Annotated in this window: 54 protein-coding genes, 2 pseudogenes and 1 riboswitch (1 of these 57 cut by a window edge); of the genes and pseudogenes, 32 read left to right on the top strand and 24 right to left on the bottom strand. The window is 63.7% G+C overall.

Going from position 1 to position 55,675, the window contains the following annotated elements:
- Both ABIC09_RS04390 and ABIC09_RS04385 read left to right on the top strand, forming a co-directional pair.
- Positions 1-332, top strand: the end of a protein-coding gene (locus ABIC09_RS04390) for an aminotransferase-like domain-containing protein (RefSeq protein WP_354108513.1). It extends 1,039 nt beyond the left edge of the window; 332 of the gene's 1,371 nt are visible here — the last part of the coding sequence; the start codon falls outside the window, past its left edge; it ends in the stop codon at positions 330-332.
- Positions 333-447: 115 nt separating this feature from the next.
- A complete protein-coding gene (locus ABIC09_RS04385; RefSeq protein WP_148754075.1) occupies positions 448-1,191 on the top strand; it encodes a sulfite exporter TauE/SafE family protein in 744 nt (247 codons plus the stop codon).
- 54 nt (positions 1,192-1,245) lie between these two features.
- Here ABIC09_RS04385 and ABIC09_RS04380 read toward each other — a convergent pair whose 3' ends face one another.
- From ABIC09_RS04380 to ABIC09_RS04365, 4 genes are all read right to left on the bottom strand, one after another.
- A complete protein-coding gene (locus ABIC09_RS04380) occupies positions 1,246-2,649 on the bottom strand; it encodes an MATE family efflux transporter (protein WP_354108512.1) in 1,404 nt (467 codons plus the stop codon).
- A 53-nt stretch (positions 2,650-2,702) separates the two neighbouring features.
- Positions 2,703-4,502: an ABC transporter ATP-binding protein gene (locus tag ABIC09_RS04375; protein WP_354108511.1), complete on the bottom strand. Its 1,800-nt coding sequence runs from the start codon at positions 4,500-4,502 to the stop codon at positions 2,703-2,705.
- 389 nt (positions 4,503-4,891) lie between these two features.
- Positions 4,892-6,478: a DHA2 family efflux MFS transporter permease subunit gene (locus ABIC09_RS04370; protein WP_354108510.1), complete on the bottom strand. Its 1,587-nt coding sequence runs from the start codon at positions 6,476-6,478 to the stop codon at positions 4,892-4,894.
- Positions 6,479-6,506: 28 nt separating this feature from the next.
- A complete protein-coding gene (locus ABIC09_RS04365; RefSeq protein WP_354108509.1) occupies positions 6,507-7,814 on the bottom strand; it encodes an HlyD family secretion protein in 1,308 nt (435 codons plus the stop codon).
- A 195-nt stretch (positions 7,815-8,009) separates the two neighbouring features.
- Here ABIC09_RS04365 and ABIC09_RS04360 point away from each other — a divergent pair, with 195 nt between their 5' ends.
- Genes ABIC09_RS04360 through ABIC09_RS04350 form a run of 3 tightly spaced genes read left to right on the top strand, consistent with a single transcriptional unit; the run spans position 8,010 to position 10,234 of the window.
- Positions 8,010-8,645, top strand: a complete 636-nt coding sequence (locus ABIC09_RS04360) for a TetR/AcrR family transcriptional regulator (RefSeq protein ID WP_354108508.1) — start codon at positions 8,010-8,012, stop codon at positions 8,643-8,645.
- 54 nt (positions 8,646-8,699) lie between these two features.
- A complete protein-coding gene (locus tag ABIC09_RS04355; RefSeq protein WP_354083613.1) occupies positions 8,700-9,044 on the top strand; it encodes a DUF6665 family protein in 345 nt (114 codons plus the stop codon).
- Positions 9,041-10,234, top strand: coding sequence for a lanthionine synthetase C family protein (locus tag ABIC09_RS04350; RefSeq protein WP_354108507.1), 1,194 nt, complete (start codon positions 9,041-9,043; stop codon positions 10,232-10,234). The genes ABIC09_RS04355 and ABIC09_RS04350 overlap by 4 nt, the downstream gene beginning before the upstream one ends.
- Positions 10,235-10,346: 112 nt before the next feature.
- On the opposite strand, the gene ABIC09_RS04345 is transcribed toward ABIC09_RS04350, so the two are convergent.
- Positions 10,347-11,546, bottom strand: coding sequence for an extensin-like domain-containing protein (locus tag ABIC09_RS04345; RefSeq protein WP_354108506.1), 1,200 nt, complete (start codon positions 11,544-11,546; stop codon positions 10,347-10,349).
- Positions 11,547-11,640: 94 nt separating this feature from the next.
- Here ABIC09_RS04345 and ABIC09_RS04340 point away from each other — a divergent pair, with 94 nt between their 5' ends.
- The 3 genes and pseudogenes from ABIC09_RS04340 to ABIC09_RS04330 all read left to right on the top strand — a co-directional run bounded on the left by ABIC09_RS04340 (position 11,641) and on the right by ABIC09_RS04330 (position 14,393).
- On the top strand, positions 11,641-11,829 hold the full coding sequence (locus ABIC09_RS04340; protein ID WP_354108505.1) for a hypothetical protein: 189 nt from the start codon (positions 11,641-11,643) through the stop codon (positions 11,827-11,829).
- A gap of 275 nt (positions 11,830-12,104) precedes the next feature.
- Positions 12,105-12,878 carry a DUF2147 domain-containing protein gene (locus ABIC09_RS04335; RefSeq protein ID WP_354108504.1) on the top strand — a complete coding sequence of 258 codons (774 nt, stop codon included), beginning with the start codon at positions 12,105-12,107 and terminating at the stop codon, positions 12,876-12,878.
- 187 nt (positions 12,879-13,065) lie between these two features.
- Positions 13,066-14,393, top strand: a pseudogene (locus tag ABIC09_RS04330) (FecR family protein).
- A gap of 179 nt (positions 14,394-14,572) precedes the next feature.
- On the opposite strand, the gene ABIC09_RS04325 reads toward ABIC09_RS04330, so the two are convergent.
- Both ABIC09_RS04325 and asd read right to left on the bottom strand, forming a co-directional pair.
- On the bottom strand, positions 14,573-15,136 hold the full coding sequence (locus ABIC09_RS04325; RefSeq protein WP_148750527.1) for an NUDIX hydrolase: 564 nt from the start codon (positions 15,134-15,136) through the stop codon (positions 14,573-14,575).
- Between the two features lie 67 nt (positions 15,137-15,203).
- Positions 15,204-16,067 (bottom strand): archaetidylserine decarboxylase, encoded by an 864-nt coding sequence (gene asd, locus ABIC09_RS04320; RefSeq protein ID WP_354108503.1) that lies wholly within the window; start codon positions 16,065-16,067, stop codon positions 15,204-15,206.
- Between the two features lie 35 nt (positions 16,068-16,102).
- On the opposite strand from asd, the gene ABIC09_RS04315 reads away from it, so the two are divergent.
- On the top strand, positions 16,103-17,767 hold the full coding sequence (locus ABIC09_RS04315; protein WP_354108502.1) for an aminotransferase class III-fold pyridoxal phosphate-dependent enzyme: 1,665 nt from the start codon (positions 16,103-16,105) through the stop codon (positions 17,765-17,767).
- A gap of 146 nt (positions 17,768-17,913) precedes the next feature.
- Here the strand turns inward: ABIC09_RS04315 and ABIC09_RS04310 are convergent, their stop codons facing one another.
- The 3 genes from ABIC09_RS04310 to ABIC09_RS04300 all read right to left on the bottom strand — a co-directional run bounded on the left by ABIC09_RS04310 (position 17,914) and on the right by ABIC09_RS04300 (position 20,502).
- A complete protein-coding gene (locus tag ABIC09_RS04310) occupies positions 17,914-18,573 on the bottom strand; it encodes a hypothetical protein (protein WP_354108501.1) in 660 nt (219 codons plus the stop codon).
- A gap of 153 nt (positions 18,574-18,726) precedes the next feature.
- A complete protein-coding gene (locus ABIC09_RS04305; RefSeq protein ID WP_148750531.1) occupies positions 18,727-19,416 on the bottom strand; it encodes a class I SAM-dependent methyltransferase in 690 nt (229 codons plus the stop codon).
- A gap of 33 nt (positions 19,417-19,449) precedes the next feature.
- Positions 19,450-20,502 carry a glycosyltransferase family 4 protein gene (locus tag ABIC09_RS04300; protein ID WP_354108500.1) on the bottom strand — a complete coding sequence of 351 codons (1,053 nt, stop codon included), beginning with the start codon at positions 20,500-20,502 and terminating at the stop codon, positions 19,450-19,452.
- Between the two features lie 274 nt (positions 20,503-20,776).
- Here ABIC09_RS04300 and ABIC09_RS04295 point away from each other — a divergent pair, with 274 nt between their 5' ends.
- Positions 20,777-21,481, top strand: coding sequence for a L,D-transpeptidase (locus ABIC09_RS04295; RefSeq protein WP_354034304.1), 705 nt, complete (start codon positions 20,777-20,779; stop codon positions 21,479-21,481).
- 238 nt (positions 21,482-21,719) lie between these two features.
- On the top strand, positions 21,720-22,058 hold the full coding sequence (locus ABIC09_RS04290) for a GIY-YIG nuclease family protein (protein ID WP_148750534.1): 339 nt from the start codon (positions 21,720-21,722) through the stop codon (positions 22,056-22,058).
- Between the two features lie 162 nt (positions 22,059-22,220).
- Here ABIC09_RS04290 and ABIC09_RS04285 read toward each other — a convergent pair whose 3' ends face one another.
- Both ABIC09_RS04285 and ABIC09_RS04280 read right to left on the bottom strand, forming a co-directional pair.
- On the bottom strand, positions 22,221-22,493 hold the full coding sequence (locus tag ABIC09_RS04285) for a hypothetical protein (protein ID WP_502917640.1): 273 nt from the start codon (positions 22,491-22,493) through the stop codon (positions 22,221-22,223).
- A complete protein-coding gene (locus ABIC09_RS04280) occupies positions 22,490-23,275 on the bottom strand; it encodes a DUF899 domain-containing protein (RefSeq protein WP_354108498.1) in 786 nt (261 codons plus the stop codon). The genes ABIC09_RS04285 and ABIC09_RS04280 overlap by 4 nt, the downstream gene beginning before the upstream one ends.
- A 99-nt stretch (positions 23,276-23,374) precedes the next feature.
- Here ABIC09_RS04280 and ABIC09_RS04275 point away from each other — a divergent pair, with 99 nt between their 5' ends.
- The 7 genes from ABIC09_RS04275 (at position 23,375) to ABIC09_RS04245 (ending at position 31,624) form a co-directional block, all read left to right on the top strand.
- Complete coding sequence (locus ABIC09_RS04275; protein WP_354108497.1) at positions 23,375-24,595, top strand: helix-turn-helix domain-containing protein; 1,221 nt, start codon at positions 23,375-23,377, stop codon at positions 24,593-24,595.
- Positions 24,596-24,622: 27 nt separating this feature from the next.
- The gene (locus tag ABIC09_RS04270; protein ID WP_354034309.1) at positions 24,623-25,261 is read left to right on the top strand and encodes a Vgb family protein; all 639 of its coding nucleotides are present in this window, start codon (positions 24,623-24,625) and stop codon (positions 25,259-25,261) included.
- Between the two features lie 130 nt (positions 25,262-25,391).
- Complete coding sequence (locus tag ABIC09_RS04265) at positions 25,392-26,960, top strand: DUF4403 family protein (RefSeq protein ID WP_354108496.1); 1,569 nt, start codon at positions 25,392-25,394, stop codon at positions 26,958-26,960.
- 106 nt (positions 26,961-27,066) lie between these two features.
- Complete coding sequence (locus ABIC09_RS04260; RefSeq protein WP_354083501.1) at positions 27,067-28,191, top strand: ABC transporter ATP-binding protein; 1,125 nt, start codon at positions 27,067-27,069, stop codon at positions 28,189-28,191.
- A gap of 67 nt (positions 28,192-28,258) precedes the next feature.
- Positions 28,259-29,317, top strand: coding sequence for an ABC transporter substrate-binding protein (locus tag ABIC09_RS04255; RefSeq protein ID WP_148750541.1), 1,059 nt, complete (start codon positions 28,259-28,261; stop codon positions 29,315-29,317).
- A gap of 217 nt (positions 29,318-29,534) precedes the next feature.
- Positions 29,535-30,797, top strand: a complete 1,263-nt coding sequence (locus ABIC09_RS04250; protein ID WP_148750542.1) for an ABC transporter permease — start codon at positions 29,535-29,537, stop codon at positions 30,795-30,797.
- Positions 30,794-31,624, top strand: a complete 831-nt coding sequence (locus tag ABIC09_RS04245; RefSeq protein WP_354108495.1) for an ABC transporter permease — start codon at positions 30,794-30,796, stop codon at positions 31,622-31,624. The genes ABIC09_RS04250 and ABIC09_RS04245 overlap by 4 nt, the downstream gene beginning before the upstream one ends.
- Positions 31,625-31,666: 42 nt before the next feature.
- On the opposite strand, the gene ABIC09_RS04240 is transcribed toward ABIC09_RS04245, so the two are convergent.
- Genes ABIC09_RS04240 through ABIC09_RS04225 form a run of 4 tightly spaced genes read right to left on the bottom strand, consistent with a single transcriptional unit; the run spans position 31,667 to position 37,058 of the window.
- Positions 31,667-32,212 carry a hypothetical protein gene (locus ABIC09_RS04240; protein ID WP_354108494.1) on the bottom strand — a complete coding sequence of 182 codons (546 nt, stop codon included), beginning with the start codon at positions 32,210-32,212 and terminating at the stop codon, positions 31,667-31,669.
- 16 nt (positions 32,213-32,228) lie between these two features.
- Positions 32,229-32,666 (bottom strand): hypothetical protein, encoded by a 438-nt coding sequence (locus ABIC09_RS04235; RefSeq protein ID WP_354108493.1) that lies wholly within the window; start codon positions 32,664-32,666, stop codon positions 32,229-32,231.
- Positions 32,666-33,541 (bottom strand): hypothetical protein, encoded by an 876-nt coding sequence (locus tag ABIC09_RS04230; RefSeq protein ID WP_354108492.1) that lies wholly within the window; start codon positions 33,539-33,541, stop codon positions 32,666-32,668. Before ABIC09_RS04230 ends, ABIC09_RS04235 begins: the two co-directional genes overlap by 1 nt.
- A 13-nt stretch (positions 33,542-33,554) precedes the next feature.
- A complete protein-coding gene (locus ABIC09_RS04225) occupies positions 33,555-37,058 on the bottom strand; it encodes a hypothetical protein (protein WP_354108491.1) in 3,504 nt (1,167 codons plus the stop codon).
- Between the two features lie 218 nt (positions 37,059-37,276).
- Between ABIC09_RS04225 and ABIC09_RS04220 the strand changes: the two genes are divergently transcribed.
- Positions 37,277-38,485 (top strand): ABC transporter substrate-binding protein, encoded by a 1,209-nt coding sequence (locus ABIC09_RS04220; protein ID WP_354108490.1) that lies wholly within the window; start codon positions 37,277-37,279, stop codon positions 38,483-38,485.
- A gap of 58 nt (positions 38,486-38,543) precedes the next feature.
- Here ABIC09_RS04220 and ABIC09_RS04215 read toward each other — a convergent pair whose 3' ends face one another.
- A complete protein-coding gene (locus tag ABIC09_RS04215) occupies positions 38,544-39,098 on the bottom strand; it encodes a PRC-barrel domain-containing protein (protein WP_354108489.1) in 555 nt (184 codons plus the stop codon).
- A 214-nt stretch (positions 39,099-39,312) separates the two neighbouring features.
- Positions 39,313-39,884, bottom strand: a pseudogene (locus ABIC09_RS04210) (hypothetical protein).
- A 179-nt stretch (positions 39,885-40,063) separates the two neighbouring features.
- Between ABIC09_RS04210 and ABIC09_RS04205 the strand changes: the two are divergent.
- Positions 40,064-40,804: a response regulator gene (locus ABIC09_RS04205; RefSeq protein ID WP_148750558.1), complete on the top strand. Its 741-nt coding sequence runs from the start codon at positions 40,064-40,066 to the stop codon at positions 40,802-40,804.
- Between the two features lie 15 nt (positions 40,805-40,819).
- Positions 40,820-42,145 (top strand): ATP-binding protein, encoded by a 1,326-nt coding sequence (locus ABIC09_RS04200; protein ID WP_354083506.1) that lies wholly within the window; start codon positions 40,820-40,822, stop codon positions 42,143-42,145.
- Positions 42,146-42,147: 2 nt separating this feature from the next.
- Here the strand turns inward: ABIC09_RS04200 and ABIC09_RS04195 are convergent, their stop codons facing one another.
- The gene (locus ABIC09_RS04195) at positions 42,148-42,363 is read right to left on the bottom strand and encodes a hypothetical protein (protein ID WP_187434762.1); all 216 of its coding nucleotides are present in this window, start codon (positions 42,361-42,363) and stop codon (positions 42,148-42,150) included.
- Between the two features lie 239 nt (positions 42,364-42,602).
- Here ABIC09_RS04195 and ABIC09_RS04190 point away from each other — a divergent pair, with 239 nt between their 5' ends.
- The 7 genes from ABIC09_RS04190 (at position 42,603) to ABIC09_RS04160 (ending at position 49,116) form a co-directional block, all read left to right on the top strand.
- Positions 42,603-43,049 carry a transglycosylase SLT domain-containing protein gene (locus ABIC09_RS04190; RefSeq protein WP_502917639.1) on the top strand — a complete coding sequence of 149 codons (447 nt, stop codon included), beginning with the start codon at positions 42,603-42,605 and terminating at the stop codon, positions 43,047-43,049.
- A 53-nt stretch (positions 43,050-43,102) separates the two neighbouring features.
- A riboswitch (TPP riboswitch) is annotated at positions 43,103-43,248 on the top strand.
- A complete protein-coding gene (locus tag ABIC09_RS04185; RefSeq protein ID WP_354108488.1) occupies positions 43,236-44,270 on the top strand; it encodes an FAD-dependent oxidoreductase in 1,035 nt (344 codons plus the stop codon). Its footprint overlaps the riboswitch before it by 13 nt.
- Complete coding sequence (gene thiS / locus ABIC09_RS04180) at positions 44,261-44,458, top strand: sulfur carrier protein ThiS (RefSeq protein WP_148750562.1); 198 nt, start codon at positions 44,261-44,263, stop codon at positions 44,456-44,458. The genes ABIC09_RS04185 and thiS overlap by 10 nt, the downstream gene beginning before the upstream one ends.
- Before the next feature lie 174 nt (positions 44,459-44,632).
- Positions 44,633-45,415, top strand: coding sequence for a thiazole synthase (locus ABIC09_RS04175; protein WP_354108487.1), 783 nt, complete (start codon positions 44,633-44,635; stop codon positions 45,413-45,415).
- Entirely contained in the window at positions 45,402-46,028 is a 627-nt protein-coding gene (locus ABIC09_RS04170; protein WP_148750564.1) for a thiamine phosphate synthase, read from the top strand. The genes ABIC09_RS04175 and ABIC09_RS04170 overlap by 14 nt, the downstream gene beginning before the upstream one ends.
- 167 nt (positions 46,029-46,195) lie before the next feature.
- A complete protein-coding gene (gene thiC, locus ABIC09_RS04165) occupies positions 46,196-48,094 on the top strand; it encodes a phosphomethylpyrimidine synthase ThiC (RefSeq protein WP_354108486.1) in 1,899 nt (632 codons plus the stop codon).
- Between the two features lie 275 nt (positions 48,095-48,369).
- Positions 48,370-49,116 (top strand): hypothetical protein, encoded by a 747-nt coding sequence (locus ABIC09_RS04160; RefSeq protein WP_354108485.1) that lies wholly within the window; start codon positions 48,370-48,372, stop codon positions 49,114-49,116.
- Between the two features lie 147 nt (positions 49,117-49,263).
- Here the strand turns inward: ABIC09_RS04160 and ABIC09_RS04155 are convergent, their stop codons facing one another.
- Positions 49,264-49,812, bottom strand: a complete 549-nt coding sequence (locus tag ABIC09_RS04155) for an HD domain-containing protein (RefSeq protein ID WP_354108484.1) — start codon at positions 49,810-49,812, stop codon at positions 49,264-49,266.
- A gap of 47 nt (positions 49,813-49,859) precedes the next feature.
- Between ABIC09_RS04155 and ABIC09_RS04150 the strand changes: the two genes are divergently transcribed.
- On the top strand, positions 49,860-50,387 hold the full coding sequence (locus ABIC09_RS04150; RefSeq protein WP_354108483.1) for a mismatch-specific DNA-glycosylase: 528 nt from the start codon (positions 49,860-49,862) through the stop codon (positions 50,385-50,387).
- A 328-nt stretch (positions 50,388-50,715) separates the two neighbouring features.
- Entirely contained in the window at positions 50,716-51,381 is a 666-nt protein-coding gene (locus tag ABIC09_RS04145; RefSeq protein ID WP_354108482.1) for a glutathione S-transferase family protein, read from the top strand.
- Here the strand turns inward: ABIC09_RS04145 and ABIC09_RS04140 are convergent.
- The 3 genes from ABIC09_RS04140 to ABIC09_RS04130 all read right to left on the bottom strand — a co-directional run bounded on the left by ABIC09_RS04140 (position 51,378) and on the right by ABIC09_RS04130 (position 53,539).
- A complete protein-coding gene (locus ABIC09_RS04140) occupies positions 51,378-52,106 on the bottom strand; it encodes an SDR family oxidoreductase (RefSeq protein WP_354108481.1) in 729 nt (242 codons plus the stop codon). The genes ABIC09_RS04145 and ABIC09_RS04140 overlap by 4 nt on opposite strands.
- Positions 52,107-52,296: 190 nt before the next feature.
- Positions 52,297-52,734 carry a VOC family protein gene (locus ABIC09_RS04135; protein WP_354108480.1) on the bottom strand — a complete coding sequence of 146 codons (438 nt, stop codon included), beginning with the start codon at positions 52,732-52,734 and terminating at the stop codon, positions 52,297-52,299.
- 319 nt (positions 52,735-53,053) lie between these two features.
- Positions 53,054-53,539 (bottom strand): DUF4262 domain-containing protein, encoded by a 486-nt coding sequence (locus ABIC09_RS04130; RefSeq protein ID WP_148750572.1) that lies wholly within the window; start codon positions 53,537-53,539, stop codon positions 53,054-53,056.
- A 189-nt stretch (positions 53,540-53,728) separates the two neighbouring features.
- Here ABIC09_RS04130 and ABIC09_RS04125 point away from each other — a divergent pair, with 189 nt between their 5' ends.
- On the top strand, positions 53,729-54,181 hold the full coding sequence (locus tag ABIC09_RS04125; RefSeq protein WP_354108479.1) for a hypothetical protein: 453 nt from the start codon (positions 53,729-53,731) through the stop codon (positions 54,179-54,181).
- Positions 54,182-54,192: 11 nt separating this feature from the next.
- A complete protein-coding gene (locus ABIC09_RS04120; RefSeq protein WP_354108478.1) occupies positions 54,193-54,885 on the top strand; it encodes a glutathione S-transferase family protein in 693 nt (230 codons plus the stop codon).
- Between the two features lie 106 nt (positions 54,886-54,991).
- On the opposite strand, the gene ABIC09_RS04115 is transcribed toward ABIC09_RS04120, so the two are convergent.
- Positions 54,992-55,426: a hypothetical protein gene (locus tag ABIC09_RS04115; protein ID WP_148750574.1), complete on the bottom strand. Its 435-nt coding sequence runs from the start codon at positions 55,424-55,426 to the stop codon at positions 54,992-54,994.
- Positions 55,427-55,675: the final 249 nt, after the last annotated feature.

Below are 55,675 nucleotides of genomic sequence, written 5' to 3'. Positions count from 1 at the left end.
TCGCCGACCGCATCATCGCAGCGATCCGCAACGAGGCCGTCGGACGCCAGCAATTGGCACAGCGCGCGTTGAAGGGTTTTCAGTTCCAGGCGAAGCCCGCCGCACATCATTTGTGGCTGCACTTGCCGGAGGGGCGACCGGACGTCGCCGCGCATCTGCTGCGCAACGGGCTCGCGATCGTTGCCGGCGACGCCTTCACCGTCGACGGCACGTCGCCGCATGCGGCGCGCGTTTCACTCGGCGCAGCGCGCAACAGATCGGAATTGTCCGAGGCGCTGCGCATCCTGGTCGGCGCGCTGCAGAAGCCCGCCGACATCAGGCAGATCGTCTAGCAAACCAGGGAATCACGTTTACGTAGGGTTCTGAAATTGACCTCCCGCGCCGCATCTGTGCTATGCGCCATGCGACCACGGCTTTGGGATCGCCGGTAGCGACAGGGATTCATTGGTGGAAACGCTCACTTACGCGCTGCTCCTGTTCGGCGCGCTGGCCGGCGGCTTCGTGTCGGGACTGGCCGGATTCGGCACGGCGCTGATGGCGCTCGGCATCTGGCTCTACGTGCTGCCGCCCTCGCTCGCGGTGCCCCTAGTGCTGATCTGTTCGGTGATCGCGCAGACCTCGACGCTGCCCTCGATGTGGAAGAGCTTTGACCTGTCGCTGGTGTGGCCGTTCCTGATCGGCGGATTGATCGGCGTACCGCTCGGGACCATGCTGGTCGCCTCCGCCGATCCAAAAGTGTTCAAGCTCAGCGTCGGCGTGCTGCTGCTGATCTTCTCGAGCGCGCTGTACCTGAACAAGAAGCAATTCGCCATCGCCTTCGGCGGCCGCATCGCCGACGGCGCGATCGGATTTGCCGGCGGCATTTTGGGCGGGCTCGCCGGACTGTCCGGGCCGCTGCCGATCCTGTGGGCTAACATCCGCGGCTGGAACAAGCACGAGCGGCGCGGCATCTTCCAGCTCTTCAATTTCACGGTGCTTGCGACCGCGCTAGTGTTGCAGACGGCTTCAGGCCTGGTCGCGTTCAAGGTGGTCTGGCTCGCGATGGTCGCATTCCCGGGCACGCTGATCGGCGCATGGGCCGGCGCGCGCGTCTATCACGCGCTGAGCGACAAGCATTTCGGCGATGTGGTGCTCGGCCTGCTGTTTCTGTCGGGCGCCACCCTCGTCTGGAACAGCATCAGCACGCTTTAGCTGCCTGACAGCCCGGCAAATAAGCCGGAGCTGCAGGGATGAAGCATGCTGTCGTTACGCGGGCTCGCGTGCGAGCGGCACGACGGGCTCAGGGCTCGCCAGTTCTGCGGCTTTCTCCTTCGGAGGCGCCAGCCGCTTCCTGAACTCGCGGCGCAGCAACCACAGGCTCAGGGCGGCCTGCAGCGTGGTGGTCGCAATCGACAAGTACCAGACATGCTCCATCCGGAAGCCCGGCCACGTGGAGAGCCAGACCGACGGCAGAGAATAGGTGAGGACCCGCATTGCCGAGGTCCACAACACCGGCGTGGTGTTGCCAAGCCCCTGAAACATGCTGGAGCAGATAAAGATCAGCCCCTGCGCCACCATGTTGAACGAGATGATGCGCAAAAAAAGCGACGCAACCGCCATCGTTTCCGGATCGTTCGAGAACCCAGCAAGCAGCAGGCCGGGCGCGAACTGCGCGACGATCAGGAAAGCAATCATTACGGCGGTCGCAATAAGCGACGCCTTGACAAAGGTCTCTCGCACGCGCGCCCCATTGCCTGCACCGAAATTCTGGCCGGCGATGGGCCCTGCAGCAAGCGCGATGGCGAGCGCCGGCATCTGGATCAAGCCGAGCAGACGCGTCCCGATGCCAAATCCTGCCTGCGCCGCCGGACCAAAAATGCTCAGCACGTAATAGCCCACGGCCATGATGATGAAGACCATCACGAACTCGCCGCCTGCCGGCAGCCCGACATTGAGGATTCTTTTCCACTGCCGAAGCTGCGGCCGCCATTGCGCGGGATGAAAGGCGACGTAACGCTCCCGCCTGAGGAAATAGACAAGCAGCATCAGCACGCCGATGAAGACCGCGATAGAGCTTGCAAGGCCCGCTCCGGCGACACCAAGCGCATGTCCGGTGCCCCAGCCCGTGATCAGCACCGGCGCCAGCGCGATGTTGATCGCCACGGCAAGGACCTGCACCAGCATACTCGGCCGCACGATGCCGGTCGCCCGCAATGCGGACGCCATCACCTGTGTCGCGAATTGCAGCGCCAGCGCCGGCATGAACCAGAGCAGATAGGTCGTGCCGGCCTCGATCGTGGCTTCGTCCGCCGCAATCGCGCGCATATAAGGGCGCGACAGTGCAAGCCCGCCCGCCAATGTCAACAGCCCGAACAGCACCGACAGGACGACCGCCTGGTTGAACACAAGATTGGCGTCGTCGCGATCCTTGCGGCCCACGGCATGCGCGACCAGCGCAACCGTGCCGACGCCGAGCATCTGCATCAGCGCGTTGACGAGGAAGCCGGCGTTGCCGGCCGCGGCGACGCCGGCCACGGCCGCATCGCCGAGCCCGGAGACGAAGTACAGGTCGACCAGCTGGCAGATCATGATCGTGATCATGCCGACCACGATCGGCGGCGCCATGCTCACGATGTGGCTCACGATCGAGCCGCGCGTCAGGTCCTTCATCTCATTCCATCCTCGACGACGTGACGGCGGGGCCTTGGCCCTGCCGCCGCGCGTCATTCCGCTGCTGCGATGTGCCCGAGCTCCACCACCTGGCGCTCGAACAGGCTGCGATAGATTCCGCCAGGCTTGCCCGCGAGCATGGCATGCGTGCCCTGCTCGACGATCTCGCCGCGGTCGAACACCAGGATGCGATCGAGGCTGCGAACCGTCGACAGCCGGTGCGCGATCACGATCGAGGTGCGGCCTTTCATCAGCCGCTCCATCGCCTGCTGGATCAGCGCCTCCGATTCCGAATCGAGGCTCGACGTGGCCTCGTCCAGGATCAGCACCGGCGCATCGGCCAGGAAGGCGCGCGCCAGCGCCACGCGCTGCCGCTCGCCGCCCGACAGTTTCACGCCGCGCTCGCCGACCAGCGTGCCGTAGCCCTTCGGCAGGCGCAGGATGAAGTCGTGCGCATTCGCCAGCCGCGCCGCCTGCTCGATCGCCTCGAGGCTGGCACCGGGCCGGCCATAGGCGATGTTCTCGGCGAGCGAGCGGTGAAACAGGATCGGATCCTGCTGCACGATCGCGATCTGGCTGCGCAGCGATTGCTGCGTGGCCAGTGCGATGTCCTGCCCGTCGATCAGCACGCGACCGCCGGTGACGTCGTAGAGCCGCTGCACCAGCTTGACGAACGTCGTCTTGCCGGAGCCGGAGCGGCCGACGAGACCGACGCGCTCGCCGGCGCGGATCCTGACCGACAGCCCGTCATACAGCGGCGCGCGATGGCCGCCATAGTGGAACGTGACGTCGTCGAACACGATCTCGCCGCCTTCGATCGGGATCCGCCGCGCGTGGGCTGCATCGGCGATGCCGATCGGCTCGTCATGGATCGCCACCAGCTCCTCCATGTCGTTGACCGAGCGCTGGAGGTTGTTGATGTGCATGCCGACGTCACGCAGATAGGCGTGGATGACGTAATAGCTCGTCAGCACATAGGTGACGTCGCCGGGCGAGGCATGCCCGTACATCCACAGCAGCACCGCGCCGCCGATCACCGACCCCCGCAGGCATAGCAGCAGGGAGAGCTGCGCCATGGCGGTGTAGTTGTAGCGGAACCAGGTCCGCCGCACCCGCGCACGCCAGCGCTTGACGACGCGCCCAAGCCGCGCATCCTCGCGCGCCTCCGCGCCGAACGATTTCACCACCGCATTGCATGTCAACGCATCCGCCAGCGTGCCGCCGACCTTGGTGTCCCAGGCATTGGACACACGCGCAGCCGGCGCGATGTAACGCGTCGAGAACAGCACCGTCATCGTGACATAGATGGCCGCACCAAGCGCGATCACCACGCCGAGCGAGGCCCAGTGCACGCCGAGCAGGATCATCGATCCGATCAGCACCGCCAGCGACGGTAGCAGTGCCAGCAGGATGGTGTCGTTCAGCAAATCGAGCGCCCACATGCCGCGCGTGATCTTGCGCACGGTCGAGCCCGCGAAGGAGTTGGCGTGCCAGTCGGTCGAGAAGCGCTGCACGCGCAGAAATGCGTCCTGCGCCACGTCGGACATGATCTTCAGCGTGAACGGCACGATCACTTGCAGCCCGGTCAGGCGCAACACCATCGACACCGCGCCCAGCACCACGATGCCGCCCAGCGCCATCAGCGCGGCGTGGCGGGCGGCAGGATCCGACGGGCCACGCGTCAGCGCGTCGACCAGCTGTCCTGAAAACACCGGCATGAACAGGTCGGCGACGGTCGCCCCTAACAGACCGACGGCAATGGCAAGCGTGCGCCCCGGCTGATTGAGCCAGTGCCGGAACACGAAGGGCAGGACCACGCGGATAGCCGCGGGCTTTTTTGACAAAGCGGTCATGGCGTCATCCGGCCGCATTGCCGCGGGCCGGCTCCATCGATGGACGCAGGCCAGCCGCGAGGGCCGGGACGGCGTCACTTAAAGCTGGACTTGACTTGGGAAGCGGAGCGATCGGGGCGTCTGGTCGAAACCCTGGCCCAATCGAAGCTGGCGGAAGCGGCCTCTAGCAGGCCGAGAACGTACCGAGCCAGATCATCATCGAGCGCGGAAACGCGATCTGCGAATGCGACGAAATCATGCAAATCTCTCCCCGGTTCGAATGAATGAGGTGCGCTTTATAGATGCACGATTCGCGAATTGCAACGGGCCCTGCGCGAGATCACGCACGAGTGTTGCATTTTGGTGCGCAGCCACCCGGTCAAGCCGGGCGACGACACCGCGTGTAGCTCTTAATGCGAGTCGCCGCCGGCACCGAACGGCGAGGCCGGCCTGTTCAACAGCGTGACCAGGACGCTGAGGCTCAGATAGAACAAGGTCAGAATCAGAAACGCATCGCCATAGCTCATCACCACGGCCTGGCGGTGCACGATCTGGCTGAGCTGCTTCATCGCCATCAGCGTCGAGTCCCCAAGCCCCTGAAACTTCTGCTGGAGCATGGTCAGGGTTTCGGTCGCGGTTGCGTTGCCCCAGGTCACGCGCTCCTGCAGACGCGTGATGTGCAGGTCGGCGCGATCGTTGAGCACGGTGTTGATGACGGCAAGCCCGACAGCACCGCCGAGATTGCGCATCAAGTTGAACAGGCCGCTCGCATTCTTCACCTTGTCGGGCGGCAGCGTGCCGAGCGCGATGTTGTTGGTCGGCACCATCGCGAACATCATGCCGATGCCGCGCAGGATCTGCGGGATCAAGAGCTCGTAGAAATCGTAGTCGCGCGTGATCCAGGTCATCTGGTAGGAGCCGATCGCGAACACGATCAGGCCGAACGCGATCATGTAGCGCATGTCGAGGCTCGCCATCAGCCGGCCGACCAGCGGCGCGACCAGGAACATGGTGATGCCCGAGACGAACATGGTCTCGCCGATCATCAGCGCGCTGTAGCCGCGCACCTCGGCGAGATAGCGCGGATAGATGTAGGTCAGGCCGTAGAGGCCGATGCCGATGCAGAATTGCAGCGTGGAGCCGACGGCGAAATTGCGGTTGGTGAAAGCACGCAGATTGACGATCGGCTCGGCCGCCGTGAAGACGCGCACGAAGAAGGCGATCGCCGAGACCGCGCCGATCCAGGCGCAGATCGCCACCGAGGTGTCCTGCAGCCATTCATATTGCGGGCCCTCTTCCAGCACGTATTCCAGCGTGCCGAGGAAGCCGGCCATGAAGATCAGGCCCCACCAGTCGAAGCGATTGAGCAGTTCGAAATGCGGCTCGTCGAAATCGACCAGCGCCAGCACGCCGAGGGTGATGCCGATGCCGGGCACGACGTTGATGAAGAACAGCCAGTTCCACGACATCAGATCGGTGATGTAGCCGCCGACCGTCGGTCCGATCGTGGGAGCCAGGGTCGCAACAAGCCCGATGATGGGGCCCACGATGTGGAATTTCGAACGCGGAAACACGGTGTAGGCCGAGGCGAACACGGTCGGGATCATGCCGGCGCCGAGAAAGCCCTGCAGCACACGCCAGAGGATCATCTCCTCGATGGTCGTGGCGAAACCGCAGAGCAGGCTCGAAATCGTGAAGCCGGCCGCCGAGATCGCAAATAGCAGCCGTGTGCCGAAAGCGCGCGACAGGAATCCCGACAGCGGGATCGCGATCACTTCGGCGATCAGATAGGCGGTCTGAACCCAGGAGACCTCGCTCGAGCTCGCCGACAGGCCGGCCTGGATTTCGCTCAGGGACGCCGAGACGATCTGGATGTCCAGGATCGACATGAACATCCCGAACACCATGATGATGAAGGCGATCATCCGCTTCGGCGCAATCCGCTCCGAATCGGCGGCCGCCATCATGGCAGGTGAAGCGGTCGTGGCGTTCGCCATGGTCTGACCTCGCAGCGCTCAGTCGCGCTTACTGCGGATGGATCATGGTGGGATCGTCGAGATCGATCTCGCTGTCGGCGTCAGCGGCACCCTTGTTGGTGTCGACCGTCGCGTAGACCGACATGCCGGCGCGAAGCAGGTTCTGCCTGGCAACCGCTTTCGGCACGCGGATACGGACCGGGACGCGCTGCACGATCTTGGTGAAGTTGCCGGTGGCATTATCCGGCGGCAGCAGCGTGAACACCGAGCCGGAGCCCGCCGCGATGCTGTCGACGATGCCGGAGAACTTGCGCATGCCGTAGGCATCCACCTTGATCGTCACCGGCTGGCCGGGACGGATGCGCTTGAGCTGGGTTTCCTTGAAATTGGCGTCGATATAGACGTCGTCGAGCGGCACGACGTTGCCGAGGCGCTGGCCGACGGCAACGAAGTCGCCGGCGTTGACGAGACGGTTGGAGAAGATGCCGTCGACCGGCGCGCGCACCGCGGTGAAGGCGAGATCGCGCTCGGCCTTGGCGAGCGTGGTCTTGAGCTCGGCGAGCTGCGCCTGGGCTTCGGCCTGCTGTGCCTTGGCGACATCGACATTGCTCACCGCAACGTCGTAGGCGGCCTGAGCGGCCTTGACCGCGGCAGCGCCCTGGTCGCGACCGGCCTCCGAGGTTTCGAAGGTCGCGCGCGAGGCAAAGCCCTTGTTGCTCAGCGCCTGCTGGCGCTCATAGTCGAGATCGGCGCGCTTGAGGCCCGCCTCGGCAGAGACGAGCTGCGCCTTGGCCTGCGCGACCTGGCTGTCGAGCGCCGCGACCTGGCGGCCGATGCGGTCGATGGTGGCCTGCTGGGTCGCGATCCGGGTCGCAGCCGCGTCGACCGCGATCTTGTAGTCGCCGTCGTCGATGCGCAGCACGGTGTCGCCGGCATGCACCAGCGTGTTGTCGCGGGCCAGGATCGAGGAGATATGGCCGGCCACGCGCGCGCCCAGCATGGTGTTGTTGGCGCGAACATAAGCGTCGTCGGTGGAAACGAAGAAGCGGCCGACCAGCGTGTAGTAGCCGGCATAGCTTGCCGCCGCGAGCGCCAGCACGAGGCCGATGCCCATCATGACGAATTTGCGCTTGCCGGATTTCGGCGCGGCAGCGGCGGGTGCGGTCGGAGCCGGCTTGTCGGTCACGGGCTTCTCCGGCGCCTCGCCGGTGCGGCGCTTGGTTTCTTCAGCCCCATGAGAGCGCAGCTGCTCGGCGAGCACTGCGGACGGCCCGGTCGCAGCTTCACCGTCCGCTGTCGTCGTCTCCACCGCTTCCTGGCGAAGGACGCGCGCAGCCTGGTCTCTCGATGTGGCCATAAAGGCCTCCCCAATAAAAACGCGGCCCGGGGCAGCCGTCGCACGGCCGCTGTCCCGCTCGCCCATCCCGAATATCATTGACCGAACGGTTCGGTCAATATACTTAATGTTCCCGAGCTGACCCTACTGGCCGAATCCTCTATTTGGATTTCATGGACCGAGCACCGACCCAAAACCTTTCGAGACGCTAAACCAATGGTTGCAGCAAACCGCGAACAATTGCACGCCCTCCCGGACGAGGACAGCTCCAAGCGGCGCCAGATCCTTGCCGGCGCCCGCAAGGTGTTCATGGATCTGGGCTTCGACGGGGCCAGCATGGGCGAGATCGCGCGCGCGGCCGGCGTCTCCAAGGGCACGCTCTACGTCTACTTCGCCGACAAGAGTGCGCTGTTCGAAGCGATCCTCGAGGAGGAAGCGCTCCAGCACGGCCAGGTCGTGTTCAATTTCGACCCCGCGCGCGACGCCGAGACCACGCTGAGGGATTTCGGCGCGGCCTATCTTCATCTGCTCTGCCGGCCCGGCGGCGGATCGGCGATCCGCACCGTGATGGCGATTGCCGAACGCATGCCCGACGTCGGCCGACGCTATTATTTCCGGGTGCTGGACAAGACCATCGGCCGGCTATCCGAATATCTCAAAGCCCATGTCGCCCCCGGCGATCTCGCGATCGATGATTGCGACCTTGCCGCCTCGCAGTTCATGGAACTGTGCAAGGCCTCACTCTTTCTGCCTTTCGTCTTCCAGGCCGCGCCGCCGCCGTCGGAACAGCGCATGATGGAAGTGATCGACAGCGCGACGCGGATGTTCCTGGCCGCGTACAATGCGAAGTAGCGGCGGCAGGCCACGCGTTGCGCATGCGGTTCGCGCTGCATTATATTGAGCGCCATGTCCCGTGATCTTCGCCCGCCGGTCGATATCCTCCATTATGAGATCGTCCAGGAACAGGCCTCAGCGCTTGGACGAATGGGCCGCACGCTCGAACAGGCCCTCGCGGAATTGCGCGCATTCGATGCCACGCACGCGCGCCCGGAGATACCGGCCTCGCTGCAGCCGGCCCGGCGCAAGCTGGTGATGGCCGCCGGCCAGGCGCTCTGGATGTTCGTGGTGCAACGTGAAGCGACCGGCCTGCGCGACAGCCGCCACATCATGCGGACCTACAACGTCCCGGCCGAGGTGCAGCTATGCATGGGGTTGGCGCCGTCGACGGACGTCGGAAAACGCAGGTCATGATCACCGCCGGTCGCCACCGCGCACTTGTGCAAGATGCCTGGAGCGAGCTGGCCGTCCGCACCGCGATTGCAGATATCGTTGCCGATGCCATCGCTGATTTCGATCCCGAGACGTTTTGGCCCGGTCACCCCGGCGACGACGGGGTGGGAGACGGCAACCCCAGCTTCTACTTTGGCGCGGCCGGCGTCATCTGGGCGCTCGATTATTTGCATCGTGTCGGCGCCAGCCCTGCCGCAAAGGACTTTCGTGCGGTCCTGCCAAAACTCCTCGAACGGACAACCGCAGGGTTCGAGAGGGTTTCGCCGGCCGGCTATGCCAAGCACGGCTCGCTGCTATTTGGCGACATGGGAGCCGCACTTCTCGCCATGCGCCTTGATCCCACGCCGGGCTTGGCCGATCTCGTCCATGCGCGCGCCGAAGCCAATACCGAACTCCCGATCCGTGAACTGATGTGGGGCATGCCCGGATCCATGCTGGCTGCGATCCACATGGCCGAGATGACACGGGAGCCGCGATGGCGTGGCCTGTTCGAAATGCAAGCGGCCCGGCTGTTGGATGATCTGGAGGAAACGCCGCAAGGCCGGCTCTGGACCCAGGATCTGTACGGCGCCAAGGACCGCTGGCTCGGGCCTGTGCATGGCTTCGCCGGCAACATCATCCCGTTGCTGCGTGGATGGGACTGGTTGACGCCTGCACAGCAGGCGCAATTGGCCGATGTTGTGCCCCAGACCTTGGCCGCGAATGCTTGGTCGTCCGAGCTCGGAACCAATTGGGGCGCGAGAAGCAAGCGCGAGACGCCACCGACTTTGTGTCAGCACTGCCACGGCGCCCCCGGCATGGTGACGACATTTGCCGACGCGCCGTTCGCGACGCCGGACTTTGACGTACTTCTGCTGGATGCCGGCCGGTTGGCCTGGACCGCCGGACCGCTGACCAAGGGTTCGAACCTGTGCCACGGCACCGGCGGGAACGGCTACGCATTCCTCAAGCTTTACCGCCGCACGAACGATCCGGTCTGGCTCGACCGTGCACGCCAATTCGCCATGACGGCCATTGTGCAGTATCGCGGCGCCAAGACGGTCGTTGACCGCGGACGCTATTCGCTTTGGACCGGCGACGTCGGCCTGGCGATCTACCTCTGGGACTGTATCACCGCGGAGCCGCGCTTCCCGACCATCGACGTGTTCTGATCCGAGCTATGGTGGCTCGCGGTGCAGTGCTACGCCCCCGGCAGGATCGAGTTGCACCTGCGGATGCGTGAGATAGCGGACAATGTCGGCGGGCATCTTGTAATGTGTCCGTCTAGTCGTCCGAGAACTCGTCTTCCTCGTTGATCTTCTCGTGCTTGCTCTTGCGCGCACCGAGCGCGCCGGTCACGGAGGGATCGCGATTGCTCGCATACGGATTGCGCCGCTGCGCCCGCGCGGCGACCTCTTCGCCGGAGACTGCGGCCGGCTGGCAGATCAGGCGGCGGCTGGCGCGGCGCATCAGGTCGACGTGGATGTGATCGTAGTGATAGACGTTCGAGCCCGGCGCGAGCACGGTGGTGAAATGCGCGCACGCGCCGGATTGTACGTCGCGCAAGAATCCCTGCTCTTCCGGCATGCCGCGCCAGCCGTCCTTCACGCTGATGCGGCGGCCATCGGCGAGCACGAAGGCGGCGACGTCGAGCGCATTGCCGAAGGCGTGCTCCGAGATATGGGCGCTCGGGTTGCCGTTCATGCCGCGGCAGGAATAGGCGGAGATCTGCTTGATCTCGACCACGCGGGCGCCGAACCAGCGCATCGCCGAAGGCTGCACGCTGTCGGCAAACCAGCGGTCGAGCTCGGAGACGATGGGACAGGCCAGCGTCGCCGGCGGCTTCACCGCGACCGGACCGACCGCGGTGACGGGATTGCCCCGCGCCGGACCGAGACGCGGCAGCGGCTGCTGTGCGGGGGCCTGCGAATAAGGCGCCGGACCGGGCTGCCGCGCGGGATAGCTCGGCGCGTTCATGTAGCGCGCGGCGCCCGCGGCGTCGGTGCCCTCGGGCGGCAGATCGATCTCGTCTTCCTGCGGCGCCACGCCGGGCGCGCTGAGCGACACCGGGCCGGAGGAGGTACCATAGCCGGACGGCTGGCGCACAGTGCTCTCGGGATAGTTCGACCGCTGCGGATACCCAGCCGCCGGATAATTCGATTGCGGCTGCGTCACCGGCCAGCGCGGCTGATTGCCGATACTGCCGGGCGGGCGCAGCGCCTCATCGGCGAAACCGTAGCTGCTCGCCCCCTCGCCGATGGCGGCGACCTTCAGCGGAAACTCGGCGCCGCACATGCCGGGGCCGGAGATCGGCTCGATCCGGACGATGTCGGCGCTCTCTTTCACGGCGCCCGATTTCAGGCACGCCGCTTCTGCCTCGGCCCGCCACGGTTCGCGTTCGGCCTGGAACAAGCCGCGTCCGCAACCCGCGAGCGAAACAAGGACGATGGAGCCGACGAGATACAAACGAACTCCGCGCGTCATGCGCGCACGTTCGGTGAATTTACTTAAAGACTCTTCAACGTGTCGATTTCAGCTTTCCTTTACCATGACGCGTCGGCGCCGCAGGCGAACGACAATGAGGCTGACTTTTTTCAGCGGTGAGTTTTTGTTAACCATAATGATTGCGCGCAAGGCGGCGCGCAGAGGGAGAGATCCCAAGCGGGATCTCAGGAGCAACGTCATGACGTTCGTCGGGAGACTGAGCGTTGTCACCGCGTACCTTGCCATGGCCTTTGTCGGCGCCATCGTGCTCGGTATGATCTAGCAGCGTCCACCGACCGCATCACGGGCCTGCCCGGCTGAAGCCAGATTGTCTGGCCGCCGGGCGTTTTGCGTTGCTCAGAAATTCGAACGGTTCGATCCGGTGATGCCACCAATCTTGAAATCGCGCTGCAGATCAGCAGCGTTGCGCTGTCTCACCCAGGCAGCCGTTGTGAGGTCCATCACAGATGGGCGGAGGCATTGGGCATAGGGTCGAACCACATCCGGTCCACGACAGACTTCAGTCCATATCGGGACCACGCCATTTCGGAGGTTGTCATGAACAAGCTCACCATCGCCGCCACCGCTCTCTTCCTCGCATCAACCGCCGTCGCACATGCCGGCAATTCGCTCTCGTTCCAGATCGAAGGCCAGCGCATCCGCATCGAGACGCCGCGCAACTGCGCCTCGCTCGATTGCGTCACCATCGTGGCGCCGGGCCTGTCGAACAAGCCGATCAAGCTGAACGACATCAATCTCAACGGCCTTGGCGGCTCCAAGGACGATGACGACACCACGCCGTCGACGACGACCGCGCAGCCCGCGCCGGCTCCGGTGCAGCAGCAGCCCGTGGCGCCCGCGCCGATGCAGGCCACCGCGCCAGTCGCACCCGCTGCCGCTGCCCCCGCCACGACCGTTGCCACCGCGCCATCTGTCGACACGACCACGCAGCCTGCGCCGGGTGCCGCTCCTGCTCCGGTCGCCGCTGCTCCCGCTTATGCGCCGGCTCCGGCACCTGCTCCGGCTCCCGTCGCGCCCGTGCAGGCCGCGAACACGCCGCTCGGCGTGTGGGCGACCGAAGAGAACAAGGGCAACGTCCGCGTCGAGCAGTGCGGCACCAACCTCTGCGGCTATGCCGAGAAAAGCAATGAGCGAATCCTGATCAACATGAAGCCCGACGGCGCCAAGTGGAGCGGCCGCATCCACGATCCCGACTCCGGCCGCAACTACGACTCGACGATCGCGATGAAGGGTCCCAACGCGATGCGTGTGCAGGGCTGCGCCTTCGGCGGCATGTTCTGCGGCGGCCAGACCTGGAAGCGGGTGGGCTGACGCCGACGGCCTCGCCGCCGGCAAGCGTTCTTGTTCCCAAGATGGCGCCACGTCCCTGACACCGGGACGTGGCGTTTGAACGTTCGCCCGTCCCGTGCAACAGACGTTCATCCGCCATTCAGCCAGTTCCGGCTGATATCGGCCGATCTCGCTTCTTGTTCTCACCAGGACCTCATTCGTGACTTTGATGGTGGCTTGGCGCCGCGTCGTGCTTGCTTTGCCGCTGCTGGCGCTGCCGCTGGCCGGCGCCGACAGGGCGTGCGCATCCGACGCAATCGAGCTCGCGCAAGCCCAGGCACAAGCGCAGCCGCAGGCACAACCGGCGCCTGCCCCCTCCCCACGCCATCGGCCTCGCCTGCGCCGGCCGGCGATGCGCAGCCCGCCACTGTGGAGCCGATCGGCAACGTCGCGACGGTGACGGGGATCGCGACCGTGATCCGCGACAAGAACTCCTATCCGCTGAAGGTGCGCGACGACATTTATCTCAACGACGTCGTGCAGACGTCCTCGAACTCCTCGCTCGGCATCACCTTCAACGACGCAACCACGTTCAATCTCTCCGCCGGCTCAAAGATCACCATCGACAATTACGTCTATGAGGACGGCGGCAAGCAGAACTCGGCGATCTACGACATCGGCAAGGGCACGGTCGCCTTCGTCGCGGCGGCGGTGGCGAAGACCGGCGACATGAAGATCGCAACGCCGACTGCAACGCTCGGCATTCGCGGCACCACCGGCGTGGTCGACGTGCCTGAGAACGCGACCGCGAACACTGCGAATAACGTCAACATCAAACTCTATCCCGACGCCGACGGCCGGGTCGGCCATATCGATGTCAACGACCGCACCAGCGGCACGCGGCTCGGCGCGCTGACGCAAGCCGCGAGCGGCTTTGCGATCCGGCCGGGTGCGGCCGGCCCGGGCGGCATGCGCTTTGCCGCGGTGCCGATCACGATCCCACCGCAGCAGATCGCGCGCGACCGCGGCTTCGTCAGCCAGGTGCACGCGGCGCAGACCACCGGCCGCCAGATCGTCACCGAGCAGCGCGACTTCCGCCGCGCCAATCCGGCCGCGATCAGCCGCATTCCGCGACCGGCGCAGCCGCCGCAGCAACAGCAATTGCGTCCGAACACGGCGCCGAACCAGCAGCCGCAGCGGCCGAACGGCCAGCCCGGTCAGAACAACCGTCCGGGCACGCAACAGCCGCAGCGTCCGGGACAAGGCGGCGCGACCCAGCCGCGTCCCGGACAAGGCACGCAGCCCGGCGGCGCGCCGCAGACGCAGCCACAGCGCAGCGGACAATCTCCGCGAGCGCCCGGCGCGATCGCGCCCCGGCCGAGCACGACGCCACAGCCGCAAACGCCGCGCACCGGATTGCAGCCCGGCATGCAGCCGCAACAAGGCGCGGCACCGCGCCAGCCCGGCCTGCAGCAACGCCCGCCCGCCACGCAACGCCCCGCCGCGCCGCGCAAGCCTGCGTCAGCTCCCGCTCCGAAGGAAAAGAAGAAGCGATAGGTTGGCGAGCGCGCCTCCCCGTCATTGCGAGGAGCCCTTGCGACGAAGCAATCCAGAGTCCCTCCGCGGAAAGATTCTGGATTGCTTCGCTATGCTCGCAATGACGACGCGGAGAGAGCTGGCTCTCGTCCATCCGCATCAACGCGCGGATGTACCCGCAAGCGAGGCGCGCAGACTGCTCACGCCTCGCCGCGCAACCAGGCCCGCACCTTTTGCAGCAGGCCGTGCCGCAGCTCATCGACGGAGGCAGCCTCGGCGGGCGTCAGGGTCTGCAAGGCCCCGTCGATATCGTCGGCCGCGAGCGTCGGCTCCGGCGCGGGTGACGAGGCGAGGCCGGCAGCGGCGATCGCGATCGGGCCAACCTGGGTGAGGAAGGCGCGCTCGTATTCGCGCGACAGGCGCGCGAGCGCGTCGTCCAGCGTCAGCCAGTCGACCGCCTTGATGTCGTTCATGAGCTTGCGGACGGGACCGGCCCCGGCCTCCATCCGCCAGAAATGCACGATCTTGATGGGACCGCCGGACTGGTAGGCGATCGTGCCCAGAAACTCTTGCACGACCACGTCGTGGCCGGTCTCCTCCAACACCTCGCGATGCGCGGCTTGCTTCGGCGTCTCGCCATCGTCGAGCTTGCCCTTGGGCAAAACCCATTCATTGCGTTTGCGTTGGCGCACAACCGCGATCAGCGGCGTGTCGCCACGCCGCAGCACAATACCACCCGCCGCCATCACCGGCGCCCGCGCCATCACAAGATCCGTGTCGATCGAATTGTCCCGGCGGACGATATAGGCGGCCGAGACGGCGGATTGAAGGCTAGTTTTTCCTTAGCAGCGCTTGACCGGCGCGGATGCGCGTCCCCTCAGTGATACCGTCGCAGAACGAAAAATCACCGGGCGCCAGGATGATGATGGTCGACCCGTGCTCGAACCAGCCGAGCTCCTCGCCCTTGGTCACACTGACGTCGCAGGGGAAGTTGACGGGACCGCGTGTCTGCGCACTCAGCACCATGTCGAGGAAATGCAAGCGGATGCTGGCGACCAGGATCGCGGCGACCGGCACCAGCGTCACGGCCTCGCCGGTCGACAAATGCGTGCGGATCACCGCGCGCTCGTTCTTGCAAAACAGCCGCTCGACCCGCTTCAGCGCGATCGGGTTGACGTTCCAGACGTCGCCATGGATCAGCGTGACGCGCTCGATATGCGCATCGAACGGTGCGTGGAAGCGGTGATACATGCTCGAGGTCAGCCGCAGCGTCACGAAGCTTCCGCTGCGGTGCTGCTCGACCAGCGCGGGATCGCCAAGCAGGTCGAGCAGCGAATAGGGGGCGCCCTTGACCTGGAACAGCTCGGTGTCGGCGATACGGCCATGGGCGCCGACAATGCCGTCCGAGGGACTGGCGACCACCGACGGATCCGGATCAAACGGCCGCAGGCCCGGCTTGAGCTCACGGGTGAAGCAGTCGTGCAGACTGCTGAAACGGTCTTTCTTCGCCTCCGACAGATCGAGGTCGGAGAACAGCTTCCACAGCGCGATGGAGCCGTCCCGCACCAGCGGGTTCTCGATCTTGGAGAACCAGCCCATGAAGCGGGTCAAGCCTGCGCGGGGGATGCGGTTGGTCAACAGGAAGTTGAGGTCTTCCTGCTGGGTGAAAGAGGCGATGAGGGCTTTGACTGTCATGAATCTGTCAGCTCGCAGTATTAGCGCTTGTTGTCATGGAAACGACACTCCCGATTCTCTCATTTTCCGTGGCCGCCGCAGCGTCCGCTGCCGCCGCCTTCCCGAAGCTGAAGGCGCGGATCGAACTGTCCCGCGCCAAGCACCGCTCGCTCGCCGGGCACTCCAAGATGTCGCGCCGGGTGGCAAAGCTGCTGCCGTTCTACGAGTTCGAGGGTGACAAGTATTTCGGCTGCGACGGCGCGCCTGACAATGTGGTGATGCAGCGCAAGGAGGCCTTCTTCCGCCTCGCAGCTCTCTACGCCGATCGCTACCCCAAGGGCCGCGCGATGACGAAGGAAGCGGCCGAGACGATCTCCGACCTGCATTTCACTGAAACCTACCGCGTGCCGTTCCAGTTCTCGCGTCTCGTCCGCGAGCATCTCGGCACCTCGACCTTCATGGAATCGTCGAGCGGCGTTACCGTCACGGATGTCGACGGCAACACCTCCTACGACCTCACCGGGTCCTATGGCGTCAACATCTTCGGCAACGACTTCTACAAGGAATGCATCGAGGGCTCCGAGAAGCGGGCGCACGCGCTCGGCCCGGTGCTCGGCCCCTATCATCCCGTCATCCTCGAGAACGTGCAGCGGCTCTGCCGGATCTCGGGCCTCGACGAAGTCTCGTTCCACATGTCCGGCACCGAAGCGGTGATGCAGGCGGTGCGGCTCGCGCGCTACCATACCAGGCGCACGCATCTGGTTCGCTTCGCCGGCGCCTATCACGGCTGGTGGGGCGACGTGCAGCCCGGCGTCGGCAATCCGATCAATGCGCACGAGACCTACACCCTCGCCGAAATGTCGGAGAAGACGCTGCATGTGCTGCGCACGCGCAAGGACATCGCCTGCGTGCTGGTCAATCCGCTGCAGGGGCTGCATCCAAACGGCAACGCGCCCGGCGATTCCTCGCTGGTCGACAGTTCCCGCGGCGGCAATTTCGACCGCGCGGCCTACACCGAATGGCTGAAGCAGCTGCGCGAGGTCTGCACCGAGCGCGGCATCGTGCTGATCTTCGACGAGGTCTTCGTCGGCTTCCGTCTTGCCGCCGGCGGCGCCCAGGAATATTTTGGCGTCAAGGCCGACATGGTGACCTACGGCAAGAGCCTCGCCGGCGGCCTTCCGGTCGGCGTGGTCTGCGGCAGACGCGAGCTGATGCGCCGCTTCCGCGACGACCGTCCCGCCGACATCTGCTTCGCCCGCGGCACCTTCAACTCGCATCCCTATGTCATGACGGCGATGGACGAGTTTCTGAGCCGGCTCGCTAGCCCGAACTTCCGCGCCATCTATGACGGGCTGGACGCGACCTGGAACGGCCGCGCGCAAAAACTCAACCAGATGATGACCGATGCCGACCTGCCGGTCCGGTTCGCAAACTTCTCGTCGATCTGGACGGTGAAATACACCACCCCGTCCCGCTACAACTGGATGCTGCAATATTACCTGCGCGCCGAAGGCCTGTCGCTGAGCTGGGTCGGTACCGGCCGGCTGATCTTCAGCCTGAACTACACCGATGCCGACTTCACTGAGGTCGCCGACCGCTTCGTCCGCGCCGCCGGGAAGATGAAGGCCGACGGCTTCTGGTGGCACGATGGCGCGCTCACCAACAAGAACATCAAGCGGCAGATCCTGAAAGAGATGCTGGCCAAGCGGCTTGGACGCTGAGGCTAGTTGCTCCAACGCCGTCATGGCCGGGCTTGTCCCGGCCATCCACGCGCTTCTGCACGAAACTTCCAAGACGTGGATGCCCGGGACAAGCCCGGGCATGACGTAACCATCAGACATTGGAGTGGTCAGTGTGCGCAGCGCGTTCAGGCGTGCTGCTCTTCGAGCGTGGGCTCGGAGATGAGGCCCAGCGTGTGCTCGGGCTTGAGGTGCAGGCCGGGGTCCATCAGTTCGCCGCGCATCAAGGCGAGCGGGGCGCTGCGATAGAGCATCAAATCGTGGAAGGGGTCGGTCAGGATCTTGGTCATCCAGACCAGGCCGGTCTCGACGTCGCGGATGAAGAACAGGTGCACGGTGCGGAACAGGAGACCGCCGCCGCCGATCACGAGCCAGATCTTGGCGACCTGCCGCATGAAATCGGTCGCGCTCGCCCAGGGGGTAAACAGGCCGAACAGCGTGGGGTCGACGAACAGCACTAGCGGGGATGCCGCCCAGATCGCCATCAGCACCACCTTGCGCTGAAGGTTGTAGCCGACCTTGATGTCTTCCTTGTACTCGTGCGTCGCCTGGTTGATGTGGTCGTAATCATGCGGCTCGAAGAAGAAGTGACCGGCCTGGCGCGAGGTCATCGAGACCAGCCAGCCGACCAGCGCCGAGATCATGGGATCGACGAACAGCCAGAGATAGGCAAAGAGAAAGCTCAGCGCGCTGACGAAGTGCAGGCTCTGATTGATGCGGCTGTGGTGATAGTAGCGATGGTCGTCCCAGCGCTGGATCCGCAGCTGCTCGATATAATTCTTGATCATGCTCTCCCCCAAAATGCTTTCGGGTTCAGGATTTACAGGGATTCGATGTAGGCCGTGTGACATCATGATTTTGTCATGTGACGATGCAGCGACGCGATGACGCACGCGAACGCGTGAGCGGCGGATCGCGCCGCCGCCCTGACGCAGCCTTGCTCAGGCTGCCTTGGCGACGTCGACCTTGCGGAAGCGCACCAGCGAGAAATGACCCAGCGGCGGAATCAGGCGGCGCTCGGCGAGCTCGATGCCCTTGGCGCCGGCAAGCCACTTGGCATAACGCGACCAGGCGAACTCGGCGGTGCGGAAGCCGAGCGGACGCACCACCGGCTGGAGCTTCTGCTCGATGAATCGGCGCATGCCGGTATCGGCGCTGACGCGGGTGAGGATGATCAGCTCGCCGCCCGGACGCAGCACGCGGGCGAATTCATCGAGCGCGACTTCCGGATTCGGCACTGCGGTGACGACATACTGCGCCATCACGACGTCGAAGGAATTGTCGGGGAATTCGAGCTTCTCGGCGTCCATCACCGCGAGGCCTTCGACGTTCTTCAGGTTGCCCTCGGTGACGCGCTGGCGTGCCTTGTCGAGCATCGCTTCCGAAATGTCGGTGCCGAAGATGCGCAAGTTCGGGGCATAAAGCGGCAGCGAGATGCCGGTGCCGACCCCGACCTCGAGCACGCGGCCGCCGATCTTGTTGGTGGCTGCGATCGCGGCCTGACGGCCCTTGGCGAACACACCGCCGAACACGAGATCGTAGACCGGCGCCCAGCGATCATAGGCCTGCTCGACCGTGCCGCGGGTGAGATCGAGCTGCTGGGTGCCGTCAAGGTTCATGATCTTAGCCATCGATGAGGTTCTCGCTGTGGGTCAAAACATGGATCAGCCGCGCACCGGCCGCCGCGCCATGCGAGGCGAGGCGCGCAGGACGCGGCTGGGCTGGAGTGAGGTGAGATTGCCGACGAACTGGCGCGCGCTGTTCTCCCAGGAACGCTCCAGCGCGAAGTTGCGGCAGGTCTCGCGCGACATGGTGAGTGCGCGCAAGCAGGCGGCGCGCAGATCGTTGTCGATCGCGCCGATCGGATGATCGGCGATGACGTCCTTCGGTCCCGTCACCGGAAACGCCGCAACCGGCGTGCCGCAGGCGAGCGCTTCGAGCTGCACCACGCCGAACGTGTCGGTGAGACTCGGGAACACGAAGACGTCGGCGGCGGCGAGATGCGCGGTCAGATCCGCCCCCTTCTTCTCACCGAGGAAGACGACATCAGGATATTTCTTCTCGAGCGCCGCCTTCTGCGGGCCGTCGCCGACGACGACCTTGGTGCCGGGCAGATCGAGCGCGAGGAACGCCTCGAGATTCTTCTCCACCGCAACGCGGCCCATGGTCATGAAGATCGGACCCGGCAGGTCGAGCCTGGCCGGAGCGTCCGGATGAAACAGCTCGGTGTTGACGCCGCGCCCCCAGAAGCCGAGCCGCTTGAAGCCGCGCCCCGACAGCTCCTGCCGCAGCGACGGCGTCGCCACCATGGTCATGGCGGCGGCATCGTGGAAGTGGCGCAGCACGGCATAGCCGACGGCATCAGGGATGCCGGTCCGCACCGAGACGTATTCCGGAAAGCGCGTCGTGTACGACGTGGTGAAGGCGAGACCGTTACGCCGGCAATAGGCGCGCGCCGCCCAGCCGATCGGGCCTTCGGTTGCGATATGCAGCGCTTCGGGCGCGGCCTTCTCGATCCGACGTGCGATCTCCTTACCCGCAGGCAGCGCCACGCGCAGGCCCGGATAGGTCGGCAGCGGCCACGACCGGAAGCCGTCCGGCGTCAGGAAGTCGATCTCGACGTCGAGGGCCTTGGCGGCGGCCGCCAGCGAGGTCAGCGTCCGGACCACACCGTTGACCTGCGGATGCCAGGCGTCAGTCGCGATTAATACCCGCATGGGGAAATCCCGAGAGTTTGATGATTCTCGGCTTAGGACCATCAACCACGGATATTTCAGGCGTGTGACGTCACATAAGTGTCGGCGCGCTGTTTTGTTCGTTAACAGCCCGGCCGGGCCACGAAACCGTCATGAAACAATCCTTGCCGCGACGAAACCGTTTTCGGTTTTCCGTGCAAACGTCCCGAAACTTCTTGTCGTTAGTGATTGACGCAACGGAGCACCGAAACGGTGCCGGGGTGACCAAGAAACACCACGCAGACAGGGGCGACCAATGTTCAATCTGGACACGTTCAAGACGTTTTCGCGCGCCGTTGCCGTCAGTGCAGTGGCTGTGACCGCAATCGCATTTGCCGGCCCCGCCAAAGCCGCGCCCGTGCAGCTCTTCCCGTTCTTCCAGCCGCTGCCGACGATGACTGCGCCGCAGCCGCTTCAGCCGTACCAGCCCTATCAGGCGCCGACCTATCAGACCGCACCGTCCGAGGATCAGGACGCGGTCGAGACGCCGGCCCGCTTCCGCCGCCAGACCGTCAGCTACGCAACGCGTGAAGCCCCGGGCACCATCATCATCGATACGCCCAACACCTATCTTTATTACGTGCTCGGCAACGGCCAGGCGATCCGCTACGGCATCGGCGTGGGCCGCGATGGTTTCACCTGGTCCGGCACGCAGTCGGTGACCAAGAAGGCCGAGTGGCCGGACTGGACCCCGCCGCCGGAAATGATCCAGCGTCAGCCCTATCTGCCGCGCCACATGGCCGGCGGCCCCGGCAACCCGCTCGGCGCCCGCGCCATGTATCTCGGCGGCACCGTCTACCGCATCCACGGCACCAACGCCCCCGACACGATCGGCAAGCACGTCTCCTCCGGCTGCATCCGCCTGACCAATGACGACGTCTCCGACCTCTACGCCCGCGTCAACGTCGGCACCAAGGTGATCGTGCTGCCGATGACCGAGCGGAGAGCGGAGCTTCGGTAGCGCGAGGCGTAAGCTGCGAACGAGATTAGGATGCGAACAGCCCCGGCGACGCCGGGGCTGTTTTCGTTTGAGGCCGGTGATCGTGGCCATCCTTCGAGACGCCCGCCTTCGGCAGGCTCCTCAGGATGAGGACGGAGTGCGCCGCGGCTCCGCAGCGCTTGCGCTACATCGCCGATGCCAGTTAACCTCATCCGGGGAGCGCGCCCTTGCGCGCGTCTCAAATGATGGGGCGTTCACGATGACCGAAGGCGCCTACCTCTACATTCTCAGATGCGCCGATGGCAGCTACTACATCGGCACGACGCGGACCGAGCTCGAAATCAGAGTTGCGCAGCACAACGCTGGCACTTTTGCCGGCTACACAAAGTCACGCAGACCCGTAACGCTAGCCTTCTCCCAATGGTTCGACCGCATCACCGATGCGATCGAATGCGAACGCAAACTCAAGAAATGGAGCCGCGCCAAGAAGGAAGCCTTCATGCGCGGCGACTTTGCTGAACTCCATGAACTAGCGAAGCGCGGCTCTCATCATCCTTCGAGACGCCCGCCGTCGGCGGGCCCTCGGGATGAGGGCTGAGGCCGGCGCGAACAAAAACCAGGTTGCCGCAAAACCGGCGCGCGCTAATCCCATGCTACGCCGCAGATGCAAGTTAGCCTCATCCTGAGGAGACCGCGAAGCGGTCGTCTCGAAGGACGAGGCGTTCACGCGGGCGGAGGCCCCTCACCTCTCGCCCACGCGTCACCGCTCCGTTATCAATCGCAGCCACGCCGCCGCGTGAAACGCGCTCATCAGCAGATACATCGGCACCATCCCGCCGAGCATCGAGCCGTGCCCGGCGGCGCAGAGCATGTCCGCCGGACCACCGCCGAGAACCGCCGTCAGCAGGGCCATGACCGCGAAGGTCGGGGTAGCCGCAAGACCCAGCCATCTGGCGAGGTGAGATGCGGCCACGACCTCTCCGCCAGCACGGCCGGCGTCGGCAGCCGCGCCGGCGGGATGGACCTCGGTCACTGCGCGCCCTTTTCGCGAAGCGCCTTTTCTCCGGCATCCGACACCTCGACCCACTTCTTGTCGGGCGCGCTACCGTCCTCGTAGCTGTCGTGCCAGTTCCACCATTTGTAGGTCGGCGTCTGCGGATAGCCGGCCGGCGAGTCCTCCCAGACCTCCTGGCGGCCGAGCGGGGTGATGTCGAGATAGTTCCAGGTGCCGCCCATCTGCTCGTCGCCGCGGCTCTTGATCAGATAGGTGCGGAAGATGCGCGTCCCGTCGCGGTAGAATACGTTGGTCCCGTGCCACTCGCCGACGCCGAAATCGGCATCAAAACTGTCGGTGATGGTGACCCACGGAATGTTCCAGCCCATCCGCGCCTTCAGCCGCGCGATATCCGCCTGCGGGGCGCGCGAGGCGAACACCAGCGTGGTGTCGCGGGCGTTCAAATGCGAGACATGGGCGACCTGGTCGGCCACCATGGAGCAGCCGCGGCAGGCATGGTCGGGCCAGCCGAACACGCCCGGCTCGAAGAAGGCCCGGTACAGGATCAGTTGCCGCCGGCCCTGGAACAGATCGAGCAGACTGGCCTTGCCCGAAGGCGTCTCGAATGCGTAGGTTTTGTCGACTTCCATCCACGGCATGCGCCGGCGTTCGGCGGCGAGTGCGTCGCGGGCGCGGGTATGCGCCTTTTCCTTCACGAGCAGTTGCTGACGGGCTGCCTCCCAGTCCTGCGGCGACACCACTGGCGGTGTTTGCATGGCGGGCTGTCCGTTAGTTCCTGCTTTTTCTGCTGATGTCATCATGGCTCTCCAAACTTCTTGCTCACCGCACATTGTCGGCCGTCAACGATTTCTGGCACCAGACGGTTGCGTGGTGGGAGTAACAAGTGTGGCGGGATTTTCATGGAGTCGCTGATCACGGCCGCCGCCCGCGCGCTCGAAGCCGGCGATCCGCTCGGCGCCCTGAATCGCGTCGCGCTGCGCAACGATGCGCCCTCGCTGGCGCTGCGCGGCATCGCGATGGCCCAGCTCGGCGATCTCGCGAAAGCCAAGATGCTGCTGCGCAGCGCTGCGCGCGCGTTCGGGCCGAGGGAGGCGGTCGCGCGCGCCAGATGCGTGGTGGCCGAGGCCGAGATCGCGCTCGTCTCGCGCGACCTGAGCTGGCCGGCGCCGTCGCTCGCAAGCGCGCGGGCGACGCTCGCAAGCCATGGCGATCTCGCCAATGCCGCCCATGCCGGCCATATCGAGGCCCGCCGTCTTCTCCTGCTCGGACGCGTCGACGAGGCCGAGCGCACGCTGGCCGAGATCGGCGTCTCCCCGCTTCCGCCCGCCTCTCTCGTCGTTCGCGAGCTCGTGGTTGCCGGCATCGCCATCAGGCGGTTGAAAACAAGAGAGGCGCGCGCAGCCCTCGACCGCGCCGGCAAGGCAGCGCGGCTGGCCAAAATCCCGGCGCTCGTCGCCGAGGTCGACGCAGCGAGCCTGATCCTGAGCACGCCAGCGGCGCGCCTGATCGCGCGCGGCAGCGAACACCCGCTGCTGCTCGGCGAGGTCGAAAGACTGGCGACCTCGGCAGCGCTGGTCGTCGACACCTTCCATCATGTCGTGCGCAGGCAAGGCACGGCCGTGTCGCTCGGAACGCGGCCCGTGCTGTTCGCGCTCGCCCGCCTGCTGGCGCAGGCATGGCCTGCGGATGTCTCGCGCGAGGCATTGATATCAGGCGCGTTCCAGGCCAGGCACGTCGACGAATCGCACCGCGCGCGACTGCGCGTCGAGATCGGGCGGCTGCGCACCCAGCTCAAGCCGCTGGCCGGGATCAGCGCGACCCGGCAGGGTTTTGAGCTGGCGCCGCGCAGGACGCGCGACGTCATCGTGCTGGCCCGGCCCGTCGAGGAGAAGCACGCCGCGGTCCTCGCCATTCTCGCCGACGGCGAGCCGTGGTCGAGCTCGGCGCTCGCGCTCGCACTTGCCATGAGCGCGCGCACGGTGCAGCGGGCCCTCGAGGAGCTGGCGCGGTCGAACAAGGTGCAGTCGTTCGGCCACGGCAGGGCGCGCCGCTGGATGACCCCGCCTGTCCCCGGATTCCCGACAGGCTTGTTACTCCCGGGACCGCTATTAAAGGCTTAGGTTGGTCGCATCACAGGGATCGAGCAGATGAAACGTTCCGCCGCAGAGATCGTCAAGGAGTACGGGCCGTTTCCGGGCGTCGAGGCCGTGCATGGCGTCACCTATGACGGCACCCATGTCTGGTTCGCATCGGGCGACAAATTGAATGGCCTCGATCCGGCCAACGGCAAGATCACGCGCTCGCTCGATGTCGCCGCACATGCGGGCACGGCGTTCGACGGCCGCCACCTGTTCCAGATCGCGGAGGACCGCATCCAGAAGATCGACGCTGCGACAGGCAAGGTGCTCACCACGATCCCCGCGCCCGGCGGTGGTGGCGATTCCGGGTTGGCCTGGGCCGAAGGCTCGCTCTGGGTCGGTCAATATCGCGAGCGCAAGATCCATCAGATCGATCCGGACACCGGCACGGTGCTTCGCACCATCGAGAGCAAGCGCTTCGTGACCGGGGTCACCTGGGTCGACGGCGAGCTCTGGCATGGCACCTGGGAAGGTGAGGACAGCGACATCAGGCGGATCGACCCTGAAACGGGCAAGGTGCTCGAGCAGCTCGACCTGCCGGCCGGGACGATGGTTTCAGGGTTGGAATCCGACGGCGGCGATCGCCTGTTCTGCGGCGGCGGCGCGGCCGGCAAGGTGAGAGCGGTCCGCCGTCCCAGGCGCAGTTAACTGTGCACTGAGGGCCTGGATCGACGGAAACAGCCGTTAACCCGTTTGCCGCAATTCCACCCCATCGGTGCGCTCTAGCGCCCTGCTCGCCTGCCCTGTAAAATCCCCGTCGGGGCGGCTTGGGGGATTGATGCGACTAACCTTGAACTTGAAGACTGTTCTGATCGCCGTTGTGGTGCTCGCTGCGTCGTTTTTCATCAGCCTGAAGGCGATGGACTTGCTGTCGCCGCGCGCGACCAATTCGGCGCCGCCGGTTGCGCAACTGCCACCGCTGCCGCCAGTGTCCAAGAGCTCGATCGTGGTGGCGCCAGTGGCGATCGCGCTGTCGGCGATCCGGGACCAGGCCGAGAAGGCATCACCGCGCAACTTCGCCGGCAAGGCCGAAAATCCGATCTCGCAGATCCTGCAGGACGGCGATATCGGCTGGACCGCCGTCCGCGGGCCGATGTCGGCGACCGGCGACAAGGACGTGCTGACGCTGTCGACGCCGATCAGCGGCAAGCTGAACGTGACGGGTTCGCTGTCGGCGAAAGCGACCGGCGCGCTCGGCGATGCGCTGGGCAGCGTGCTCGGCGGCGACGCGGCGAAACGGATCGGCGCGGTCAACATCAAGAATTTGAACGCCAGCGCCGAGATCAAGGGCAATGTGGTCGTCACCTCGCGCCCGAAGCTCGCGGCCGCCTGGCATCTCGAGCCGAATTTGGGCGCACAGGTCAATCTCGGCGACACCAACCTCAACGTCGCCGGCGCCAAGGTCAACGTGCCCGCGCAGGTGAAGCCGCTGATCGACAAGACGGTCGGCGATCAGCTCAACGTCGTCTCGGAGCGCATCCGCAGCGATCCCAGCCTGCGCGAGAACGCCAAGGTGCAATGGGCCAAGGCCTGCCGCTCGATCCCGCTGCAAGGTAGCGGTTCCTCGGCCGCGCTGCCGCCGCTCTGGCTCGAGATGAAGCCGACCCGCGCGATCGCAGCGCAGCCGCGCGTCGACGCGCAGAACGTGACGCTGCTGCTCGGCCTCGAGGCCGAGACGCGCGTGACGTCGACGCAGACCAAGCCAGACTGCCCGTTCCCCGACAAGATCTCGATCGTGCCGCCGACCGGCACCGGCGTGAACATCGGCGTTCCCATCGACGTTCCCTTCACCGAGATCAACAAGCTGATCGCAGCCCAGATGGTCGGCCACACCTATCCAGAGGACGGCTCCGGTCCGGTCGAGGTCACGGTGAAAAGCGTCAACGTCGTCCCCTCCGGCGAGCGGCTTCTGATCTCGCTGCTGGTGCGCGCCAAGGAGAAGAAGAGCTGGCTCGGGCTCGACGCCGAGGCGACCGTGCACATCTGGGGCCGGCCGATGCTCGACCAGGCGCAGCAGACGCTGCGGCTCGCCGACATCCAGCTCGCGGTGGAGTCCGAGGCGGCGTTCGGTCTGCTCGGCGCCGCGGCCCGCGCGGTGGTGCCTCAAATGCAGCAGGCGCTGGTGCAAAAAGCGACACTCGACCTGAAGCCGATCGCCGCCAACGCGCGCGAGAAAATCGCAGGCGTCATTGCCGACTTCCAGAAGAGCGAGGACGGCGTCAAGGTCGAGGCCAATATCAGCAGCCTCACGCTGGCCGACATCGCCTTCGATTCCAGGACGCTGCGCGTGGTCGCGGAAGCCGGCGGGACACTGAATGTGTATGTGACCAGGCTGTCGGGGATGTAGAGCGCCTTCGCGCCCCGCGCCGTCTCGTCGCTTGCACCGCTGGCATTCTCGTCGGAGGGTGCTAAGCTGTTTCTCGACAGCATCGTAGGGGACACGCGAGGACAACATGGAAGCCGGCCTGGTCACGCCTGCGCCGGCACTGGTGCGCTTTTCCGGCATTCAGAAGACCTATGATGGCGAGCATCTCGTGGTGAAGAACCTCGATCTCGACATCAGGAAGGGCGAGTTCATCACCCTGCTCGGCCCCTCGGGCTCGGGCAAGACGACCACGCTGATGATGCTGGCCGGCTTCGAGGTTCCGACCCAGGGCGAGATCTACCTCGCGGACCGGCCGATCAAGAACATGCCGCCGCACCAGCGCGACATCGGCATGGTGTTCCAGAACTATGCCCTGTTTCCGCACCTGACGATCGAGGAGAACGTCGCCTTTCCGCTGTCCGTGCGCAAGATCAACAAGGCGGAAACGCAAGCGCGCGTCAAAGCGGCGCTGCGCATGATCAAGATGGAAACGCTGGCGCAGCGGCGGCCCGGGCAACTGTCCGGCGGCCAGCAGCAGCGCGTGGCGCTGGCCCGCGCGCTGGTCTTCAACCCGCAGCTCGTGCTGATGGACGAGCCTCTGGGCGCGCTGGACAAGCGTCTGCGCGAGCAAATGCAGCTGGAGATCAAGCAACTGCACGAGACCATGGGCATCACCGTCGTCTACGTCACCCACGACCAGAGCGAAGCGCTCACCATGTCGGACCGCATCGCCGTGTTCAACGACGGCATCGTGCAGCAGATCGACCGGCCCGACGCGCTGTATGAGCATCCGGTCAACAGCTTCGTCGCCAACTTCGTCGGCGAGAGCAACGTGCTGGCCGGCACCGTGGAGACGATCGAGAAGGACTATTGCCGCGTCGCGCTGGCGGCCGGCGGCTCCGTCATGGCCCGTGCGGTCAACGTAGCAGGCGCAGGTGCTTCGACCTCGTTGTCGGTGCGGCCGGAGCGGATCGCCATTATCCCTGATGGCGCCTCCAGCGACGGACCGAACCGGCTGCCGGCCAAGGTGCAGAACACCATCTATCTCGGCGACCACGCGCTGGCCGTGCTCGATGTCTCAGGGAACGCCGAGTTCATGGTCAAGCTTCAGCCGGGGGCGCATGATAGCCTGCGGCATAGCAGCCTAAGACCTGGCGAAAACGTGTTCATCACCTTCCGTCCCGAGGACTGCCTCGCCCTCGATCCCGTCTGATCCCGATGCGAGTGGCACCTGCATCGATCAACCTCAACGCAACGCAGATGAAGAAGGAACAAGGACCATGCTGAAGCGCAAGATTGGCAAGATTGCTCTGGGTTTCGCCGCGGCGTTCAGCGCCAGCGCCGCGCTGGCCACAGTCGCGCAGGCGCGTGACCTCACCGTCGTGTCGTGGGGCGGCGCGTATCAGGATGCCCAGAAGAAGGTCTATTTCGAGCCGTTCAAGAAGGCGGCCGGTGTTGCCATGAACGATGAGTCCTGGGACGGCGGCGTCGGCGTGTTGCGCGCCAAGGTCCAGGGCGGCGCCGCCACCTGGGACCTCGTCCAGGTCGAGAGCGACGAGCTCGCGGTCGGCTGCGAGGAAGGGCTGTTCGAGAAGCTGGACTATTCCAAGATCGGCGGCGAGGCCGCTTACATACCACCGTCGGTCAATCCCTGCGGCGTCGGCGCCATCCTCTACGATTTCGTGCTCGGCTACGACAAGGACAAGCTGAAGGATGCGCCCAAGGGCTGGGCCGACTTCTTCGACACCAAGAAGATTCCGGGCAAGCGCGCCCTGCGTCAGGGCCCGAAGACCACGCTCGAGATCGCCCTCATGGCCGACGGCGTCGCACCGAAGGACGTCTACAAGGTGCTGGCGACCGACGAAGGCGTCGATCGCGCATTCAAGAAACTGGACACCATCAAGGGCGACCTCGTCTGGTGGAAGGCCGGCGCCCAGCCGCCGCAATTGCTCGCCTCCGGCGAGGTGGCGATGACCTCGGTCTACAACGGCCGCATCGACACCGCGAACAAGAACGAGAAGAAGAACTTCGGCATGGTGTGGGATGGCGCGCTCTTCACCCTCGACAGCTGGGTCATCCTGAAGGGCAGCCCGAACAAGGACGCCGCCTACAAGTTCCTGGACTTCGCCGGCAAGGCCGAGAACCAGTCCAAATTGTCGGAGAATATTGCCTACGGCACCTCGAACAAGGACGCCGCCGCGCTGATCCAGCCGGCCGTCCTGAAGGATCTGCCGACCGCGCCCGACAACATCAAGAACGCGGTCGAGATCAACGTTGCCTTCTGGCTCGAGAACATCGACCGCCTGACCGAGCGCTTCAACAAATGGGCCGCGAAATAACGCGCCGGCGAAACGGCGTGCGGCGCGCATTCAGAGCATCTTCGTTGCGGCCATCCTTCGAGACGCCCGCTTTAGGCGGGCTCCTCAGGATGAGGACGGAGTGTGCGGCGGCCATTTCGCAGGAACTGGTGTTGATGAGCCTCATCCTGAGGAGACCGCGAAGCGGTCGTCTCGAAGGACGAGGCGCGCGCTCAGACCGATCGAAGAGGCTCTCCACATGACGGCAACTTCCTTGACCGGCGCCAATGCGTTGACCGAGGTGCCACTCAAGCGCCGATTGCGGCGTGCAGAGCGGACACGCCAGGTCAAGGCATTGGCGCTGGTGCTGCCGCTTCTCGTCTTCCTGCTCTTCACCTTCGCGGGCCCGATCGCCGGCATGCTGTGGCGCGCGATCGATGACCGCGAGGTGCGTCAGGCTCTGCCCCAAACCGTCGCGGCTCTCGCCAGCTGGGACGGCAAGGACCTGCCGGATGAAAAGGCCTACGCGGCGCTGGCCAGCGACATCCTGGCGGCGCGCGCCTCCGGCACCATTGCCATCGCAGCCAAGCGGCTCAATTACGCCCTGAACGGCTTTCGCACGATCCTGACCAGCACCGCACGCAATCTGAAGGCGGTGCCGGAGCCCGGCACGGCCAGGGAGACGCTGGGCAAGATCAACCCGGCCTGGCGTGAGCGCACCACCTGGACGACGATCAAGGATGCCGGTGGCCCGGTCACGGGCTTCTATCTTTTGGCGGCACTCGACCTGACGCGGAACGTGGACGGCGCGATCGTCGCGGCCCCGCCGGATCAGGCCATCTACCGCGATGTCTTCGGACGCACCTTCCTCATCAGTCTCGGTGTCACCGTACTCTGCCTGCTCCTCGGCTTCCCGGTCGCGTACCTGCTGGCGACGCTGCCGCCCGGCCGGTCGAACCTCTTGATGATCTTCGTGCTGCTGCCGTTCTGGACATCGCTTCTGGTGCGCACCTGCGCCTGGATCGTGCTGCTGCAGAGCAAAGGCGTCGTGAACGACAGCCTGCACTGGCTTGGCATCATCGACGAGCCGTTGCGCCTGATCTACAACCGCTTCGGTGTCTGCGTGGCCATGACCCATGTGCTGCTGCCGTTCATGATCCTGCCGCTGTACAGCAGCATGAAGGCGATCTCGCCGGCTTACATGCGTGCCGCCGCCTCGCTCGGCGCGCCACCCCTCACCGCTTTCCTGCGAATCTACCTGCCGCAAACCCTGCCCGGCATCGGCGCGGGAGGCCTGCTCGTCTTCATCCTCGCGCTCGGCTACTACATCACGCCGGCCCTGGTCGGCGGCGCCGCCGATCAGATGATCAGCTACTTCATCGCGCTCTACACGACCGAGACCGCCAATTGGGGCCTTGCGTCGGCGCTGGGGGCGGTGCTGCTGCTGGCTACGATTCTGCTCGCTCTCGTCTACGGCAAGCTGGTGCAGGGCCAGCAGGTCACGGGAGGGATGAAGAATTGAGCGACAATGCTTCCCTCCGCACGCCCAGCCAGCGCATCGCGTGGACCGCGACCATCGTCATCTCGACGCTGGTGTTCATCTTCCTGATCGCGCCGATTCTCGCAATCATGCCGCTGTCCGTCAGCTCGGGCTCGTACCTCACCTATCCGCTGCCCGGCCTCTCCTTGCGCTGGTACGACGACTTCATCAACTCGCCGCGCTGGATGAATTCGCTGAAGAACAGCATGATCATCGGCGTCGCTTCGACGCTTCTGTCCATGCTTCTCGGCACGCTGGCCGCGCTGGGCCTCGCGCAGTGGAAAAGCCGGTTCAAGCCGCTGGCGCTGGCTTTCGTGCTGTCGCCGGTCGTCGTGCCCGGTGTCATCACCGCGGTCGGTCTCTATTTCTTTTTCGCGCCGATCGGACTGACCGGCAGCTATCTCGGCTTGATCCTGGCTCACACCGCGCTGGCGACGCCCTTCGTGGTGATCACGGTCGGCGCGACGCTGCAAAGCTTTGACACCAACCTCGCGCGCGCCGCCGCCTCGCTCGGCGCCTCGCCGCTTGAGGCGTTCCGCCGCGTGATCCTGCCGCTGATCCTGCCCGGCGTGGCGTCGGGCGCGCTGTTCGCCTTCGCGACCAGCTTCGACGAGGTGGTGATCGTGCTGTTCATGGCAGGGCCGGAGCAGCGCACCCTGCCGCGGGAGATGTTCAGCGGCATCCGCGAGAACATCAGCCCGACCATCACGGCAGCGGCGGTGATCCTGACGACAGTCTCGGTCATCCTCCTCGCCACCCTGGAAGGCCTGCGCCGGCGCAACGAACGGCTCAAGGGCAGCAGCGCCTGACCGGTTGCGTACACAGGCGCCCGAGCAACTTGATAAAATTCGTCATTTGTTGCGGCTCTGCTGCAACTGCAAAACCGAAACACTTACAGCATCTATGAAGTCCGGCTGAGCAACGAGAAACGCCGCGACTCGTTCGTCGTTTGCATCCTTACCAGGTGGGCCTGTGAGCTCTACTCGATAATTAGTTGCCATTCCCTTCGCCACTTGATCAATAAGTTTGCTGCTATTGTTTGACGTAAGATCGATCACTGCTTTGCTTACGGCCTGCTTTGTAGCCGAATCGATGATTTCCTTGTTGATCGACTTAGCAAGAGTTCCGGCCAGGTCAGCCTTCATGCTGGCGAAGTCGCTTTGCGCCTTGTTCAGGTCTCGCCTCATGGCACCTAGAGATATTTCGCTCTTGTCGACGTCGCTCTTTTCCTTCTCTTCCAAGGAGGTGACTTTCGCAACGCTGGAGTCGACCCGTTTACTAAGAGCACTTAGATCTCCGCGCAATCCAAGAACTTGGATTGAAAGTACGACTAAAGCACCAATTGAGAGCGCGTTGATAACGCCGAATATCCATAAAAGCCTCTTGCTCCTGTCCATTTTGATCTCTCCTTTGTTAGCGCCGCGACGCCATCCGGCGGTTTGCCTTCTGCGACGACGTTCTTTCTATGAATCGCAAAAGGGCTTCGACTAATCGAAAGATCGAGTTCGAATTCTCGGCAATGATTTGCTTCAGAAGCTCATCTTTGGCTAGCTTGTTCAACTTAGCGGCGTGGCTCGCAAGAAACTCGAGGTTGGACAATTCTTTCTGGGTTCCAAGAAAAAGATAGAATCCAGTCGCCGCTATTAGAAGTGAAACCAACGCCATAGCGGCGTTACTATTGGCCAGATGCCAGCCGACGCCGGCGATACCGAATGCGGCCATGGTGGCGGCTAGCGACGTTAAAGTAACCAATGGCAACCGACTGTAGCTCCACACAGCCGCAGAAGCGGACGCCGTCTCGTTGCCTAAGCCTCCAGGCTGACCCGCAAGGCCGGTGACAGTTAATATCATCACAGATCTCCGTACTCCTCGTTAGCCTCATAAGCGGCGGACACGTAGTCGCGCGTTCCGGAACGTACTTTTTCCAAGATGGATCGCGTCGCGCGTATGACGGTCTCTGGTCGAAGTATGCGCGAGTCCGCACGGAATATTGCGTTCCCGTGATGGCTCTTCACCACGTCCGAAAGATACGAGGATGTGCAACACGCAAAATCGCAAATTCCGCTCCACCCAAGTGGGAAGCAATTCGCTATGTCGGCAGGACGCCACAATCCGTCATTCAACTCTAAGCGAGCTCCCGGCAAGATACCGCCTCCGAATATCTCATCGATCCGTTCGCGAGCCATGCTTTGGGCGAAAAAATTGGATATCATAGCTGTCTGAGCGGGTTGTAACCCTAAGTCGAGCCATTTAGGCCAACGACGAATAGCCATCGTCAGGCAATTCGCCAACTTTGCACGAGAATCGTCCTCACTCGCTTCGGCCACGAGTGGCGCTGCCTTGAGACCAAGTATTCCAATGGACTGACAGAGTTGGATGGATTGACCTAGCTGGTTCACTGGTGCCGTTAAGTCGGTCCATCGAACGGCAGCTCCTTTCCAGTGGGCGAGGACAATTACAACGTCGCTGGCTGCTGCCGCCGTCCGAACATTATTCAGTGTCGCTTTGCGAACTACGGTTATGCAGTTCTTGCCACACCATTCAAAAAGGGCTTCCGCAGCGCCCCCTAGGTGCGGGCCGACCAACCGCCAGACATCCTTCGGCGAATAGTATTTGAGCAGTTGATTTACCACATAGTCGTTTTGTGGGTCGCTGGCGGATGCTTCCACATCGGCTAACGAATGTGGAAGTGCCGTGAGTAGCGATATCTTTGCTTTCTTGCCCATGGCGGTCAGAGCCTTATAGGGCCTGCTCTGGCGACAGCTTGTTCAGCCGCAGAACAAAGCGTAGGCCGCCTCGTGTCATGTCAAGTCTCCCCGACACTTCATACTCGGGCGCCTCTCGCTTTATCCCGGCCTTCACTTCTACTAGAAAATCAACGATCTGAGCCGGGCGATCGCTTCGCTTCGTCTTTGTACGTGCGAATGCCGTTGTGACGGCATTTCGTATTCGTTCGACGATACTGCCATCAGGAGCCTCCCGCTTGCGCGCTCGCGCAGCAAGATCTCCCAAAATCGGCTTTATCTGCTCTATGTGGAAGCCTGTTACCAACAATACCGCGCCTCGCCCGTTAACATAGGTCTTTGTGGCATCGAGGAGAATGCTTGCGCCGCTTTCGATTTCCTGGGTGACAAGCTTAAGGATCTCCTCTCTGCTAACCTCCTTCGAAACCTCCAACTCGACTCGCCCGTCCGTCGTCTCAACGATCGTCCGCCTTCGTCCCGTTGCCTCGTCGACGAAGAAGACCAATCGGGGCGTGCCGCCCCCACCGCTCGTGGTTGCCCCTCCTTTGCTTAGCGGAGGCTGATTCGGCGGTTGTTGCGGACTTGCCGCAGGTGCAGACGTTTCAGCAGGCGGAATGCGCCAACCGCCTCCACCGCCTCCGGCTTGCGTTTGCGGCGCTGCCGTTTTGTAGTTTGCAATGACCGCATCAACGTCGCGAGCTGACAACGACCCATCGAGCACTACAGTCATTGACGGCTTGCCTCTTGAGCGCCCCTCAATAATAGATGGCATGCCGTAAGCGCCATAGACCGCGACCTGTTGGGCTATACCGCTTGCGGTCTCCTCAAAGTAAAGCTGGCCGCCGCCTGTCCGGCCGATACGAATTGCGCTTAGTTCTCCATTGACTGAATGCGCCGCAGATCCTGCAGACGCCGCCAAATTTACCCTAGTACTCTCCGCTCGGTCCGACGAGGTAATTGTGGACGGCAGAACTCCGAGAGCCATTCCACGGTCGGTGATCGCCGGTTGCCCGGTCGTGAACGCCGCCGCGAAGGCTCTCGCTTGCGTGTTCGCGTCTGCATCGGCGGCGCGCGACATGCTGGAAGCAATCTCGCTCATGAAGTCCGAATCACCGGCGCTTATTCGGAGCTTCCCGTCCGCAGATACAAACTGCCCCTTCGAGAGACCTGGATCGATGTCCACTATGTAGGGCTGTCTATTGACATTATGCCCGCCAACGAAGCGCTCTGAAAGATTACTGGAGCGGACGATTGTCGGGGTTCGTACCGAAAAGAATGCATCAGGAGACAAATGCTCGATGGCATGTGACTCAACTTCGCTCAAGATATTCTGTCGAAAGTTGGGTTGATTCTGACCACATTGAGCCGTAAGGACCTCAACGGTTAACCTGTCTTGATAAAGGGGCGAAGCAGCGTCGATCCGCTTCTTCTGGAGCCGCTGCGCCTCGCCCACCGTCGCCGTTAATGCGCTTTCTTCCGAATCAAGTTTATTTTTGAGAGCTTCCAGAGGCTTCTTATCGCGATCAAATTTCGTCGCGTCGCTTTGATGATCTATTTCATAGAGACTAAGCCGCTGGCCAGCTTTTGCCGCTTGATCACGAGTAAGCCCGTGAGTATTCCGGCACGCCTTTAAACCTTGACGATTTGGCGAATACGACAGCTCACATTCATATTTCTTGAAATATTCGTCGAAAGCCTGCCTTAACGGATCGTAACTCTGCCAATCTTGATTGTACGCCCGCAGTACATTTCCATATTGTAAACGTAGTCCTTCAATCGTCTTGCCCAGACTCTCGATCGTTGCTCCCGACAGATTGCCATCGTACCGCATAGCTACCGCCGCTCTAGCAGCGCGCGTTACCCATTCCTCCTTCGACGATGGCGGATTAGTTCCCAGCCCACCGAGTCCGCTTTGAAACACCAGCGTGCGGTACTCCGCAGCGATCATGTCCAAAAATTTTAAATCTTTCGCACCAAGTTCTTCGATGCAGGCCGAGAATTGCTTTGCAATCGCCCGCTTGAGCGAGTCTCCGATCGATTCAAATGCTTTCTCTCGATCGGTGTAAGGGACAATCCCTCGCAACACCGTGCTTTGAAAGCTCTGGTAGAGAGCCATATACTGTACAGATCGCGTGAGTGTTTTACTGTGAGCACCATTGAACCAAGCGGTGTAGACACGCTCGGCTTCCACTACCGCGTCTGACCCCGCCAGGGTTGATGAAACTCCTGTCGCGCTAGGCAAGTATGTCACGCTGAAACTGCCCGCACGATTTAGCGCGAAGATGCGCCGACCATCTTTGCGAATTAGCCAGTGACCTGCGCCGACAGTGTTGAAGTTAAACACGAGCGAAGCCGCCTGCAGTCGACTAAAAACGCCCTCTGCGTACGGTGGATTTTTTATTGGCTGAATATCATACCCTTCGTAACTTACGATGTTCGACAGTGATTGCGATTTCAGAATCGCATCCGCCTGATTTAAGATCGACCCGAATTCGGTGTTAATCAGCTCCGCTGACAAGTAATTTGGCGCCCAGTCCGCGGCGGCACCTTTTTCGGAGGAAGTCCTGCCGGCGCCCGGGAATGTTCGATCATAGCTTTGGGCGAGCGCCTCGTTTTTTGTGACCATCAAATTAACGATGTCTTCGACTCGCAATGGGGGAAAGTCGACCCATGACTCCTGTCGGACTCTCGCTACTATGGCAACCGACTTACCGATCTCCACGACGCCGCCGAGTATCAAATCGCTATCAAGGGCAAACACTCGAACATTTGTTACATCTGCAAAGCTAAGGGGACGAGTTAGATCGGCAAGCAATACGACAAGGGAATTGTCAAGCGAGATGTATCTCCCTGACTTGTCTTCGCTCATCAATTGCAACAGCGTTTTCTTTGATCCGGTTTCAGGCGATAGGAATTCCATAGCCTCGTTGTCGCCCAACAGCCAATTGTCGAGCCGAGCCCCGCTGATTGGCAGTGAGCTCGGGGCCTTTGTTTGAGGCGGATGATCGATAAGCTCATTGAGCTTGATTGCGCGTGCGCCGCTCACCGTTCCATAAATGGCAAGACTTAGCGTACGAACACCTTCATCTATCGCGGACGTCCCTGACACGCCGGCGGCGCTGGAATCCAGTTCAAGAACAAAATCGTAGACTTGACCATTTCGACCCAGCGGTCTCGACTGCAAGCTAACGCTAGTGAGACCGCGAAATACAGTCTTAAAAAGGCTGCGGTACTGGCCCTCACTGAAGGCGGGCGGTGGCTCCGAATATATGAGCGTAAAGTGGGGGCCATCTCCAGCCACAATCCAATCTTGAAAGTGTTCTGGAATAATTTGCCGGAACTTTTTCCACGCCGCGAGAGCCGCAGCAGAAGGCCCAGGCGCGCTCTGCCCGAGAGAAAGAGTCTGAGCGAGAACCGGTTCGTCGATCGCCACAGCAACAGACAAGAGCAATAGAGACAACGCAAATGCTCGAACCCAACAGAGCGGAAAAATTCGCATCTGAGGCGCCTTCAAAAACTGAATAAAACAAATTGCAGCGTTGCGAGAGTATCCCAAATCTTTCACAACGCAAGCGCGACAATTTGGGGGCGAAGACCACCGCCCCCTACCTATTCTGACCCCTCCGCCCGCCTCCCCGGCTTTGCCCCCGCGACTGTTTGCCGCTAGAACGGTCCTTGCAACAAAGCCCAAACAACAAGACTAAGGGAGAAAACGACATGCAAAAACTCATCGCCGCCGTCGCGGCCAGCTTCGCCATCGCCGTGACCTGCGGCGCAGCGCAGGCGCAGATTTCCGACAACGTCGTCAAGCTCGGCGTGCTCACGGACATGTCGAGCCTTTATGCCGACGCGACCGGCAAGGGCTCGCTGGCCGCCGTCGAGATGGCCGTTGCAGATTACGGCGGCAAGGTCGCAGGCGTCCCGATCCAGATCGCTTCCGCCGACCACCAGAACAAGCCCGACGTCGGCGTCAACATCGCCCGCAACTGGTACGACAACGAGAAGGTGGACGCGGTTCTCGACGTGCCGACCTCCTCGGTCGCGCTGCCGATCTCGGCGCTGACGCGCGAGAAGAACAAGATCAACATCAATTCCGGCGGCGGCTCTTCCGACATCACCGGCACCGCCTGCTCGCCCAACACGGTGCACTGGACCTACGACACCTACGCGCTGTCGAACGTTGCCGGCAAGGCGATGGTGAAGCGCGGCGAGGACACCTGGTTCTTCATCACGGCCGACTACGCCTTCGGCATGGCGCTGCAGCGCGATGCCGCCAACGTCGTCAAGGAAAGCGGCGGCAAGGTGCTCGGCGAGGTCCGCCATCCGCTCAACTCGTCGGACTTCTCCTCCTTCCTGCTCCAGGCCCAGGCCTCCAAGGCCAAGGTGGTCGCGCTGGCCGACGCCGGTGGCGACACCACCAACGCCCTGAAGCAGGCGGCCGAGTTCGGCCTGACGCAAGGCGGGCAGAAGATGAACGCGCTGCTCATGGAGATCACCGACGTTCATTCGCTCGGCATCAAGGCGACACAAGGCCTGATCATCACCGATGCGTTCTACTGGGACATGAACGAGGAAACGCGCGCCTTCTCGAAACGCTTCAACGAGAAGGTCGGTCACATGCCGACCATGATCCAGGCTGGCCTCTATTCGGCGACCATGCACTATCTGAAGGCGATCGAGGCCATCAAGACCGATGAGGCGCCCAAGGTGATGGAGCAGATGCGCAAGACGCCGGTCAACGACTTCTTCGCCAAGAACGGCAAGATCCGCATCGACGGCCGCATGGTCCACGACATGTATCTGTTCGAGGTGAAGAAGCCGGAAGAGTCCAAGGGCGAGTGGGACCTCTACAAGCTGATCGCCACCGTGCCCGGCGACGAAGCTTTCCGCCCGCTCGACAAGGGCGGCTGCCCGCTGGTGAAGTGAACTCGACAGCGCGCCCGGTGAAAACCGGGCGCGCTTCGTTTAGGAGGTCAGAAGCGCATTACTCCGAGTACTTGAACTCGGGCATCTTCTTCAGATCGTCCTTGCTGGCATTGAACACGGCGTGGTCCGGATACCACTTCGAGCCAGACGACGCCGTCGCAGTCTTGTCGGTGCCGGTCGCAGCGCCCGTGGTGGTGGTCGACTTGCTCATGGTGCCGGGTCCGCCTGGGCTCATGCCGGGCGCGCCGGGAGCCGTACCGCCGCCGGAATAGGCCACCGCCTCATTGGTGAATTTCAACTTGTCGTAGGGAACGGCGACCAGATGCTCGCCCATGCCGAGGAAGCCGCCGACGCCGATCACGGCGGTCTTGATCGCACCGCTCTTGTCCATCAGGAGGTCGTTGATCGAGCCGATGTTCTCGTTGGCGTCGTTGTAGATCCTCAGGCCGGCCATCTTCGATGCGCGCCAATCACCCGACGCGCTCGTGGTTGTGGTGGTCGCGGTAGATGCGTTTGGCGACTTGTCGTTGGTGGCCGTCGGGTTTTGTGCAACCGCAACGGTCGCAAGCAGTGCCGTGCCGGCAAGGCCGGCGGCGATTGATTTCATCAACATGGTTGTCCTCTCCTTCAGCAGAAACTTGTGCGGAGAGAACAAACACGATCAGCGGCAGTTCCTGTGCTGCGGCAATTTCGTTGCGCAGTCGCGCTGCGTTGCGAGGAAGGTTCCTGCGTCACGCAGAACGTTTGTGCGGTTCCCCGCCGACGATCTTGCGCCCTGGGATGTAGCTCGATCGCGGCGAGGAACGCGCCGACCTGCGTCGCTCAGGTCAGCTCTGGTAATCGATCAGCAGCGCCGAAAAATCCGAACTGCTCGACGAGCTCGTCGTGCCATTGGCACCGTAGGACGAGCTCGAGGACTGCGACTGCTGCAGGCCTGGAGGAACTGCTCGAGGACCTTGGCCGTGCTGGACTCGGTCGAGCTGCTGCTCGTCGAGTCCGTCGACGACGCGGAATCCGAAGCGCCGTCATCCGACGGCGGCGGACCGGGAGGCGGGCCACCCGCGCCGCCGGGACCGCCGGGGCCTTTTGCGAAGGCGGACTGAAACACGCCCTTCAGCTCGTCGGCCTGGTCCGACGTCAGCGTCCCGTTCGAGACCTCGCTGGAGATGAGATCGTCGATCTTCGATTTCAGGCCGTCCTTGGACGGCTTGGTGCCGCCGGACTGATCGCTGGAGCGGCTCTGCTGAAGCGCCGTGTCGATGTCCTGCAGCGCGCTCGTGAGCGCCGACTGGTCCGACGACGAGATCGTGCCGTCCGACACTTCCGATTGCAATTCCTGCTGCAGCTTCTGCAGCGGCGACTGGTAATGACCGGCGGAGGCCGCCGAAATCGAGGTCATGATGGCACCGTGGTTTTTGCGGGTTTCGTATCCAACTGCGCCACGGTATGGTTAACGGGCTTAACGAGACCTTGCCGTATGACGACCCGGTCGTTGCGGGGTGTTGCGGACATACATTTGGAAACAATCTGAAACAAAAATCTTCGCCTTTTGGCCCGAATCTTGGACAAACAAGGCTCATGGCCATTTCTTCTCCCAACATCCTGGTCGTCGAGGACGACCGCGAGACCCGGACGTTGATTGCGAAATATCTCCGCAACAACTCCTGCAACGTTACCGCTGTGAGCGACGGCCGCGAGATGTCGCGCGCCATGGCCGACCACCGCGTTGATCTCATCATTCTCGACGTCATGCTGCCGGGCGAGGACGGTCTCAGCCTGTGCCGCAAGGTGCGCGCGGAAGCACAGACGCCGATCATCATGCTGACCGCGCGCGGCGAGGACGTCGACCGCATCGTCGGCCTCGAGATGGGCGCGGACGATTATCTGCCGAAGCCGTTCAACCCGCGCGAGCTGCTCGCCCGCATCAACGCGGTGCTGCGGCGCCAGGCCTCCGCGCAGGCCGCGAGCTCGATCGAGGGCGCCTCCACGCTCGCCTTCGAAGGCTGGCGCATCGACCTGCGGCTGCGCGAGCTGCGCAATCCGGAAGGCGCGCGCGTCGCGGTGACCAGCGCCGAGTTCGACCTGCTCAGGACGTTCTGCGAGCGTCCCGGCCGTGTGCTCTCGCGCGACAGCCTGCTCGACCTCACGCAGGGCCGCAACACCGGCTCGTTCGAGCGCTCGATCGACGTGCTGGTCAGCCGCATCCGCCGCAAGATCGAGCCCAATCCGGCCGATCCCACCATCATCAAGACGGTGCGCTCCGGCGGTTACCTGTTTACGCCCAGAACGGAAGCGGTTACGACGCCCCTGAGCAACTGACGGGGCGTTAAGACGATGAGGCCGTTCGGGTTCTTCCACCTCAAGGGCATCGGCGGGCAGATCGCAGCACTGGTGCTGGCCTCGACCGTCGCGCTGCATCTCGTCGTCACCACCGCGTTCCTGATCAGCCGGCCCGACCGCCCGGACACGCCGCCGGACGGCGCACCCCAACTGGCGGATGCCGCGCTGCTGCTTGGCTCGGCCAAGCCGGACGACCGGCCGCGTCTGATCGCCGATCTCACGCGCGCCTTCCCGAAGCTCAACATCGAGACATCAGCACCAGGCACCGCGACGGTGATCGAGGACAGCGAAAGTCAGCACCTGCACGGGCTCCGCCGCCATCTCGGCCGCGGCTACAAGGTGGTGCAGCTCGCGCCCGAGGGCGGCGCCCACCGCATCGGCGTGCAATTGCCTGACGGCACCATGATCGCCGGCCATGTCGACGGCGGCCCGCGTCCGTGGTTCTGGGGCGCACCGTGGCTGGTGACGCTGCTGACCGCCTTCATCTCCATCAGCGTGCTCGGCCTGTGGGCGGCGCGCGCGCTGGCGACGCCGTTGTCGTCCTTTGCCAAGGCGGCCGAGGATTTCAGCCTCGACGGCACCTCCGAGCCGCTGCCCGAGCGCGGCCCGGAGGAGATCCGCCTGGTCGCCCGCGCGCTCAACCGCATGCATGAGCGGATCGGGCGGCTGATGTCGGATCGCACCCGGATGCTGGCTGCAATCAGCCACGATCTGCGCACCCCGATCACGCGGCTGCGCCTGCGCGCCGAGTTCATCGAGGACGAGGGCAACCGCAAGCGCATGCTGATCGACCTCGACCAGATGCGCTCGATGCTGGAAAGCGTGCTGTCGCTGCTGCGCAACGATCGCAAGATCGAGGCGATCACGCTGGTCGACATCGCGAGCACATTGCAGCTGATCGCCGACCAGTTCGGCGACATGGGCCATGTCGTGCACTACGAAGGCCCGCTATCTGCGACCGCCGCGGCGCGTCCCGACGATCTGCATCGCGGCGTCACGAACCTGGTCGAGAACGCTGTGCGCTTCGGCGCCGAGGTGACGATCCGTCTCGATGTGTCAGGCACAAAGCTCATCATCGACGTCGAGGATGACGGCCCCGGCATTTCCGATGCGCGCAAGCAGGAGATGCTGGAGCCGTTCGTGCGCGGCGACGACGCGCGCACCATGGACGATTCCACCGGCTTCGGCCTCGGCCTGTCGATCGCGCGCGCGATCGCGCTCGCCCATGGCGGCGAGCTGTCGCTGCACGACCGCCCGCCGCACGGGCTGATCGTGCGGATGCAATTGCCGGTGTGGCAACAGCCGCGGCTGGCGGCGTAGCTTCAGGCTGCGAGCGGCGGGTGCTCGACTTCCATCTCGTCAAAGATCGCGATCGCCTCGAAGCGATAGCCGCAGGCGCTGCAATTCCAGAGATATGAGATGCGTCCCTCGCCCGGTTCGATCCAATCAGGTTGCGGGATCGGCGTGCCGCATTGCGCACAGGGATTTCGCCTGGGGATGTCGCCGATGTGTGCCTTCACCACGTTTGCTTTTGTCATGGCACCTCTCCCGATTTGCAGCGTTTTGATACTCGCTTTCGCGTCTGCGCGCGAATAGACAGGCTCGTTGTCACGAGCTGCGGTCTTCCACCCGAGGTGAACCCTTACGGCAGCATTGCGTCGTAACAGCGGCTCTGCGTCGCAAAAATCGTGATCGGCGGCGTTTCGCCACATCATCGCCGCGTTCAAGGGTCCTAACGGTTCCAGTGCAGGTCACCCAGGAACCGCGGGGATATCTGATGAAAATTTTACGCGTTGTCGCGCTCATCGCGGCCGGGCTGGTATCACCGCAGGCCGCATTTGCGGGCCAGGCCGAATACGCCGAGATGGTCGCCATGCATGCGCGCACCAACGGCGTGCCGGAGGCGCTGGTGCATCGCGTCATCATGCGCGAGAGCCGCTATCAGCCCGGCCTGGTCGGCCATGGCGGCACCATCGGGCTGATGCAGATCAAGCTCGCGACCGCCCGCGGCCTCGGCTACACCGGCGATGCCGCCGGCCTGCGCGACCCCAACACCAACCTCACCTATGCCGTAAAATACCTCGCCGGCGCCTATCACGCCGCCAACGGCGACCACGACCGCGCCGTGCGTTATTTCGCGGGCGGCTATTACTACGTTGCAAAGCAGCAGCGCCAACAAATGGTCCAGCACGTCCGCAACGCGCGGGCGCAGGCACTCAAGTAATCCCCTGTTCCGGGCCAAACGCGTTGACACCAGCCGTCACTGGCCTACATTAGAGCCGTTCCGAGGGGTGCTCCGAGGAGGAGCTGAGATACCGCTAAATGGGCAAAGCCTGCAAATCAGCAAGCCTGCCCAGGACCGCGGTGACCCTTTGAACCTGATCCGGGTCATGCCGGCGAAGGGACAGGGATGTTGCAGACGACCAAGCGACCGGATTCTCCGGTATCCATCATCGGAGCAGGCATAGCCGGAGCCTGGCATGCGCTGTTGTTCGCGCAGGCCGGCCATGCCGTGACGCTACACGAGCGCAGTGACGCAGGAATGACCGACGCCACCAGCCATTGGGCCGGCGGCATGCTCGCACCTTATTGCGAGGCGGAGGTCGCCGAGCCAATCATCAGCCGCCTCGGCCTGCGCTCGCTCGACATCTGGCGGCGCGAATTGCCTGATACCCCCTTCAACGGCTCGCTCGTCGTGGCCCATCCGCGCGAGCGCAACGACTTTGAGCGCTTTGCAGGGATGACCGAGGGCCACCGCCGGCTCGATGCAGCGGCCTTAGCCGAGCTCGAACCCTCGCTCGAGGGCCGCTTTCGCGATGCGCTGTTCTTCCCGACCGAAGGCCATGTCGAGCCGCGCCGCGTGCTGCCGAAACTGCACGCGCGCATCGTCGCCGCCGGCGGCACCATCAAGTTCGGCAGCGATATCACCGCCCAAGATCTGCAAGGCCTCGATGGCATCGTGATCGACTGCCGCGGCCTCTCCGCGCGCGAGGAACAGCCCGAGCTGCGCGGCGTCAAGGGCGAGATGATCCTGATCGAGACCAGCGAGGTCAGGCTTTCGCGCCCGGTGCGGCTGATCCATCCGCGCTGGCCGCTTTACGTGATCCCGCGCGAGGACAATCTGTTCATGCTGGGTGCGACCTCGATCGAGGCCCAAGACACCGGCGTCAAAGACACCGGCGTCAGCGTCCGCTCGGCGCTGGAGCTGCTGGGCGCAGCCTATGCCGTGCATCCGGCCTTTGGCGAGGCCCGCATCGTCGAATTCGGCTCGGGGCTGCGCCCCGCGTATCCCGACAATCTGCCGCGCATCGGCGTGCGCGGCGGCAAGATCAGCGTCAACGGACTCTACCGCCACGGCTTCCTGCTCGCGCCGGCCCTCGCCGAGCTGACCCTTTCCTATGTCGAGCGCGGCCAGATCGACAATGAGGTGATGCAATGCGCGTGATCGTTAACGGCGAGCAGCGCGAGATCAATGCGGCAAGCGTGGACGCGTTGCTCAGCGAGCTCGACTACGAGGGCACGCATTTCGCCATCGCGCTCAACTACGATGTCGTGCCGAAAAGCCGCTGGGCCGAGACGGCGCTGAACGCGGGCGACGAGATCGAGATCATCACGCCGCGGCAGGGAGGGTGAAGTGATGTCACTCCATTTATCGCCTCGGCGCGCGCCACACATCCCGCCGTCATCGCCCGGCTTGACCGGGCGATCCAGTACGCCGCGGCTCCTCGTTTCCAGCCGCACTGCCGCGGAGTACTGGATCCCCGCTTTCGCGGGGATGACAGCATCAATTGAGGAGACACCTCGGACATGGTGACCTTCTACGGCAAAACCTTCCCCTCCCGTCTCCTCATCGGCAGCGCGCTCTATCCCTCGCCCGCGATCATGCAGGACGCGATCCGCGCCTCCGGCTCGAACATCGTGACCGTGTCGCTGCGGCGCGAATCCGCCGGTGGCAAGACTGGCGACGCGTTCTGGAAGCTGATCCGCGAGCTTGATGTCACCGTGCTGCCGAACACCGCCGGCTGCCGCAGCGTCCGCGAAGCGGTGACCACGGCAAAGCTCGCGCGCGAATTGTTCGGCACGAGCTGGATCAAGCTCGAGGTCATCGCCGACAACGACACGCTGCAGCCCGACGTCGTCGGCCTGGTCGAAGCCGCCACCATCCTGATCAAGGACGGCTTTGAAGTGTTCCCCTATTGCACCGAGGATCTCTCGGTCGCCAACCGCCTGGTCGATGCCGGCTGCAAGGTGGTGATGCCGTGGGCTGCCCCGATCGGCTCGGCCCGCGGCATCACCAACCGCGACGCACTCAAGCTGATGCGCGAGCGGCTGCCCGATATCACGCTGGTGGTCGACGCCGGCATCGGCGCGCCCTCGCACGCGGCCGAGGCGTTCGAGCTCGGCTATGACGCCGTGCTGCTCAACACCGCGATCGCAAAGGCCGCCGATCCCGTCGCCATGGCCAACGCCTTCCGCCTCGGCTGTGATGCCGGCCGCACCGCATTTGAAGCCGGGCTGATGAACGCCCGCGACTTCGCCTCTCCTTCAACCCCTGTCGTTGGGACCCCGTTCTGGCATGCCGTATCCTGATCGCAACGCGTATCCTGATCGATTTTACCCCGTCGTCGACAGCCTCAAATGGGTCGAGCGCCTGACAAAGCTCGGCGTCGGCACCATTCAGCTGCGCACGAAAGACCTCAACGACGCCGACGCGCTGCAGGTCGTCACCGACGCGCTGGCGATCACCAAGGGCACGCAGGCCAAGCTGGTCGTGAACGACTATTGGCGCGCCGCGATCGTCGCCGGCGCAAAATACCTGCATCTCGGCCAGGAGGATCTCGCCGACGCCGACCTCAAGGCGATCCGCGAGGCCGGCCTGTCGCTCGGCGTCTCCACGCATGACGAGGCGGAGCTTGAAGCCGCGCTTGCGGCCAAGCCGGATTACGTCGCGCTCGGCCCGATCTTCTTCACCACGCTCAAATCGATGCGCTTCGAACCGCAGGGCATTCCAAAGATCACGGAATGGAAGAAGCGCTTAGGCCACATCCCGCTGGTCGCGATCGGCGGCATCAAGTTCGAGCACGCCGCGGAGATCTTTGCCGCCGGCGCGGATTCCATCGCCGTCGTCAGCGACGTCACCCAAAATGCCGACCCGGACGCCCGCGTGCGGCAGTGGCTCGGCCAGTCGAAGGAGGCTGCGTGATGGCCCCACTCTCACCACCCGTCATTGCGAGCGAAGCGAAGCAATCCAGAATCCCTCCACGGATGCAGTCTGGATTGCTTCGTCGCAAGAGCTCCTCGCAATGACGGAGCAAGAATTCACCGCCGTCGCTCAAACGCACGCGCACCGAAATTAAACCGGAGGACCCCATGAACATCCGCTCCAACCCGCAACAGACCGTTCCCGCCGTCACCACCGGCCCGCTGCCCTCGTCGCGAAAAATCTTCGCCTCGCCCGATGCCGCGCCCGACCTGCGCGTGCCCTTGCGCGAGATCATCCTGTCCGAAGGTGCCGGCGAGCCGAACCTGCCGGTGTACGACACCTCGGGCCCCTACACCGACCCAAGCGTCACCATCGACGTCAACGCCGGTCTGGCCCGCGGCCGCAAACAGTGGGTGCTGGAGCGCGGCGGCGTCGAGGAATATGAGGGCCGGCAGATCAAGCCGGAGGACAATGGCAGCGTCTCCACCGACAAGGCCGCGCGCTCCTTCGCCGCCTATCACCAGCCTCTGCGCGGCCTCGACGGCCACAAGATCACGCAGCTCGAATTCGCCCGCGCCGGCATCATCACCAAGGAGATGATCTACGTCGCGGAGCGCGAAAACCTCGGCCGCAAAGAGCAGCTGGAACGCGCGGAAGCCGCCCTCGCCGACGGCGAGAGCTTTGGCGCCTCCGTGCCCGCCTTCATCACGCCGGAGTTCGTGCGCAGCGAGATCGCACGCGGCCGCGCCATCATCCCCTCCAACATCAACCATTCAGAACTCGAGCCGATGATCATCGGCCGCAACTTCCTCACCAAGATCAACGCCAATATCGGCAATTCGGCCGTGACCTCGTCGGTCGAGGAAGAGGTCGAGAAGATGGTGTGGGCGATCCGCTGGGGCGCCGACACCGTGATGGACCTCTCGACGGGGCGCAACATCCACACCACGCGCGAGTGGATCCTGCGCAATTCGCCGGTGCCGATCGGCACCGTTCCGATTTATCAGGCGCTGGAGAAGTGCAACGGCGATCCGGTGCAGCTGACCTGGGAGCTCTACAAGGACACGCTGATCGAGCAGTGCGAGCAGGGCGTCGATTATTTCACCATCCACGCCGGCGTGCGCCTGCAATACATCCACCTCACCGCCAACCGCGTCACCGGCATCGTCTCGCGCGGCGGCTCGATCATGGCGAAGTGGTGCCTGGCGCATCACAAGGAAAGCTTCCTCTACACCCATTTCGACGAGATCTGCGACCTCATGCGCAAGTATGACGTCTCGTTCTCGCTCGGCGACGGCCTGCGCCCCGGCTCGATCGCGGACGCCAACGACCGCGCCCAGTTCGCGGAACTGGAGACGCTCGGCGAGCTCACCAAGATCGCGTGGGACAAGGGCTGCCAGGTCATGATCGAAGGCCCCGGTCACGTGCCGATGCACAAGATCAAGATCAACATGGACAAGCAGCTCAAGGAGTGCGGCGAAGCGCCGTTCTACACGCTTGGACCGCTGACCACCGACATCGCGCCGGGCTATGACCACATCACCTCAGGGATAGGTGCGGCCATGATCGGCTGGTTCGGCTGCGCCATGCTCTGCTACGTCACGCCGAAGGAGCATCTCGGCCTGCCCGATCGTAACGACGTCAAGGTCGGCGTCATCACCTACAAGATCGCCGCCCACGCCTCCGATCTCGCCAAGGGCCACCCCGCCGCACAGCTGCGCGACGACGCCCTCTCCCGCGCCCGTTTCGACTTCCGCTGGAGCGACCAGTTCAACCTCGGCCTCGATCCGGATACCGCGAAAAACTTCCACGACGAGACCCTGCCGAAGGAAGCCCACAAGGTCGCCCATTTCTGCTCGATGTGCGGCCCAAAATTCTGCTCGATGAAGATCACGCAGGACGTCCGCGATTACGCGGCAACGCTGAACGATCCGAACTCGGTCGGCATGTCGCTGAGCGGCACCGCCGAAGACGGCATGAAGCAGATGAGCGCGAAGTTCAAGGAGATGGGGAGCAGCGTGTATCTGGATGCGGAGAAGGTGAAGGAGAGTAACAAGGTGTTGTGAGCCGCTAGCGCGCACCCACCAAACGACAGGCCGGGCGCTGAAGCGCCCGGTCTTTTTTGTTTGCGGCAATCGACAACAGCTGGAAGAGCGAGCGCGGAATCGTCATCCGCTCTTTCTTCAACATGGTGGTTGCGCTTCGCTAACCAACCTTTGAAGTCTCCGCACCTTATGGTTGCTCGCTAAATTGATATCGATGTAGGATCGAAAACAGGGTATGTGAAGCGCGCGATATCGCACCTTTGAAGCACAGATTACACCATCTGATATTTTCCTTCTTGCTCGCTGCGACGGCGAGCGCACTGGCGCAGGAGCAGCCGCGCGAGGTTGCCCGGCCGATCGCACCTGCGGAAGTCGTGCTCTACATCCAGTCAGACCTGAAACGCACGGACTTCGTTCAACCGTTGGTTTGCGCGCTTCGGCGCGTGCTCACCGCCCCCGTCTCTGTGCAAGCTCTAGACCTTCCGCTCGGATCCGAATTGCTCGCAAATCCCACGCAATTCGAGGCCACCAAGGTGGCAGACAGGTTCATCCAGCGAACAGCGAACGAAGGAAATGAGCCTTCGTTCAAGTATCTTCTTGTTCCGTTCGATCTGAAGGTCGAGGCTTGGAATTGGCGCTATGCGTTTTCCGTGAGCTTTGGCGACGAAACGACGCCCTACCACGTCGGTGTCGTCTCCACCGCGCGGATTGTCGCTGGCAATTGGTGGCTGCAATCTCCGTGGGATCGCGAGATCACGGCGGCCCGCGCTTACAAGCTGATCCTCAAATCAATCGCGTACCGTACAGGTCATAGCGGCACGGGTGCCTGCATTCTCTCAACTCCACTCAGCCTTGAGGAGTTGGATCGAAAATCATCCGAATTTTGCCCGGATGATCGCGCCGCACTTGTTGCTGCGGGCATCCTCAAGCAGAAGGAAGAGCAGAACGACCCCGACTGCATGACCGTCGCAGGGCGATTGCTTGTGCCAATGCTCGTGACAGCACGCAGGACGCTGGACGATTGGTGGGCTAGGCTGCATTAACGTACCCTGCGCAGCAAGCCCGGGTGGGTTAGCGTAGCGTAACCCACCACCTTGCATCCAAAACCTCTCCAGCCGTGGTGGGTTGCGCCTTGCACTCTTGCGTGTTGGACGACCGCGCTTGTGAGCGGCTAACCCACCCTACGCAGCTCAGCTCAACGACGCCAATTCCCGCGCAAGATTGTCGCGGGCCCGCCGATCATATTTCTTAGCGAAGCCGGCATTTGGATAGATAACCGCCCGGGCCGCAAACCTGCGCAGCACCGCGGCGCGGCCGGCGCGAAAGTCGGCATCGCTGACATGGAGGAACTCCTGCCGGATGGCTGCGGCATAGGCGTCGTAACGCGCCGGTTCGGCACCCAAAATGCTGAGGTCGATCGAGATCAGGATGGCGCCAAGGCGATCGTCTGCCTTGACGTCGTGCGTCCGCGTCAGGCGGATCAGGCGGCCGACCTCGCTGCTGATCTCACCGCGCGCGTGCTGTTCGGCCAGATGAGCGCTGAGCTCCTCGTTGTCCGATTGCGACGGAACATAAACGACGTCATGCCACCAGATCGCCTCCGTCAGAATGTCGCGTTCGTGCGTCGAGAGACCATCCACCCGCGCAAGCAATGCGAGGCAGTCCTCGATATGCGCAAGGTTGTGATAGTGTCGACCAGGTGCCGCATAGGCGGCGGCTAGATCCTCGCGGTTCATCATTGAAGTATAAGACGCGACAGATGGACGTGATAGCGAGCGTAGCCCGGATGATTGACGTGTCGAGCCCCTCCCTCCACCGCCTCCCCGACCAACTCCGTCCCAACCTCCGCCTCGTTTTCGTCGGCACCGCCGCCAGCACGCGCTCGGCCGAGCTCGGGCACTACTACGCCCATCCCGGCAACCGCTTCTGGCGCGCGATCCACGACGCCGGGATCACGCCGCGGCGCTATCAGCCGGGCGAATTCGCGACTCTGATCGAGCTCGGGATCGGCTTCACCGATCTCTCCAAGTCGGGCGCCGGGATGGATCACCAGATCGCGGCTGAAGCGATCGACGTGCCCGGCTTCAGGGCCAAGATCGAAACATATCGACCGCGGACGATTGCGTTCACGAGCAAGAAGGCGGCAAGCTTGTTTTATGGCAGTCCGTCGAGCCGGATTTCGCTGGGGCGGCAGCCGCGCGATGGATGGGTCGCCGAGGTGTTCGTGTTGCCTTCGCCGTCCGGTGCGGCGTCCGGGCATTGGACGCTGGAGCCGTGGCGGGAGCTGGCGGAGTGGATCGCTTGTGAGCGTTAAGCCGCTCACTAACGGATCCCTCTGCTCTCGTGTCCCGGGCAAGCGCAGCGCAGACCCGGGACCCAGAAGCTCCGGCATGGATGCTCCGTGGGCCCCGGCTCTGCAGCGCATCACGCCGCAAGTGGCGGCGCGCTGCACTGCGTCCGGGGCACGCCACCATCCGTATCCCGCATGCGCCCTTTCCGGATTCGCGATCTCGATCTTTCGCATGTCCATCATCGCCAGCATGTCGCAATCTGCCCTACGCACCGCGACATTTGGATAGCCTGTCGGAATTCGCTCCGCTCGTTCGTCCTCGGTCCAAATGCCATCACGCCGGAGACCCCACATGCCCACCATCACCGCCTTCAGGAACTCACCCGACCGCGGCAGGGGACACGCGCGCGACATGCGGGTGCGCTGGGCACTCGAGGAGGTCGGCCAGCCCTACAACGTTCGTCTGGTGTCGTTCGAGGCCATGAAGCAGCCGGCGCATCTTGCGCTGCATCCGTTCGGGCAAATCCCGACCTTCGAGGACGGCGATCTCACCCTGTTCGAGACCGGCGCGATCGTGCTCCATATCGCCGAGCATCATGACGGGCTGCTGCCGGCCGGGACGAACGCCAGGGCGCGCGCCATCGCGTGGATGTTTGCCGCGCTCAACACCCTGGAGCCGCCGATCGTCGAGCTTGGAATGGCGATGCTGTTTGAACGTGACAAGAGCTGGTATGACGAGCGCCTGACTGTCCTCAACCATCGCGTCCGTGTCCGGCTCGGCGAATTGTCGGTCCGACTCGGCGACGGCGACTGGCTCGACGGCGTGTTCAGCGCCGGCGATCTCCTGATGGTGACCGTGCTACGCAGGCTGAATGCCTCGCACAATGCCTCGCACATCCTCGGCGACTATCCGACCCTTTCGTCCTATGTCGCCCGCGGCGAAGCACGCCCGGCCTTCCGCCGCGCGTTCGAGGCGCAGCTGACGGTTTTCACAGCGGCGTCGAAGCACGCCCCCTAAAGATCGAAATTGGTTGGCAGCATGACCACGTCGCGAATGGTCATGCCGCGCGGCCGGGTCAGCATGAACATCACCACGTCAGCCACTTCGCTGGCCTCCAGCAGGCTGCCGGAGTCCCTGGCTTCGTGCAGCTTCTCGGGCGGCCAGTCCGCGAGCAGTGAGGTGACGACCGGGCCGGGCGAGATCGAGCCGACGCGAATGCCGTGCTTGAAGACCTGGCGCCGCACCGTCTGGACAAAGCAGTTGATCGCCCATTTGGACGACGCATAGACCGGCTCCCACGGCGTCGGAAAATGCGCGGCAAGAGAACTCGTGACGATGATGTCGCCGGTCCGGCGCGCGATCATGTGCGGCAGCACGTCGTGCACATTCTTCATCACGACGTTGACATTCAGGTTCAGCATCCGGTCGATCGCCATCGTGTCGGCATCGACCAGATCGCCACCGACATAGGTGCCCGCATTTGCATGCAGGATGTCGAGCTGCCCTGCCGTCTCCAGAACGCGCGGCAGCAGCGTTGCGCAATCCCTGGGATCCAGCAGGTCGACAACCAGCGTGATCACCGCGTCGCCATGCTTGTTGCCAACCGCCTTCAGCGCGGCCTCGTCGCGGTCGACCATCACCACGCGCGCGCCCGCGGCCAGCATTGCTTCAGTGCTCGCCAACCCGATGCCCGACGCGGCCCCGGTCACGGCGGCAACCTTGCCCGCCAATTCGTTTCCCATGAGATCACCATCCAGCTGATGGTCGGCAGTATAGCGATGCCAAGGCGAATTGGCGAAGTGGATCGCCGGCTTCGTAGGGTGGGCAAAGGCGCCCTTGCGCCGTGCCCACCATCTCTCCACAAATCCGGCAGAGCGGTGGGCACGGCGCGCGAACAGCGCGCCTTTGCCCACCCTACCGCACCGTCAGCTCTCACCCTGCATACGCCTTGTCCAGATCGGCAATCACGATCTTCTTCATCCCCATCATGGCCTGCATGACGCGGTTGGCCTTGGTCCGGTCGGGGTCGCCGAGATAGCGGCCAAGCGCTGTCGGAACCACCTGCCAGGAGAGCCCAAATTTATCCTTGAGCCAGCCGCATTTGGATTCCGCGCCGCCGTCGGCGCTGAGGCGGCTCCAGAAATAGTCCACCTCGCCTTGCGTCTCCACGCTGATGAAGAACGACACCGCCTCGTTGAAGCGGTGCTGCGGCCCGCCGTTGAGCGCGTTGAAGCGCTGCCCTTCCAGCTCGAACACCGCCATGAAGTCGCTGACGGTCTCGACCTCGGCGTTGGGGAATACCGATTTGTAGAAGGCGACGGCCTCCGGAACGTTGTTGTCGAACCAGAGAAACGGCGTGATGGACGTCATGTGCGGATATCCTTCTGCGAAACCGGACGCGCACGCGCGCGCCGTCGCTCGAAGGACGAACGCGCGGCCGGTGATCCGACAGGCGGAACAGCACTTTTTTCGATCCCGAGAGGTTGCCTGGCCTCCGCCAAACCGTTGATGCCGGGCATCCTCCGATTAATCGACGTCGCGCGCGGATTATTGCAAGTCTCGTAGGGTGGGCAAAGCGGAAGCGTGCCCACCAACTTTCTCGCGTACCACTGACACCGATGGTGGGCACGGCGCTTGCGCGCCTTTGCCCACCCTACGGCACCTTTTGCGACCACGCTGGATCAGCCTCTCACGAAAGCGGCCGCAACAGCGGCTGATGATCCTTCAGCCGCGCATCGCATCCAGCCTCCCATGGAAACCGCCCGTCCTGATCCGGCCACACGATCTGGAGGCAGGGAAACGGCCGCGGCAGCTTTGCATAGAACCAGATCGCCGTGCCCAGATAGGCATCGTAGACCTCGAGCGGCACCTCGACGAAGCAGACCTTCCGATCGAGCGGAAGGTCGTCGCAGACGTCGCCGGCGACGTAGCGCTGTCCCGCAGCAGCGCGGTCGCGAACGGCGTTGATAACAGCGCAAGCGTCTGTTGGGTCGAGCCCGAACAAGACCAGTTCGGCGTGCGCGTAATTGAGGTAGAGACCGATCGAGAAAACATAAGCCGGGGCCTGCGCCTCAGCGGCGATGCCCATCAGATGACAGCCGTGTTCGCGGACGTTGCGGAACAGTATCTCGTCGGGAGCCCCGTCAGGCTCGGGCCATACGAAACTGTCGAGCATGCGCAGCTCTCGCGACGGGGTGAGGAAATCAGCATCAATGTACCAGCTTCCGGCCACAGTGCTACAGCGATTGCCTCTCCAAATTCCGCCCGCCGAACGGTTGATACCGGGCATCCTCCGATCGATCGACGTCGCGTGCGGACTATTGCAAGGGCGTGACGGCGGCGATACGACTTGGAGCGGAAGAACGTGGGACGGAACAGCCGGGCCTCAACCGGCGCTCATCATGTCGAGGAAGCCACTGCTGTGAGCGACGATCTCTCCGGTGTCTGGGACGGCACTTACATCCAACCCGGCACGGGAATGGTCACCTTCACGGCGACGCTGGTCGAGGCCGGCGGCGCGATCGAAGGCCACGTCACCGAACCCTGCTCGAATCCGCGCTGCCCCTTGCGCACCCACAGCGCCTCGATCACGGGCCATCGCGCCGGCAGCGTCGTGTCCTTTGTCAAGCGCTACGAGCCGCCGGGTTACGGCTTCGACATTGTCCAGTACGACGGCATCATGAACGGAGAGGCGACCGAGATCGACGGTCGCTGGCGGCTGCCGGGCACATCAGGATCGTTCTTGATGATCCGCGCCAGCAAGCGCGCACAAGCGAACATCACCGGCACACGGGCGGACGAACCGGCCCGCGAATAAACGGAGCCACCATGTTGACCCTCTATTCCTACCCGCAACTGTTCGGCGTCGCCGACAACAACGGCTATGGGCTCAAGGTCTATGCCTTCCTGAAGCTCGCCGGCGTGCCGTTCGTGCACGAGCACGTGTTCGATGCCTCCACCGCACCGCGCGGGCAGCTGCCTTATGTCGTCGATGACGGCGAGACCATCGGCGACAGCGAGACGATCATCGCGCATGCGATCGCGAAGTGTCATCTGACCATCGATGCCGCGCTGTCGCCTGCGCAGCGCCGCACCCATCATTTCGTCACGCGCATGCTGGATGATCTCTACTGGGTGATGTCCTATTCGCGCTGGAAGGACGAGCGTTATTATCCCGCATTTCGCGACGGCTTCATCGCGCAGCATCCGCAGATCGATGCCGCCGGGTTCGAGAAGGCGAAGGCCTACAATGCGCAGCGCTATCACTACCAGGGCATCGGCCGCTACGCGCCCGAGCAGGCTTATGCGCGAGGGCTGGCTGACTTGCAGGTGCTGGCCGAGATCGTGCCCGCGAACGGCTTTGTGGATGGCGAGCGGCCGACCAGCTGCGATGCCGGCATCTACGGCTTCATCGCGAACATCTATTACTTTCCGATTCCGACGCCGCTGAAGGCGTTCGTCGATGCGCAGAACAACCTCGTCGCGCATTGCGAGCGGGTTCATGCGATGGTGAGCGCGTAGTCCTTTCCGTCATTGCGAGCGTAGCGAAGCAATCCAGAGTCTTTCCGCGGCGACGGTCTGGATTGCTTCGCTGCGCTCGCAATGACGATGTTGATGCAGCCTGTTCCTACCGCATCGTGATCGCAAGCCCGCTCAGATCCGCATTCGCCATCAGGCCGGTCTGGTAGCCCGACAGCTCCAGCACCGCGCCCTTCTGGTTGGTCAGCACGATGGCGCGGGCGCCGCGGCCGACGGCGAGGCCGGCACCGGCGGCGCCGTAGACGCCGGCGACATCGGAAGGACGGTTGATGTTGGAGACGCGGCCGCGCAGCACGGTCTTGGAGCCGCCGAACACGAGCCCGTAATCGAGCCCGCCGGTCGAGAGCGAATAGGAGCGGCCGCGGAAGTTCAGCACGCCGCTCCCGCCAGAACCGCCGATGAACCAGCCCGCCTTGTAGATCGTCAGCACCACGGTGCCGCCATCGGCCTGCGCCGCGGTCGAGAGGCCGGCCAGCGCGGCAATGGCGACGAGCGCGGCACGCAAGGTGGAAGCAATCTTCATGGGGCGTCTCCGGGGGCTATTTTTCAAGGGGAATGCGAATCAGATGCTGCAATCTATCCGATCGATCGCGGCGGCAACATGATGGGGGGAGCTTCTGCAAGTGCGGTGGCGACTGGACTCGCGGAAGGTCCGCATCCTCCGTCATTGCGAGCAGAGCGAAGATTCCATGGGGGGTGGATAGCGACCGAGTCTGGAGCCAGACTGGAGTTGCAAAACCACCCAACCTGGAGACACCGATGTTGCTCGATC

The organism is Bradyrhizobium sp. S3.12.5, from assembly GCF_040548225.1.
Classification (GTDB): Bacteria; Pseudomonadota; Alphaproteobacteria; order Rhizobiales; family Xanthobacteraceae; genus Bradyrhizobium; species Bradyrhizobium cytisi.
This window is presented reverse-complemented; position numbering and strand designations above follow the sequence as displayed.

What these genes read in the sequence shown, in the direction of transcription:
- ABIC09_RS04380 (WP_354108512.1), bottom strand. Translation starts at nt 2,649, where the DNA reads ATGAAGGACCTGACGCGCGGCTCGATCGTGAGCCACATCGTGAGCATG.
- ABIC09_RS04375 (WP_354108511.1), bottom strand. Translation starts at nt 4,502, where the DNA reads ATGACCGCTTTGTCAAAAAAGCCCGCGGCTATCCGCGTGGTCCTGCCC.
- ABIC09_RS04370 (WP_354108510.1), bottom strand. Translation starts at nt 6,478, where the DNA reads ATGGCGAACGCCACGACCGCTTCACCTGCCATGATGGCGGCCGCCGAT.
- ABIC09_RS04365 (WP_354108509.1), bottom strand. Translation starts at nt 7,814, where the DNA reads ATGGCCACATCGAGAGACCAGGCTGCGCGCGTCCTTCGCCAGGAAGCG.
- ABIC09_RS04360 (WP_354108508.1), top strand. Translation starts at nt 8,010, where the DNA reads ATGGTTGCAGCAAACCGCGAACAATTGCACGCCCTCCCGGACGAGGAC.
- ABIC09_RS04355 (WP_354083613.1), top strand. Translation starts at nt 8,700, where the DNA reads ATGTCCCGTGATCTTCGCCCGCCGGTCGATATCCTCCATTATGAGATC.
- ABIC09_RS04350 (WP_354108507.1), top strand. Translation starts at nt 9,041, where the DNA reads ATGATCACCGCCGGTCGCCACCGCGCACTTGTGCAAGATGCCTGGAGC.
- ABIC09_RS04345 (WP_354108506.1), bottom strand. Translation starts at nt 11,546, where the DNA reads ATGACGCGCGGAGTTCGTTTGTATCTCGTCGGCTCCATCGTCCTTGTT.
- ABIC09_RS04340 (WP_354108505.1), top strand. Translation starts at nt 11,641, where the DNA reads ATGAGGCTGACTTTTTTCAGCGGTGAGTTTTTGTTAACCATAATGATT.
- ABIC09_RS04335 (WP_354108504.1), top strand. Translation starts at nt 12,105, where the DNA reads ATGAACAAGCTCACCATCGCCGCCACCGCTCTCTTCCTCGCATCAACC.
- ABIC09_RS04325 (WP_148750527.1), bottom strand. Translation starts at nt 15,136, where the DNA reads ATGGCGCGGGCGCCGGTGATGGCGGCGGGTGGTATTGTGCTGCGGCGT.
- asd (WP_354108503.1), bottom strand. Translation starts at nt 16,067, where the DNA reads ATGACAGTCAAAGCCCTCATCGCCTCTTTCACCCAGCAGGAAGACCTC.
- ABIC09_RS04315 (WP_354108502.1), top strand. Translation starts at nt 16,103, where the DNA reads ATGGAAACGACACTCCCGATTCTCTCATTTTCCGTGGCCGCCGCAGCG.
- ABIC09_RS04310 (WP_354108501.1), bottom strand. Translation starts at nt 18,573, where the DNA reads ATGATCAAGAATTATATCGAGCAGCTGCGGATCCAGCGCTGGGACGAC.
- ABIC09_RS04305 (WP_148750531.1), bottom strand. Translation starts at nt 19,416, where the DNA reads ATGGCTAAGATCATGAACCTTGACGGCACCCAGCAGCTCGATCTCACC.
- ABIC09_RS04300 (WP_354108500.1), bottom strand. Translation starts at nt 20,502, where the DNA reads ATGCGGGTATTAATCGCGACTGACGCCTGGCATCCGCAGGTCAACGGT.
- ABIC09_RS04295 (WP_354034304.1), top strand. Translation starts at nt 20,777, where the DNA reads ATGTTCAATCTGGACACGTTCAAGACGTTTTCGCGCGCCGTTGCCGTC.
- ABIC09_RS04290 (WP_148750534.1), top strand. Translation starts at nt 21,720, where the DNA reads ATGACCGAAGGCGCCTACCTCTACATTCTCAGATGCGCCGATGGCAGC.
- ABIC09_RS04280 (WP_354108498.1), bottom strand. Translation starts at nt 23,275, where the DNA reads ATGATGACATCAGCAGAAAAAGCAGGAACTAACGGACAGCCCGCCATG.
- ABIC09_RS04275 (WP_354108497.1), top strand. Translation starts at nt 23,375, where the DNA reads ATGGAGTCGCTGATCACGGCCGCCGCCCGCGCGCTCGAAGCCGGCGAT.
- ABIC09_RS04270 (WP_354034309.1), top strand. Translation starts at nt 24,623, where the DNA reads ATGAAACGTTCCGCCGCAGAGATCGTCAAGGAGTACGGGCCGTTTCCG.
- ABIC09_RS04265 (WP_354108496.1), top strand. Translation starts at nt 25,392, where the DNA reads ATGCGACTAACCTTGAACTTGAAGACTGTTCTGATCGCCGTTGTGGTG.
- ABIC09_RS04260 (WP_354083501.1), top strand. Translation starts at nt 27,067, where the DNA reads ATGGAAGCCGGCCTGGTCACGCCTGCGCCGGCACTGGTGCGCTTTTCC.
- ABIC09_RS04255 (WP_148750541.1), top strand. Translation starts at nt 28,259, where the DNA reads ATGCTGAAGCGCAAGATTGGCAAGATTGCTCTGGGTTTCGCCGCGGCG.
- ABIC09_RS04250 (WP_148750542.1), top strand. Translation starts at nt 29,535, where the DNA reads ATGACGGCAACTTCCTTGACCGGCGCCAATGCGTTGACCGAGGTGCCA.
- ABIC09_RS04240 (WP_354108494.1), bottom strand. Translation starts at nt 32,212, where the DNA reads ATGGACAGGAGCAAGAGGCTTTTATGGATATTCGGCGTTATCAACGCG.
- ABIC09_RS04235 (WP_354108493.1), bottom strand. Translation starts at nt 32,666, where the DNA reads ATGATATTAACTGTCACCGGCCTTGCGGGTCAGCCTGGAGGCTTAGGC.
- ABIC09_RS04230 (WP_354108492.1), bottom strand. Translation starts at nt 33,541, where the DNA reads ATGGGCAAGAAAGCAAAGATATCGCTACTCACGGCACTTCCACATTCG.
- ABIC09_RS04225 (WP_354108491.1), bottom strand. Translation starts at nt 37,058, where the DNA reads ATGCGAATTTTTCCGCTCTGTTGGGTTCGAGCATTTGCGTTGTCTCTA.
- ABIC09_RS04220 (WP_354108490.1), top strand. Translation starts at nt 37,277, where the DNA reads ATGCAAAAACTCATCGCCGCCGTCGCGGCCAGCTTCGCCATCGCCGTG.
- ABIC09_RS04215 (WP_354108489.1), bottom strand. Translation starts at nt 39,098, where the DNA reads ATGTTGATGAAATCAATCGCCGCCGGCCTTGCCGGCACGGCACTGCTT.
- ABIC09_RS04205 (WP_148750558.1), top strand. Translation starts at nt 40,064, where the DNA reads ATGGCCATTTCTTCTCCCAACATCCTGGTCGTCGAGGACGACCGCGAG.
- ABIC09_RS04200 (WP_354083506.1), top strand. Translation starts at nt 40,820, where the DNA reads ATGAGGCCGTTCGGGTTCTTCCACCTCAAGGGCATCGGCGGGCAGATC.
- ABIC09_RS04195 (WP_187434762.1), bottom strand. Translation starts at nt 42,363, where the DNA reads ATGACAAAAGCAAACGTGGTGAAGGCACACATCGGCGACATCCCCAGG.
- ABIC09_RS04190 (WP_502917639.1), top strand. Translation starts at nt 42,603, where the DNA reads ATGAAAATTTTACGCGTTGTCGCGCTCATCGCGGCCGGGCTGGTATCA.
- ABIC09_RS04185 (WP_354108488.1), top strand. Translation starts at nt 43,236, where the DNA reads ATGTTGCAGACGACCAAGCGACCGGATTCTCCGGTATCCATCATCGGA.
- thiS (WP_148750562.1), top strand. Translation starts at nt 44,261, where the DNA reads ATGCGCGTGATCGTTAACGGCGAGCAGCGCGAGATCAATGCGGCAAGC.
- ABIC09_RS04175 (WP_354108487.1), top strand. Translation starts at nt 44,633, where the DNA reads ATGGTGACCTTCTACGGCAAAACCTTCCCCTCCCGTCTCCTCATCGGC.
- ABIC09_RS04170 (WP_148750564.1), top strand. Translation starts at nt 45,402, where the DNA reads ATGCCGTATCCTGATCGCAACGCGTATCCTGATCGATTTTACCCCGTC.
- thiC (WP_354108486.1), top strand. Translation starts at nt 46,196, where the DNA reads ATGAACATCCGCTCCAACCCGCAACAGACCGTTCCCGCCGTCACCACC.
- ABIC09_RS04155 (WP_354108484.1), bottom strand. Translation starts at nt 49,812, where the DNA reads ATGATGAACCGCGAGGATCTAGCCGCCGCCTATGCGGCACCTGGTCGA.
- ABIC09_RS04150 (WP_354108483.1), top strand. Translation starts at nt 49,860, where the DNA reads ATGATTGACGTGTCGAGCCCCTCCCTCCACCGCCTCCCCGACCAACTC.
- ABIC09_RS04145 (WP_354108482.1), top strand. Translation starts at nt 50,716, where the DNA reads ATGCCCACCATCACCGCCTTCAGGAACTCACCCGACCGCGGCAGGGGA.
- ABIC09_RS04140 (WP_354108481.1), bottom strand. Translation starts at nt 52,106, where the DNA reads ATGGGAAACGAATTGGCGGGCAAGGTTGCCGCCGTGACCGGGGCCGCG.
- ABIC09_RS04135 (WP_354108480.1), bottom strand. Translation starts at nt 52,734, where the DNA reads ATGACGTCCATCACGCCGTTTCTCTGGTTCGACAACAACGTTCCGGAG.
- ABIC09_RS04130 (WP_148750572.1), bottom strand. Translation starts at nt 53,539, where the DNA reads ATGCTCGACAGTTTCGTATGGCCCGAGCCTGACGGGGCTCCCGACGAG.
- ABIC09_RS04120 (WP_354108478.1), top strand. Translation starts at nt 54,193, where the DNA reads ATGTTGACCCTCTATTCCTACCCGCAACTGTTCGGCGTCGCCGACAAC.
- ABIC09_RS04115 (WP_148750574.1), bottom strand. Translation starts at nt 55,426, where the DNA reads ATGAAGATTGCTTCCACCTTGCGTGCCGCGCTCGTCGCCATTGCCGCG.